This is a genomic window from Shinella sp., assembly GCF_035998705.1.
Classification (GTDB): domain Bacteria; phylum Pseudomonadota; class Alphaproteobacteria; order Rhizobiales; family Rhizobiaceae; genus Shinella.
This window is the reverse complement of record NZ_DASYHH010000035.1, coordinates 1-55055: the sequence shown is the minus strand read 5'-3', so window position 1 is coordinate 55055 and position 55055 is coordinate 1. Positions and strand designations below refer to the sequence as shown.

The window sequence follows — 55055 nt, the reverse complement described above, 5'->3', positions numbered from 1 at the left end:
TGCGTAGCGCCTGGTCGACCTCGATGGCGTCGGCCCATGCCGCGAGATCGTGGTCACGCATGAAGCGCCAGCGTGCATTGTCGTGAAACGGGCAACCCACGCAAGCGCTCTTTGGCGGATCGGGATAGCCGTGGCGGCGCAGCCAGCAGAGGCACTCGTACCGGCTCATGCGCTTTTCGATCAGCGGAAAGCGCTTGACCTGCCAGGGCTCGAAGCTGGGCTTCGCCCGCACGATCTCGTCGCAGCTGATGCCGATCCATTGCTCCACGACAGCATGATCGGGCGAGCGCTTGCGGGTGAGGCCGGCGAGTGCCCGGACCTTTCTCCGGATCGGGACTATTTTATAGTCCGTCGTGCATTGCCTGCGGATCATGCCGATCGACACGGTCTCGCGGGCTGTCGCGCGCGTGCCGATTTCGATCAGCTCGCCGTCATGGTCTTCGTCGTAGACGGGGACGACCACACCAGCGGGCGTGACCGTCTTGGCGAAGGCCGGGATGGACGCCCAGCGTTTGCCGTCGCCGGCGCCGATCAAGTCGTCACGAATGTTCCCGGCGGACACAATATGAACCGGGAACGGCAGCACATTGCCCGACATCAGCCATTCGAGATGGTCATAAACAGCCTGCGGCTCCCAGCCCGTGTCCGCGAAGATGGCACAATCAGGCATCGGGCCGATCTCGCCGTGAGCGGCCATCAACGCCAGCGTCGTGGATTGCACGCCCGCACCGAGGCTGAGCGCGCGAAGGCGAATGGCGGAAGATCCTTCCTCCGCCGGATTGAGACCAAGCGGAGAGAAGAGCATCAATGTCCCTCCACGAATTCACGGTCCAGCCAGCGGCGAAGATCGCGACGCATGATACCGATGGGACCATTGACCTCGGTGATCCGCGCGTCGCCGACGATATGACCGCGTTCGCGGAACAGGTCGACGAGGTGGCGCATGACATCGAGATAGAGATGGCCACCGACGAGGGCGACATCCGAGAAGGGAACGCGTCCATAGCCCGTCAGCGTCGCGATGTGCATTCCGGGATGCTCGCCTGAGGCCATGCCGCGGCGCCTGGTCTTCTGCTTCGGCCATCTCGTTCCGAGATCGCCAGCCTTCATCTCGGCCGCGATCGCCGGCGTCATGCGCGCGTCATACATTTCGATCGGCGTGGCTGCGGCCCGGAACCCCAGGCGGGCGGAGAGGAAGGCGACCTTCGCCTTCTCTCCACGCGGGTCGACCGATCGCAGGGTCTGCCACAGGGGGCCGTCATAGCGTTCGATGGCCGGCATGTAGGCCGGGCCGTCGCGCTTCGTTGCCGAGCAGGCAAGGATCAGGAGACGGTTTGCGGGATGAGGAGCCATCATGCTGCCCTACCAATGAAAAGCGTTTCAACATCTTCCTTTGCCGGACGGCTTTTATGTCCGAGGATGTTGGAAGGCAGGAGACTGGGTATGGCTATCATGCTGGCCGCCCTTGATGGCTCGGGAGGCAGATCCGCCCGGTCTCCACACCTGACCCGACCGCTGATTAGGCTCTGCGATTGATCGCTGTGTAGGGCGAGGACGGCGTGGGAAGGTTGCCAATTTAAGGAGGACCCTTCAGGGAGGAAGCCATGCACTTCTACGTTGGCGTCGATGCCGCCAAGGACATTCATTGGGCCTGCGTGATCGGCGCGGACGCAAGGCCTGTCTTCAGCCATGCCGTCAGGAACGATCCGGAAGGAATCGCGGCGCTGATCGGCGAACTGTCCGTGCTGAACGCCGAAAGTATAACCGTCGCCCTCGACCTGCTGGGCGGCTGTGCCACGCTGTTGTGCGCGATGCTGGCCGAAGCTGGCATGCGGATCGTTCATACACCTGGCCTGGCGGTCAACCGCGCGCGGCAGGGTATGCGCGGCGGAGAGAACAAGTCCGATCCTCGCGATGCGGCAACCATCGCCGATCTCGCGCGAACCCGCACCGACCTGCGGCCGGTCGAGATCGAGACCGAGATCGATGTCGACATTCGCTTGCTCGTCGGTCGGCGCCGCGAAGTCGTTGTCGATCAAACCCGACGCCTTGCGCGCCTGCGTGATCTTCTCTCCTCGCTCTTTCCCGCGCTGGAAAGGCGCATCGACGTGAAGACAAAGGCCGGCCTCGTCTTCCTGAGCCTTTTCGCCGCTCCGCACGAGCTGCGCGGCGCCAGGCCGCATCATCTCGTCCGCGCGCTGACGAAGGTCTATCCCCGCATGCGGGATGCCCAGTCCATGGCTCAGGACGCCATTGCTCTGGCCAAAGCTCAAACCATCAACGTGCCAGGCGCGCAAACCCGGGCCAAGCTGGTCCAGGACCTTGCCGGCGAGGCGCTGGCAGCCCGCGCCCAGCGCGACCGTATCGACGGCGATCTCCAAGCGCTTCTTGAAAGCCACCCTGACGCGGCCCTCATCCTTAGCCTGCCAGGGATGGGGGCCGTGCTCACGGCAGACTTCATCGCCTGCGTCGGTTCCACCCGCCGCTTCCGTTCGGCCGATGCGCTTGCAGCCGCAGCCGGCCTCACTCCGGTCCTGCGCCAGTCCGGAAAATCCAGAACCGTCCGACGATCCACAGGCGGCAACAAGACCCTCAAGCGTGTCTTCTTCCAATCCGCCTTCAACGCTCTCGCAGACCCGGAAAGCCGAGCCTTCTACGATCGGAAACGTGCCGAGGGAAAGCGTCACAATCAAGCCGTCATCGCCCTCGCACGCCGTCGCGTAAACGTCGTATGGGCAATCCTCCAGACCAGAATGCCATTCAGCCAAAACTTCAAAAATGCAGCTTGACGAAACCATTAGGCTGCCTCCCGCTCTTCAGCCGTGGCCGGCTGCAGTCCGTGAAGATAGGCGACGGCGCGCTGCGCGTGCGCGGCGGCGGCGAAGATCGCCCGCTTGTCGTCGCACAGCACCTGCAACCACGACTGAAGGTATGAAGCATGATCCGAGCGCGGCTCCAGCTCCGGCGCGATGCCGAGATCGGCGCAGAGGAAGCAACTGCCGAGTTCGGCGATCAGTTCTTCGCGGGCGCGCTCGCTGCGATCCTTGCTGTAGCGGCTGAGATCGCGGCCGACGCGATGCGCTGGCGCCGTCCAGTGCGTGGCCTCATGGCTGAGCGTTGCCACGTAGGAGGCCGCGTCCCTGAAGCTCTCGACGAATGGCATCTGTATGTGGTCGGTCGCAGGGCTGAAGAACGCCCGGTCGCCACCATGGCGTATATGCGCGCCGGTGTTCCGGAAGAAGCGATCGGCATGCTCGATCCGCTCGACGGGATCAGTAACAGGCGCTGCGGATTGATAGTAGCGGTCCGGCAGCCCGTCGATCTGCGCAACGTTGAAGACGGTATAAGCCTTCAGGAAGGGGATCTCGCGCTCGATCTCTCCGCCATGTCCGTCGGACTCGGACTTGTTGAAGCGGCTGGCGAAGACCACGGTCGCGCCGGACTCGCCCTTACGCACGGCTGCGCCAAGCTCCAACGCCTGCTTGAACGTCATCCACATCGGCGAGGAGAACCCGCGCGCAATGGTCTCCGACCACAGGAGAAGGACGTTCATCCCGCTATAGGGAAGGCCGTTGTGCCGCAAAGGTCGGGTGATCCGGCCTTCCATGTTGGACGCGCGCCACGGCTGGACCCATGGGCGGACACCGTTCGAGAGGTCCTCGACGATCCTGTCGGTGATGCGCGTGTAGATGTCCACGCGTTGCGCTTCGGTCTTTTTCCTCATTTTCCTTACCTCCGTTCCAGAGGTCGCGCCTATCGCGACCCCGTCACGGCGGTCCGGAAGCCGGAACCATAGGGGGACGGTGCACGCGAAGCGCCGGAACGAAGTGGAGGAGGGCGAAGCCCTTGCGCTGAATCCCGGTTCCGGCAGGACCGAAGCCGGACGGGTCGCGACGGCGAGCGCTCCGCGCTTTGGCCGCGACATAGAAATGCCCACCAACGAGGTGGGCATCCAAGCCGCTCACTCGGCGGGATTTATGCGGGTAGGTCCGCCTCCAGATCTTTCTCGATCCGGCGCGTTCGTCCCATCCAAGGCTCCGGGCGAATGGCCTTCACCCAGTCCGCAAACGACGGGATGAGGCCGAGATCCTCGACGACATGCTGCTCGCCAACCCATCGGGTCGGAATGATCCGGCCAGTCGAGAGCCTGATCGTTGGGCCGAAGATCGTCTCAGCCATGAATATGCCTTCTGCGTGGTGCCGCAGCGCACGGTGACGAAAATCGGCGGTGATCTCCTTACTGGCATCGAACCAGGAGTGGATCGGCATGTAGTCGTCAACTACACCGCCCCATTTCTTCACAGAGGAGAGGGAATGGTGATATGGATGCGCCATTGCCATACTCCTTAAAACTCATGAGAAGACTGTGCGCTCTCGATAAAGCGCTCGTTAAGATCAAGCAAAATGGTTCGCTTCGCGACATCGAACACGAACTCCCCGTAAGCACCTTCCCCGTCCTGCCACCCGCCGTGACTCTCGCCGAGGAGATCATAGATCATCGTTTCGATCGCGCTTTCCAAGGACTCGCTGGACTTCCTGCAGTTGGCATCGACGAGCACGACCGTTGCATCAGGCAGCTCAACTGGCTCGTCAGCTATTCTCCCCTCCATCTCCGTGATCTGGCCACTGTCCCCATATCCGTCAAATGTCACGACGACATGGGTCAGCCCCTGTTCCAACAGAGCTGCGAAAACGGCACTCTTGTTTCGAGAATGAATGTCTTCACCGTTCATTTGAGATTCCTTTTCTCCTCGGAAGCCGCGTCCATCGCGACCCCGTCACGGCGGTCCGCAAGCCGGAACCATAGGGGGAAGGCGCACGCGAAGCGCCGGAACGAAGTGGAGGAGGGCAAGGGCCTTGCGCTGAATCCCGGTTCCGGCAGGACCAAAGCCGGACGGGTCGCCTGGCACTCGCCTTTCTACCTTTTCCTTTCATGTCCTGATCTGGCGCCGGAACGACGAAGCTGCTATATATCTGACCATCTGACTAGGTGAAGCGAATGGGCAAGCAGACACAGCTTTCTGGAACGAACCGGCCGGTGAACCCGACAGTGAGCGGGCGGTGGAAACTTGAGGACGCGAAAGCACGCTTCAGCGAGGTCGTCCGGCATGCTCGTGAGGACGGTCCGCAACGCATAACCGTTCGGGGACATGACGCTGTCGTCATCATGAGCGTCGAGGAGTTCGAGCGCCTGTCACCTGCTGCGCCTCGTGTACCGTTCGTCAACTTCATGGAGGCATTGCATCTCGGCGGACTGGATCTCGACCGCGAAGCCGACCACGGTCGGGATGTCGAGCTGTGAGAGGCTGGCTACTCGATACCAATGTGGTGGCCGCGCTGATCAACCCGCAGGGCGCTCCCTCGGTCAAAGCATGGGCAGCAAGCCAGGACGAGGAGACGTTCCATCTCAGCATCCTGACACTCGCCGAATACGACAAGGGCATATGTAACCTGCCGAACGACCATCCCGATCGCTCGCGCTATATCGCATCGAGGGATGCTCTCGCGGATCGGTTTGGCGATCGCGTGCTTTCCCTGCGCGACGAGGCCGTGCGGCTCTGGGGACGCATATCGGGAGAGGTCAAGAAAGCCACCGGGCATCCGCCGCCCGTGATCGATACGCTCTTGGCGGCGACCGCAATCGAGACTGACCTTTATCTCGTCACGCGGAATGTGAAGGACACCCGCCATTCAGGCGCGGTCGTCTTCGATCCATGGGCCGACGATCCGGCGGAGTTTCCGCTGAGTCAAAAGTCCAGAAAACCACGATAGCGAGAAACCGCTGACCGGGGTTTTCGACCGACTATTGCGGTACATCCAAGCCTCGGCGACCAACTCTGCGGCGGTCAATGGGTGCATGAAGGAAAAAGGCGGGGCCGAAGCCCCGCCTGATCGCTCAACCCAGCGCGTCCATCTGCGCTTCGGCCGCCTTGCGGTCGAGCGTCTGGCCGGGATTGTCGACCGGACGATCGAACGGCTTCCAGCTTTCCCCGACGGCGTATTCGTAGGCTGCAACCGCACCTTCGGCGGCCATGCGGAGCGAGAATGCCTGGACACCCATGTCGGCGGCGAATTCCCGCTTGCGCTGGGCGGAACTGTCGTAACCGACAATGCCGTCCCGGTCGTCGTCGCGGGCGTCGCTGGCGGCCTTGGCCGTAGCGTCGCGGGCTTCCGTCACGGCGCGCGAGTAGAACTGGCCGGCGCCATGGGCGGATCCGACGTAGGCTCCGACGATGCGCTGCAGGTGGATCTGCATCGCGCGCTCTCCGAGGCCTTCGGACAGAGCGTCGACGGTTTCGAGGATGAGACGCTCGTGCGTGTCGCGCACGCCGTCGCCGTCGACGACGGCCGTCCCGAAGCTTTCGGCGATCCGCATCGCCTGGGCGGCATCAGGGCAGGTCAGCCGGACCATTTCGAGGGTTGCACCCTTGCGGAGCTGGACGACGCGGGCGGACGGGCGGGAGGTTGCTGACTTGGCCATTTTCGATTTCCTTCTGGTTTTCTCCGAAGGCTTGCGCCGGCCCCTTGCCGGAGCGCCCTTCGGTGCGGTCGAGAAAAGCCGGTGGTCAGACGGTCGCTTTCACAGGTCCGGGGCGCCTGAGCGAGAAAGGCGGGCTTGCGGTCAAGCGGGGGCACAGCCCCTGCGCGGGACGCGGGCTCGCCTTGCGAAGGGAGGGTGAACCGGCCGCAACGCGGCGCGCAGCGGCCTTGAAACGACCGGCCGCCGGATTACGACCGTGCAGAACCGAAGGGTGCTCCGGCAAGGGGTTGGCTCATCGCCCGAACCGAAAGGAAATCGATGGTCGCGAACGTCCTCACCCTGACGCCTCCCGCGCCGATCAGCGACTCATGGTCTAACCCGGTCCGGCCGAACCAGATGCCGCTGGCGATCAGTCCTGATCGCAATGCGAGGGGCAGACGTCCTGTCGACTAGCATTGGCGGCGCGTGGCCACGCTCGACTGCCTCGTCCTGAGAGTCCCCGACAAGGCCGAAGGTATCCTGAAGGTGCGCTTGCAGCATCCCGACCGATCGCACCGGCCTTCGCCAGGACCATCATGGCGCGGGGCACTCAGGTCCTGAGTTCCTACTCCGAGATGCCCATGGCTGCGCGGGCTCCTGCAGCAGCGCGACGAGTTCCTCGAACAGCTCGGCCTTGTGATAGGCCATTTCGCTGAACACCTCGGGAGCGTCGCCCGCCGGCCCGGAATAGGCAGCATCTGCGCGTTCCCATGCCTTGATGACGTAGGTTTCGCCGGCATTGTCGGAATCGGGAAGCGCGCCGGTCCAGTCCTCGTCGGCGATGGCCAGACGGCAGGCGTCCTCTACGGTGTCCGCAGAGTGCGTCCCCTGGCGATAGTTCGGCCCGCGGTACATCGTTTCTATCGTACAGGTCTTCATGGTCTCCTCCGTGGAAACTCGCAATGATGATGGGGATGGACGCCGGCACTGGGGGCGGCGCTATAAGTCGAGGATGAACTGCCCGCCCTTCGGCGGCGCTGGAGCGCCAACCGGACCAGGACATTTGCGAAGAACACCGGCGGCGAGTGCGGCATGCTCACGATCGATATGCAGCTCGGTGGCGCGATGCCCGGACGGCCGGAGGCACCATCTCCCGACGCCCACCCTGCAGGTAGGGCAGGGGACGCGGGTGACGGGATGGTCCGGCCAGGTTTCGCCGCAGCGGTCGCAGGAGAAGATCATGACGGTCTCCGCCCGGCAGGTCGCTCGCGCAGAGCCTCGATTGCCCGGTCCTGCCGGGCGAGCTTGCGCGATAGCGCATCGATCTCCTGCTGCCGCTCGGCCGTGATCGCGGTGAGGTTGGCGCGATAGCGGGCAAGGAAGGCGCCCGCCTCCAGCGGCTGGCCTCGCCGATAGGAGCGCCGGCGCGGATGCAGGTGCGGAATGACCGCTGTCATCCTGCGAATAATCTGCCGGTCGATCAGGTCGAGCTGGTGCTGGGTCTGCCGGCGTGCCTCTTCCATGCGGGACAGCAGCGAGCGGCAATCGGAAAGCGAGTTCATGACGCTTTCCTCCGCTCCCATCCGACGAAGGACGACGGGCCATTATCGGTGGCATGACACCCTTCATCGATAACGAAGCCGAAGGGCCCGCGTCCTTGGTATTCTGCCTTCGGCGCCAGAAACCGCCGCTCCACGACATTGGCGCCACGTCGACCGCCGAGGACGGCGACCACTTCGATCATGCCCGGATGATGGCCGGAGGTGATCGCCGACGCGACGATCCAGTCGCCGGCATGACGGCGCTCGAAGGCGTGGCGGTCCTTGCCGCTCGATTCTCCCGGCTGAAGCGGACGTCCGAAGATCGCCTCCCATTCGTCCGGCCATTTGTCCTTGATCATGCGCTCCGCGAGCTTGCGCTCGTAGGTGGTGAACAGGTCGGGGAAGTTGAAGGTGACAATCGCCCAGGCTTCATCCTCTTCGTACCAGCCCGAACTGATCCGAAGGGACCGGACGATCCGCTTGTTTCGCTCGGCGGAGAGGCGAAAGCCGCCATGGCCGGCGGTCATGTGGGCGACAATGCCCTCGGCATAGATCGTTGCAAGCTGGGATGGCCCCCATGGCGTGCTGCAGACCATCCGGGTCTGGAGACGCTGAAGTCTCGACAGTTCGCGCTGGTGCTGCACGGTTTCAAAAACACGCGACCGGAAAGCGACCTCATCGGCAAGTTCGCCATCATGTCCATAGAAGTGCTCGCGCCGCAACGTCGACAGCGGCTGCGCCAGGCGCCAAGCGCTGGCGAGGAAACCGCCACCGGCGGCGCGTGGCAGCATAGCGAGCAAGAGATCGCCCAACCGGGCGACCGGAAAGCCTTCGCTGCTGGAGCCGAACTCGACCCGTGTATCCTCAAGGGTCGAGGTAGCATCGTCGGGAAGATCGGACGCGTTCATGCTGCTGTTCTCCCCTCTACATGGTCGGCCGCCAGCTCGTCGGCGGTGACTTCGACCGTGAAGGCATCGGAAAACGCAGTGTTGTCAGCGAGCCAGGAGCAGGCAGCAGCCCGGTCATCGGCGAGATGAAGGATCAGTGCGGCGGGATCGTTCCGCTCGAAGATCCGCACCGATCCGATCTTCGGGCGCGAGGCAATTCGGAAACGATAGGCAAGGCCGGTGGAAAACGTACGAAGGTCGTTTTCGCAACGGAGCATAAAGAACGGCGCAGCGCCGGGGCAGTCCTGGCCCGTCTCGCCGAACTTGCGAACGAGAAGGCCGGCGCCGTTGTTGCGCTTCCAGTGATAGAGCGTCGCCACATGGTGTTCCGGGGGACGGGGGTTTCCATCGGACCATTCGACGACGGAACCGATGGGCGCGAGCGGGATGATCAGGTCCGCATTCATAGCGTTCTCCTGCAGGATCGTGGTTGCCGGACACACCTCCGCCACCGGTGATGCCGGCAGCGAAGGTGTCGAGCGGGAAAGGGAAGCGCGGCGGCCTATTCGGCGGCGATCGAGTAGGCGGTTTCTTCCTCGATGACGGTCTCCTCCGCCGGGGTGTCACCATCCGCATGGGCAGCGCCGGCATCGATCACCGCGGGGGCGGCTTCAGCGGTGGAATCGCCGTCTCCGTCGCCCTCGGATTCGTCCTCATCTCGGGACTCGCCTTCACCCATGGCTAGATCGCGAGCCTTGAGGAGGTAGGAAAGCTCGCCCAGTTCCGGTGCAAAGCGGGCTGCAGGATGGACGAACACCCCCTCCTTGTAATGCTCGACAAGCGCGGTGCGCGTTTCGCGGACACGCTTGCCCGGAAGGATCGACACTGCGGCGCAGGATGATTCCAACGCCGGGCGCGACAAGCATTCCACGAACGCTTCCGTCGCCATGTTCGCGATGAAACTGTCAGCACCGATGGCATCGCCGGCGATGCGCGCGACGACACCGCTACTGGTGTGGCCCCTACGGCAAGACAGGGTGTCGATCAGCGCGGAACGGGCGGCGACGCGCAGGGTGTCCACGTCGAAGTCGAGCTTGCCGTTTTCATCGAGCAGCATCGCGGCATGCCGGTTGAAGCGGCTCGTCCCGATAAGACCGTCGGAGGAAGGCGACTGGACGTTCACATTGGCGCCGGCGAAGGCGAGAATGAGCAGCGCCATCAGCGTGTCGTCCTCGATCGGAGCACGGCCGAGCGCCTCGCGGAGCGCATCTGTGCGGAAATCGCCGATGATCTTGTACCCATCCTGCGTCACGTCGGGGCGCGGTTTGGTAACAATCACCTCGTCGGCGCCTGAGACCGCGCCGGAGCCGTCTTTGCCGGCCTTGGCTTTCGCCTTCTTCTTCTCGTCGGGCATCCGGTAATGCACGGTCTGCACCTTGCCGGTGCGGTCGAGATACATGGCGGTATGGTCGGATTTCTGCGGCTTGGTGTAGACCTTCTCCGCCTTCTTCGGAAGTTCCGGCTCGCCGTAGCTGTTGACTTCTACAATCGCGCCCCGCTTCGGCAGATTGCTCGTCATCCATTCATGCTGGGCGCCAAGGTAGGCCTCGACATTGGTGGTGTAGCGGTTGTCTTCGTTGCCCGGCGCAAACAGGTCTTCGGCCCATTCGATGCCGTACGCCGCGGCGAGATCGTCACCGAAGCTGGCATCGCGCGCGAACATGCGCCGCTTGTTGAGCGCGCTGGCGATGTACGGCCAATGTGCCCTCTCGCCCTTTCTCGGCTTGTTGGCCTTCCAGACCTCGCCCTGCTCTTCGAGGCTCGCCGCCGCAATGAAACGCAGCTGCTGCTCGTTCGGCATATCGCCGAGCGTCATCTGTTCGAGCATCGCGGGCAGGACGTTGGCGAGCAGCCGCAGCTTGCGGACCTGGCGGACAGGCAATGCCAGCGCCATGGCGATCGCTTCCTCGCTCCAGCCTTCCGCGACCAGGCGCTCGATGCCACGCCACTGGTCGACCGCGTTCAGGTCTTCGCGTGCATAGTTCTCGACCATGCTGCTCATGGCGCCGTTGTCGTTGGCCGCTTCCTTGACCAGAACCTCGATTTCGGCAAGACCGGCGGCAATCGCCCCGTCCCTGCGGCGGTGGCCGTTTTCGATCATGAGACCGTTTCCACCGTCCGGCCCGGTAAATACGATCGGCGGCTGGATGATGCCGACCGCCTTGATGGTCGCGGTCATCAGAGCGTCGGCCTGGGGCGACGACTTGGTGCGGCGGGCCGTGTTCGGGTTGTCCAACAGATCGCGCGGATCGACCTTCATGATTTGCATGGGATGTTCCTTTCCGGGGGTACGGACGCGGCCCTCTTGCCGGTCCTTCTCGTGTCTTCTTTTTTCCGAAGACACCTCCCGGACCGCGGGGCGGCCGGACCGGTGCAACTGCGGCCGAGCGTCCCTGCAGCGATGGACAAGCGGGGCCGACGGCCCTGCGAAGGACGAGTTGCCGGGATGCGCAGGCGGCGGTTGAGCGAAGCGCCGCTGGGAGGACCGATCTGCGATCGGGTTTCCCTTTTCTGTCCCTTTCCTTTCTTCTGTCCTGCCCTGGCAGATCGCTTGTTCGCCGGGAAAGTCAGACGACCTGTCTTGACACGACCATGGTGGCGGAGCAGGGAGCACCTTGCGCGTCTTCAGCACCGGCGCCGCGCAGTTCGAAGCGGACGCTCAATAGGTTCTGGTTCTTTGACTAGTCATCTTGCGATCCCGCTATCAAGAGGGTTCGATGAAGAAGACAGCAGACATCAAGGCGCCGAACGCGATCGACATCGAGGTTGGCCGGCGCATACGCCAGCGCCGACAGATGCTTGGCTTTAGCCAGAGTATCCTTGCCGAGAATCTCGGCGTCACGTTCCAACAGGTGCAGAAATATGAAAAAGGCACAAATCGCGTTGGTTCGAGCCGACTTCAGAATATCGCGCGCTTCTTAACTTGTCCGGTCGCCTATTTCTTCGAGGGAACAGACCAGATCGCACGGGAGGATGGGAATGTTGAGGGGAGCAACGTGACCGATTTCGTGATGTCGAGCGAGGGGCTCCAGCTCAACCGCGCCTTCCTATCGATATCGAACGGAAAAGTCCGACGACGGTTCGTCGCCTTGGTCAAGACCCTCGCGAACGATCAGGACGCCGCAGACGCTAGCGACGCTCTCGATCCGTAATTGCCGTAGTGATCGATGACTGCGTAGGAGCCAACCTCTACCGACGCATTCGCGAAAAGCTGGACCGATAAGCGGCGATAGCTATCGGCAAAAAAAATGGGCCTGCGAAACCGCGGCCCATTGAAGTGTGAAGGTCAAAACCTCCAGAGGGGAACAGCTGACGCGGCGGCACTGGGAGGAGAAAGACCGCCATGTGCATCAACTGCAAGCATAATGCCCGTTTCTTGACCATCTGGAAAACATTTATTGTGCAACGCAGCTATGCGGCGGCTGCGTTGCTCCCGTCGTGATCGTCGCCGGCGCTATGCCGCCTGCGCGACCGGCTCGGCGGTGGCGCGGGCTTCGGCGGCCAATGCTTCCTCGACCTCCTCCAGTTCCCGGCGCTTTGCGGCAAGTTCGTCGGCGAAGGCGAAGGTGCCCGTTTCGTGCGCGCGATACGAGGCGAGCCGGCGGTTGGCGTCTTCCAAATGCTGGCGCTGGCGGTAACGCTCGCCCGCGAAATCGTCGAGCGCATGTTCGAGACGGGAGATTGCTCCGAGCGGCGTGACGGTGACCGGCAGATCGACCTCGTAGTCGGCGCCGGTGCGTTGCAGGACGGTGCGGTAGTGATACGCGTCCTTGCCGAAGCGCTCTCCCTCGTAGATGACGTCGAAGCCGCCGATCGACCCGAGCTGTGCGTCGCCCTCGTGCTGAAGCTGGACGAGCGTTAGGACCTCCTTCATCACCGCGCGCCCGGCGTCCTTGCGCTCAACGTGCCGCTCCCCGAGAACGGTCATCGTGAATGCCTCGCCTGATGTCGGCACCAACCGCGCGATGTCCTTGCCGATCTCGTCGATGCGGCGCGTAGCAATCTCGATATCGCGTTCGGCTTCCCGCAGCCGCCGGCGGACCGAGAACAGGTCGTCGTCATGGGCGGCGCGCAGGCGCTCGAGGCGGGCGATATCGGCCTCCAGACCGGCCTTTTTCATCAGCCGTTCGTCGCCTGACGCGATCGCCTTGGCCATCGCAAACTGGTTGGCGGCACCCTCACCGAGATCTTCCAGCCGGCGGATCGACGTATCGCCGGAGAGTGCGGCGGCGATAAACCGGGCCTTGCGCTCGTTGTTCTGCCACATGCTGGCGTCGAGACTGCCTTGCGTCGCATAGGCGAAGATGTCGACGATATCGTGCTGGTTGCCTTGGCGGACGATGCGGCCCTCGCGCTGCTCGATCTGCGACGGCAGCCACGGCACGTCGAGGTGATGAAGCGCCTTGAGCCTGAGCTGGGCGTTGACCCCGGTGCCCATCATCTCGGAGGAGCCGATCAGGAAGCGGACGCGCCCGGCACGGACGTCGCCGAACAGCCGTTGCTTCGCCTCGGACTTTTTATAGTCTTGTATATAGGCGATTTCGCTGGCGGGCACGCCGAGCCGGACCAGTTCGTCGCGAATCCAGCGGTAGGCCGAAAAGCCCCGCGTCTTTTCCACGTTGATCGTACCAAGGTCGGAAAAGACCATCTGCGCGGCGCCGGGCAGGTCGTAAGGCTTCCCATCAGGACGCAGGAAGACCTGATCCGCTGTTTCCTGCCAGATCCGGAAGGCATTCCTGACAAGCAGATTGAGCTTGTTGTCCGGCTCGTTGTCGTTGGCCGGCATGACGAGGCGCAGGTCGATCGCCGCATGGCGGCCATCGGTGATGACCGAGAGCAGGATATCGTCGCCCGGCTGCGCCGGTCCCTCGCGCATCTCGATCGCCTTGATGCGGCTGTCGAGGATCTGCTGGTACATCTTGAACGCCGCGGTGGGTGTCGCGGTGACGATCTGCCGTCCGCCGGTGGAAATGGCCGGAACACGGACATATTCCCGGAGATCGGCGGGCATCACGACGTCCGCAAAGGAGCGGAACATCGAGATCAGTTCCGGGACGTTGACGAAGCTGGCAAAGCGCGAGACCGGCTTGTATTTGCCCGAAGGCTGGATCTCCAATTCGGTGGTCGTCTCACCGAAGGTGCTCGCCCAGGCGTCGAACTCATGCAGGCCGCGTTCATGGAGAGCGTCGTAGCCGAGCAGGCGCTGGACGGAGAACATCTCGCCGAGCGTGTTGGTGATCGGCGTGCCGGAGGCGAGAACGAGCGCGCGGCCGGGGTTCTTCGTTTCGATATAGCGCGACTTTACGTAGAGATCCCAGGCGCGCTGCGAGCCGTTCGGGTCGATGCCCTTCAGCGTCGACATATTGGTTGCAAAGCTGAGCTTGCGGAATTCCTGCGCCTCGTCGACGACAATCTGGTCGACGCCGATTTCCGAGATGGTCAGCAGATCGTCCTTGCGGGTGGATAGCGCTGTCAGCCGCTCCTCCAGCCCTTCCTTCAATCTCTCTAGCCGCTTGCGCGACACGCGGTCGTCGGCCTCGACCCGGGTCAGCAGTTCCTCGTAGAGCTGCAACTCGTCCTGGATCATGCTCTGCTCGAAGGCGGAGGGGACGGCGATGAACCTGAAGGCGGAGTGGGTGATGATGATCGCGTCCCAGGTGGCCGTCGCCGCCCGGCTGAGGAAACGCGCGCGCTTGTCCTTGGTGAAGTTGCTCTCGTCGGCGACGAGAATGCGGGCGGATGGATAGAGCGCCAGGAATTCGCGCGCCGCCTGTGCGAGGCAATGGCCGGGTACGACCAGCATCGCCTTGGCGATCAGGCCGAGACGGCGCTGTTCCATGATGGCGGCCGCCATGGTCATCGTCTTGCCGGCGCCGACGGCATGGGCGAGATAGGTCGCGCCATCTGCAATGATCCGCCAGATGCCGCGCTTCTGGTGAGCATAGAGCGTGAACGCAGCGGAGGCGCCGGGCAGCTGGAGATGCGAGCCGTCGAACTTGCGCGGCGCAAGGTTGTTGAAGCGCTCGTTATAGACGCCGGCCAGTCGGTCGGTCCGCTCGGGGTCCGTCCAGACCCAGCGCTCGAATTCCGTCTTGATCTTCTGCAGCTTCTCGCGCGCGGCTTCGGTATCGACGACGTTCAGTACCCGCCGTTCGCCGCCGGCGTCCTTGAAGGTGTCGAAGATCTGCGGCACGCGGCTGTTGAGCGCATCGGCGAGCAGTTCGCCGGCGTGTCGGCGGCTGGTGCCCCATTCCGACGTGCCGGCGGCGCGATAGCCGAGCTGGCGCGCTTCGACGGTCCAGGAACCGAGTTCCGGCATATGGTGGATCTTGATCTCGACGTCCATCGTCTGCTTGACGAAGGCGACGACATCGGCGGCCGGGATCCATGGCGCGCCAAGACGCGCGGTAATATCCGAGGGACGCAGAGGCGAAGGCTGGACAGCCACCAGCGCGCGGACATTGCGCTCAAAGGTCGGATCGAGCGCCGCAGCGACTTCAGCGGCCGCAAGCTTGGTGCGGACCGGGCCGGAGAGATAGGCGTCAGCGGTCTGCCACGCGCCGTCCGCCGGGTTCTGGAACACGGTGTCACCGAGCTGGTCGACCACCTTGTCACGGTCGCAATGGAGTAGCTCGGCGATGTGGTCGAGGTCGACGCGGCCGCGCTCGTTGAGCACGACGGCAAGCGCGTCGCCGGCATTCGTCACCACCGGCGGGGCAGGGGGCGCGATCACCCGCTGCGAGAAGATCGGACCGGGTTTGGCCGTGTCGGTGTCGAGGTCGTAGTCCTCGATGGAGGCTACCAGCCAGCAGTCGGGATCGTCACGAAATGGCTGGAGGTTCGGCTGGCGATGCGTCTCGCGGGTCTCGCCGGAGTCCACATCCTCGGTAATGCTGACGGTCGTGTGGTTGATCGGCCCGAAATCCCTGACGAAGCTCGACCAGGCGATGCGCAGCCGCACCTGCAGGTCGCGCCACGGCCGGCCGGTCTCCTGCGCCTTCAGCACCTCGCGCACGGCGTCGCGGACAGCTATCAGCTTCTGTACGATACGGACGTGCTTTTCCGTCAGACCGTCACCGACACGGCCCTTCCTGACCTTAATCACGACGGGCTGGCCGTCGACGATCTGCATCAGGCCCTGCCTGTTGTCGACGAAGTAGCTGCCTTCGCGAACATTGGCATTGCCGGGCCGCAGGTCGACAATTTCCGTCAGCTCCTCCTCAAGATCGAGATCGATTTCGGTCGGCTCGCCGTCATAGATGTCTTCCGGCAGACGGCAGATGGCAGCGTCCAGCACCTCGGCGGGATCCTCGCCCGCCCGCGCCCGGCAGGTGTAGGTCTCGCCGAACGGACCGGAGGTCAGCGCATGGGTACCGAGAACCATGCCGGGATTGTCTGCGAACCAGCGATTGACGCGGATGGCGCCTTCGTCCTCCGTGGCGGGGCAGACTTCCTCGATATCGAGCCACGACGTATCGCCCTCCGGCTCGCCGGCTTTGCGCTTGCGGAAGAAGAGGATATCGACGACGGTGTCCGTGCCGGCGTCGCGGCGGAAGCTGCCTTCAGTCAGGCGGATAGCCGCGATCAGGTTGGCCGATTTGGCGATATGCACCCGCGCCGTGGCGTCCGCTTTGTCCATGGTACCGCTGCTCGTCACGAAAGCCGCCAGCCCACCGGGTTTCAAAAGGTCGATAGAGCGGGCGATGAAGTAGTCGTGCAGACGAAGCGCAAGCGGTCGATAATGATGGTCGGAGCGAACCGTCCTGTCGGAGAAGGGCGGATTGCCAATCGCGAGATCGTAGACGACGCCGAGATCGGTGCGGGCGAAGTCGCCGTTGACGATGCGCGCCTTCGGCTGCAGCAGCCGCACGATGCGGGCCGTGACCGGATCGAGTTCGATGCCCGTGACATGGCTGGTGGCGCGATAGGTCGGTGGCATCAGCGCGGGGAACAGCCCCGTGCCGATGCCCGGCTCCAGCACGCGGCCGCCGCGCCAGCCGAGACGCTGCAGCCCGGCCCACATCGCCCGCACGATGAATTCGGGTGTGAAATGCGCATATTGGGTGCAGCGGGCGAGCGAGGCATAGTCCGCCTCGTTGACGGCCGTCTCCAGAAGGCTGCCGAGATCGTCCCAACCCTCGCGGAACTCCACCTCGCCCGGACGGCGGAACATGCCGTTGGCAAGCTCCGACGCGCCGAAGCCGGTGAAGCGAATGAGTTTCTGCTGTTCCTCCCGTGTCGCCGGCCGGTCCTGTTTTTCAATTTCGCCGGCGATGAGGATGGCGCCGACGTTCGCCTTCGCCCGTTCCTTCCAGCCGGCGGCGAGACCGCGGCCCTCGTCGTCGAGGAAGAAATTGCTGCGCGCGCCCTGTTTGCGCGGTGCCGGCTTACGCGCCGCGGCGATCGGTAGAGCCGGGGCAGGGGCGGGCGGCGTCGGGTCCGGATCGTCGTCATTGGCGGCGAAGGGATCGTGGCCGCTGAACCCGGTCATGCCGAGGCCGAGGCCCAGGCCGGACGTCAGCGCGGTGTTGCCGAACATGTCGAGCGTGAAAGGATCGTTGCTCATCGAGATCTCCTTGTGAGCAGGCGTGCGCCATCGTCCGCGGGAAGGGGTTCCGGCAGGTGAGGGGCGCTTGTGATGGGACGAGGGGGGTGATGCGGTCGGAAGCGGAGCGATGTCCTTCCTTCTTCAGACCTTGTCTTGCACGATCCGGAGCCCGCATCGCGGGCAGCCGGTCAAGGGCCGCTTCAGCGGCAACGCCTGCCCTTGACGGGCCGGACGCGCATGCGGGAAAGGCGCTTCTCCTTTCCTTTTCTTCTCCTTTTTTCACCGGCCGGCGGTCAGGAGCTGGCAGGCGACGTCCGAGGAATGACTAGGGTGATGCCTGCTTCCGCCTGTGCTCCTCCAGAATCTTTTCCGAGGCGGCTTTCGCGCGTGCCCGTGATTGCGCGGCGCGTGCGGGCAGGTCGCGGGTCTTGACGTCCTTCAATTCCTCGACGTCTCTCATCACGGTTTCCCTGGCGATGTAGCTCCAGATGTTGGCGGCCAGTTTCGGGTTCTTGAGCGAGCGCCGGTAAACGGCCACAGCGACCTCCGTGGCATCGTCCATCTCGAAGCAGGTATCGAAATGTCGGGTATGGCCACCTTTCCGGGAAATGACCGTCGCGGCATAGTTGACACGTCCGGCGAAGTTGTCGGTGCGGTAAACGCTGGGCATGGATATGCTCCTCAGTGTGGGGGAAAATGGTCTGTCGGAGTGAATGGGCGAGGCTCACGCGTCGCGCTTCGCCGCGAGCCAGTCCTCGTAGCCGCGTCGAGTGTCGCCGTTCGCAACCTCGTACTGCCAGTCCTCGATGGGGAACTGGCGTTCCGGTTCCGATCCGTCCGGATCGAGGTTCGATAGAGCGTCCTCGGCGTCGGTGAACGTCATCATTTCCATGATGGCGACAGCTTGCATCCAGGCCTTGCGGCTTCGGGGATCCCGTTCCTCGTAGAATTTCCAGGTGTCGGGCACCTGGTAGCCTGTGCCGATCAGCTCGGCCAAGAGGTAGCGGGCAAGCGCGTTCGTTTCCTCGACGATCTGGCTATCGCTACGCCCCTGCAGGGCGGTTAGGATAGCCGCGAGAAGCTGATCGACACCCTCCTGCAGCTCGTCACCCTCGAAACCGGCAATGAAGCGCTCCGCGCGATCGAGCGCCTGAAGGAGGAGAGGCGAAGGCGATGCGATCCGCGGGCATCGGACCTCCTCCAGATCGACGACGGTGACGACACCGTCCGGCGCCTCGACATTGTAGACGTTGGCTGAACTGGCCGGGCGCCGAACGATCTCGTGCGCCTTGCACGCCGCGTCGATCGGCGATGCGGCGTCATCGATGTCGATGTCCCATGAAACACGGTAGGTCATTGGCGCTTCTCCCGATAATCCGCCAGCTTCCCCAAAACCTTGACCGCGGCCTCCTCGGTCGATCCTGGAAGCGCTGGGCCGCGGTCCGTCCAAGCCAGAACCTCGATGACCGCCGGCACGAAATCGTGGTCGAACGGCGTCGGCGGTCCGACCAGGCGCTCGCGCAAATGATTGTGGATCTTGAGTGCCAGACCCGCGACCTGGATGGCCCGCCGGCGCATTCCAAGCGGTCCCACCAATGCCCAGACTTCGACCATCTTATGCACGCTTTGCGAAATCGGCTCATCATTCATGAACCGATCGTTGAAGTCGAGCATGGCTTCCCAGCAGGCGAGCGTCGTCTCCAATCGCCGTTCATCCTTGTCGACTTCGACAGGAACAGGTGCGCCGAAGGACTCGACGAAGCGGCGAATCCTGGTCAGAGAATTGTGCCCGCGCGGGTCCAGGATGAAGTTCTCGCTCGGGAACTTGCCGTCCCGCTGCAGGTCGATGACGTCGCGCATCCGCTTGACGGCCGGTTCGGCGCCGGCAAGATCGGGAACGCCCGGCGATCGCCTGATACCCTCGGCCGGTCGCTGGATCTCGGTCTCGGCGCGCATCTCCTCGAAAAAGTCGTCGCTGTTCCTGCCGGCAATCTCATTCGCCGTCACCAGCATGATGTTCATGCCGAAACTGTCCGGGTTCTGCGAGGGATGCCGATACCACTCCAGCACCCTGATCTCTGCCAGGGCCGTGGAGCGTGCAACGATATCTTTCAGGATGAACTCCCAAGATGTTTCGCTCAGGTCGACCGCAACCGTTTTTCCCGGCTCGTCCTCTTCGCACCAGGATTTCCAGACCCGCGCGATGATCCGGTTGATCTCGCTATGCGCAACAGCGCGCGACATCATATAGGCATTGGTGAGTTCGTGTGCCGGGATGCGCAAGTGGCTCGCCACGCCGCGGTCGCTATAGAGCAGCAGACCGCTGTCGGTCTCGCCGGCGTCGAAGACATGCGAGAGCACGAGGCGTTCAAGCAGGGTCATGTCGTCGAGCGGGATCGCCGGCGTGATGACGACGGTCGTTTCAAGGTCATTCATGGGTTTCTCCTTCCGGAAATGGAAAACCCGGCGCTATTGCCGGGCTAGTCGATGGTTTCGAGATGCAGTTGGGACGCCTATTCGGCTTCACCTGCCGGTTATGTCGCGTTCACGCGGCGGCCACGTCCGGCAGGTAGCGCAGATGCACCGGGAGCTTGGCGGCGATCTCCTCGTCGGTCATGGCTTCGAGCAGTTTCGGGACGCTGCCCAGTTTGCCACCGAAGAAGTGAACAGTGCGCCGGCCGCGCGATGCATGAGGCCAGCGATAGTCGGCGTAGCCGCGATAGAGTTCCGCAGTGCTGCTCCAGATGTGCTCGAGACGTTCCTCCCGCGTCATCGCCTGCACCGGCCGGCTCTCGCGTTCGATGATGGCGAGACGCATCCGCTCGACGGAGACATCGTCGGAAAGATCGCAGTAGCCATGGAAGTAGCGGATGGCATCATCGATGCGCAGCGCGAAAAACACTGATGTCACCGATCCGGTGAGGAATTGCCAGAGCGCGAACATCGAGCCACGGATCCAGAGGGGCGGCTCCACAGCGAACATATAGTCGTGCTCGGCCTCGCCGATCTCGAACCATTCCCCGGCATAGAGCACTGTTGCGTCATCAGCGCGGCGGTGGACGCGCCCGGCATGGCGGTCGAACATGCGATACATCTGGCGGCGGTCAGCAATGCCCTGGAAAACCTTGCGGATTGCGGGTGCTGTGGTCATGTACGGCTCCTTCGGGGTTGTCGGACCGAAGCGCGGCGCAGCCTTCTCGACCTCGCCTTTTCCTTCAGTCCTCTGTTACCCCTTCTCGACCGCCGGCATCGCGATCGGCCGGGTCAAGGGCCGGCTCGCCGGGCAAAGCCTCCCCTTGACGCGGACGGCGCGCATGCGGCAAGCCTCCCCTTCTTCCTTTCAATCCTTTCTTCGCTGCTCTTTTCCTTGAGCACCTCGTTCCAGTCCTCGGCCAACGGCCGCAGCCGTTGCCACCTGCACCCAGACACCTCGGCGAGCGCCCGCAGGCGCTCCGAGAAGGTCTCACCTTGCGCGTTGGCATCCGTCGCCGCAACCAGAAGCGCACCCGGTCGTGTGGCAAGGTTGCGGAGAGCGGCGTCGGTTTGGGGCGACCAGCCACCACCCGTGCTGACATAGACCGTCCCGTCCCGGATGCCTTCGATCGCCGCAAGGCTCATTGCATCAATCGCGGCTTCGGCCACGCAGAGGCGCAACGCCGTTGGCGGGCCAAACCGGAAGAGCGTCTTCGTTCCGCCGCTGGAAAAACCTCGCCATTCAGGACCGCGCTCCTCCCATCCGCAAACGACACCTCGCCCATCGACGTGCGCCGCCCACATGCTCCCGCAGGGGCCCTCGCGAAGGAGATCCGCCGAGACCACGGCTGCAATGATATTGACGGGGAGATATCGTTGATCGGAGAGATAGCGCCAGGTGTACGAACCGGGCCATGGCCGCCGACGTGCCACCCATCGCTGCGGCACGGACACGTCCGGCAACCGAGGACGCAGACTCTCACGCCAGGTCGGCGCCTCCGACTGAAATCCGACCAGGGCGGCGGCCCGAGCATAGCCTTCGGCGAAGCCAACGCGATCCAGGCGTTCGATCAGGGAGAACACATCGCCCTTATCGTCGCTGAGTGGATCGAACCACCCTAGTCCGCCATGAGTGACGATGACGATCTCGCCGCCGCGGCGGAATTTGACCGCGCGGCGCGTACTCTCCCTGAGGTCGATGGCGAAGCCGGCGCTTTCGAGCACCGCACCACAGCTCACCTTTTCTTTGACTGCCTCGATTTCGGATTTTTTCATTCTTTCTCGGCCGCGCTAGCGGCCCCTCCTTTTTTCCTTCCGGCGAACCTCTCGCCACTCTCACCAAAGGCCGCGAAGAGAAGACCCCTGCAAGGGCGCGGCTGGCTACTGCCGAAACTTGCAGTCAAGCCAGCCGGCCGCGGCGGAGCCTCCCTTGCGGGGGGCAGCTCGCTCGCGGCAACCGAGACGGCAAGGCCGGCTCAATGAGCCGGCCAGAGGAAGAATTCATGGATGACGTCAAGATTGTCATCAGCGTCGATTTCGCCGGAGGGGACGACGCCGTATTCTCCGCCGATCTGTAAGACCGTGACCGGGTCCAAAAGGTCGCGAGAGCGCTGGAATGCGTGGTATTATGCGAGTGAAAGGTCGTGTAACATCGTTTTGGCTCGATCAGAGAGCGGGCCAATTCCCGCTTATGTGGACGGCCCCTACTTGCAAGAGCTTTTTTGCTGATTTGATCGGATCGCTTGCGTGCATATGTCCGGCCTATCGTTGCGCCCGCACATGGACGCTGGCCAAGATGGTTTCCGCGGCGCGAGTTCCAAACACGATGGCGACCTTAAGCGGCCAAGGGGAATTTCGGAGTGTCACGCGTCTCGGATCGATCGATCATACCATCTGCTCGTTCCTGCAAGTTCGCTTGGTCAGTATCCTGGCGGCGTCTCTTTCCGCTCGTTTGAGTAACCGACCGATCTCCTAGCTAGCGCTCATCGCTTCCTCCGAGACCTGTGCTCTATACGACTCACCGGTCACCATCATTTTCCAGGCGATCCGAGCTATTTTGTTGGCCAAGGCCACAGCAACAAGCTTTGGTGGTTTGCGCTTCAGCAATTCAGTCAGCCAGCGTGATGCATTGCTTCCTCGACCGATGCGTAATTGCTGAAGAACCGCGGTGGCGCCCTGAACTAAAGTGCTCCGCAAGATCTCGTCGCCGGCTCGGGTGATGATACCAAGCCTGACCCGGCCGCCTGTGGAATGATCTTTGGGCGTTAATCCCATCCAGGCTGCAAACTGTCGGCCGGATGCGAACTGCTGAGGTGCCGGCGCCTTCATTACCAGCAGGACTGCACCGATCGGTCCGACTCCGGGGATTTTGGCAAGACGGCAACTGGCCTCATTGCCCTTGTGCCAGGCTTTAAGCTTCGCCTCGATGTCTCTCTTTCGCTCATCCAAACCTGCGAATTCGTGAGCGAGGGATGCAAACAGATCTTTCGCCAACGCGGGTACAGTCTTATCCATCATGATGCGCTCGAGGAGGACGGGAACATGACTCACTCCCTTGGCGGCGGTTAACCCAAATTCTGCAGCGTAACCTCGGATGGTGTTCACCAGCTGTGTTTGGGCGACGACCAGTCGCTCGCGCATTCCGACAAGCATCAAAGCCGCCTGTTGCTCGGTGGTTTTCGCTGGAACGAAACGCATGGTGGGTCGGCTGACCGCCTCGCACAGCGCCTCCGCATCAGCAGCGTCATTCTTTCCGCGCTTGACGTAAGGCTTCACGAGCTGAGGAGCGATCAGTTTAACTTCATGGCCATAAGCGCTGAGCGACCGCGCCCAATGATGGGAAGCACCGCAGGCCTCAATGGCGATCACTGTCGGAGGACACCGCTCGAAGAAATCCAGCATTTCCCTGCGCCGCATCTTCTTACGCAGCACTGGCTGTTCAGCGAAATTTACCCCATGCAGTTGAAAGACATGCTTCGATGTATCCATGCCGATGCGAGCAATCTGATCCACTTTTGGCTCCATGTTTTAAGTTACGACACACTCTCTGGCATCTAGGATGCCGCCGAGGGCCGTCCACACCAACACGATGGCGCCTTGACGGATCGGGACGGGTCGCGATCACCGTGAAGGCCCCGATCGAAGGGACCCAAGCTTGCCAGCTGACCACGAAGCGGGTTCGGGTTGATCGCCTGAGACCCGAGCTTGGCTAGAACGTCATCCCAATAGAGCGGGATTGGTTCACCGAGTGGCAACGCTGGAGGCCATGCTGTTTACGACCATCATAACACCGCAAACCTGGATCGAGGAAACGTCGGCTGCGGCTGCAAGACCATCTTGAGTCGAGCGGAGTTCTGCTAGTCCACGGTGGGTCTTGGTGGATGAGTTAGATCACCTCACGCATCTTGGCGTTCTCGATCGCTTCCACAAGTGTCGATGCGCCTAATTTTGTCAAAGCGCTTGAAAAAAGAGAGGCGACCATCTCGACGGGCACGGCTTCGAGCACCGCTATGTCTCGGGAGCCTTTTCCTTCAGCTGCCCATCGAAGGCAGATTGCCTCGCAGACCGAAATCTTCATTTACCCACCATCGGCACGAAAACTAATCTGATAGACGGGCGTGCTCTGTCGGAATCAATCTGATATTTAACCGCCATTCGCTCCATCACGAATTCAGCACCTTGCTTGTCAATTGCCCTGTGCGCCAAATCGATCGCTTCGACACAATGGCAGCGCGTAGCTCTTGCCAATGACATCAAACGCGGTTTCGCTTGTCTGGGCGTAGTCTTTGATTGTTCATCGTGTTCCAGCGTTGGAATCGCGGGCGGCAAGCGCCTTCAACTCTGCAATCGTTCCCGCATCATCCCACTCCTTGGGACCGATCCAGCGCTTGAGCTCAACGCCGTCCGCACCGATGAGGATCGTCGTTGGCAGGCCTGTCACCATCAAACCTCGCATCCCGGCGCTGTCGGGATCGACGTAGATTCCGAGATTTCGTATGCCGATCTCCTCGTAGAACGGTCTTACGCGTTGCACTCCACCAAGGTCGATCGACAACGCCACCACTTCAAATCCATTCGTGCTGGCTGATGCCTGTAACCGATCGAGCGAGGGCATCTCTTTGCGACACGGCGTGCACCACGTCGCCCAGACGTTAAGGAGGATGGGCTTGCCCCCGAAATCGCCAAAGCCCCTCTCGCGGCCGGCTTGATCGGTGAATGTCAGCGAGACAGGCTCTGCGACCCCGTGGTCGACCATGCCGCTGCCAAGAGCCCACATCCCCCCGATAACGGTACCAGCTAGGAGGGCGACTGCCACGCCCCCAATTTTCATCGTGTATTTCACTATTCCGACATCTCTCGCCAAGCGGTCACATCACGCCGTACGCCCTCTACCAACTAGAGGGTCAAGACGAATCATTCTGTGCCCGTTGACCCTGAAGCCGCTTCAGCCTTTAGAAGACCAGCCAGATCGCAAGAAAGTGGAGCGTTTTGCATGGCATCGAAGACTTTGAGGATCGTGAGAAGGGTCACATGGGCGACGATCACGATCCTTGCTGTTGTGCTCGCCGTGCTGACCTGGACGCTGCAATCCGACAAGGACCGCCTCTCGCAGCAATCCTTCCCCCTGAACGGTCCATTCTCGATGGAAACCCATACGGGGGAAACGTTCAATTCGACGTCGTTGGCCGGAACGGCATACCTCGCGTTCTTCGGCTTTACGCACTGCCCCGATATTTGCCCTACGACCCTTTTCGAACTGACCGACATGATGAAGGAACTCGGGCCCGCGGCAGACAACCTCAAGGTGCTGCTGATTTCCGTCGATCCGAAGCGCGACAGTCAGGAACTGCTCTCTCAATACATGACGGCATTCGATCCGCGCTTTGTCGCCTTGCGCGGCACGCGCCAGCAGACCGACGACGTCGTCAAATCCTTTGCCGCCTTCGCAAAGAAAGTTCCCCTGGACGGCGGCCAGTACACGATGGAGCACACGGCTGGCGTCTACGTAATTGACGCGGATGGCCGCTTCGTCAGGTTGTTGCGGATGGAGGAACCTCGTGAAGAGCGGATGAGGCTCCTAAAGGATGTCACCTCGTAAAAGACTGCCTTTTTCGATATCCCGGCCTGCGCCAAAGAAGAGTGCTGCATTTCGCGGTCATGAGCGTTCTGGTAGCCGCATAGCGACTTGCCTACCGAGTCAGATAAGATTGATAAACACCACGAAAAGTGCCGCTATCATGAGGCCTGTCGCGCAGAGAGCGATGCGGACGCGTTTGATCAGATGAGGCGACGCGTGCCTCTTTCGATTGGTCCGCACCACGCTTCGGAAATGCGGATCCTGCCTATAGATCTTCTTCTTGCCGCCCACTTGATTTCTCCGACCGGCGCGAAGGATAGGTCTGGTAAAGCGCTATGAGAGGAGATTGACCGCCGCAAGTTAGCGGCGGTCCTGTGTGGTCTTCGGCACTACTTCTGCCGGATCAAGCGTGAAGAATTCGCAAGAATCCCGATGTCCGGTATCGACTGCATCGCGGCGGCGAAGATCGGCGGAATGACCCCGAACGCTGCAAGCGAAAGACCGACAAGATTGTAAAGCGCGGTAAAGGCGATGTTCATCCTGACCACCCCCATCGTGCGTCGCGCGATGCGGAAGGAGTCGGCGACGAGCGTCCAGTTCTCCCGCATGAGCACGATATGGGCCGCCTCCATCGCGACATCCGTTCCACCGCCCATGGCGATGCCCACATCGGCCTGCGCGAGCGCCGGCGCGTCGTTGACGCCATCCCCAACCATTACGACCCGATGGCCCTTCTCCTGCAGCTCCTTCACGACGCGGATTTTGTCCTCGGGGAGCAGGTTCGCCTGGAAACCGATCCCGAGCGGGCTCGCGATGGCAGCGGCCGTGCGCTCGTTGTCCCCTGTCAGAAGCTCGATCCGCGCAATACCAAGCTTGCGGATTTCCGTGATCGCATCGGAGACTTCCGGTCGCACCGTATCCATCGCCGCAAAGATTCCGGCCGGGCGGCCATCGACAGCCATGATCAGAAGTGTCTTCCCCTCATCTTCCAAGCGAGCGACATCATCAAAGCGCTCGTCCACATCCACCAGCCGCCGGTTCCCAATCTCAACAACCTGCCCATCGACGGTGGCGCGAATACCCTTGCCCGGAATTGCCTCGAAACGCTCTGGCTCACCACCCTTGACGCCTCGATCCTTAGCGTGATTGCGAACGGCCTCGGCCAGGGATGTTCGGAATGGCGCTCGGCGATGGCCGCAAGCTGCAGAAGTGCTTGCTCCGGCGTGCCATCCAGCGACACGACATCCGTCACACGTGGCTTTCCCGTCGTCAAAGTGCCCGTCTTGTCCATAAGGACGACATCCGCGACCTTGATGGCTTCGACATACTTGCCGCCCTTGATGAGCAGGCCACGCTTCGCTGCTGCGCCGATCGAGGCCATCATCGCGATAGGTGTGGCGAGTGCAAACGAGCAGGAGCACGCGACGACCAGGACGGCAACAACCGAGAGGACGTTCCCACTCAGCAGGTAGGTAAGAATCGCGATCGTCGCGACGACCGGCAGATAGTATCCACTGAACTTGTCGGCGACCCGCTGCACCTCGCCGCGGTTGGCTTCCGCCTCCTCGACGAGCTTGATCGTGCGACCGAAGGTCGTGTCACGACCGATCCGTTCGGCCTCGAGCTTGAGATGTCCCAGTTTGGCGAGCGTGGCCGCAAAAACCTTGTCTCCGGCTTCCGCTTCTACGGGCATGCTCTCGCCCGTGATGGCCGCCTGATCGAGGGTCGCCTGCCCTTCGATCACGATACCGTCGACAGGAACGCGCTCGCCCGGGCGCACGATAACCGTGTCGCCGACCGCAACCGCTTCGATCGTCACCTCGATCTCCTCTCCACCACGCAGCACGCGCGCCTTTTGCGGCGCGAGCGCGGTCAACCCCTTCAGAAGCTGCCGTGCCTTTTCGCTGGTGAAGCGCTCGGCGAACACACCAATGCGCATGAAGAAGACGACGATCGCCGCCGTCGCCCATTGGCCGGTGACCAGGGCCGCGACGGCACCTACGGACATAAGCGTGTGGCTCGTCACCTCCAGGCGAAGGGCCGAGCGACCAACATCGAGGAAGATCGGCGCACCAAACGCGAGGACCACCGCCGTCCCAAGCCAGAGAGGGACGCGATCCGTAACCACGTCGAACAGACCAAGGCCTTCCCCAATAACGACGAGAAACAGGATGACGCCGAACAGCACGCCAAGCAGCGTAAAGAGCTGCCGTTGCAGCAGATTGCCTTGAATCATATAGGCTGTATCGGCCGCCTGAGGCGCCGGGACGGTGAAGCCGACCTTTTCCACCGTCGCCTGTAATGCCTCGCGCGTCACGAGTTTCGGGTCATGGTCGATGACGGCCTTTTCAGCACTCAGGAGCACCTCGACATTTACGACGCCGGGGAGCTTCTTCAGGGCCCGCTGGACTTTCTTGGCACAGGCGGCGCAATCCATGCCGCCAATGGGAAGCTCAAGCGTGATCATCGCGGAACGTCATACCCTGCGTCCTCGACAGCTTCGACGATCGCATCCTGCGACGTAAGGGCAGCATCAAAGCTGATTATCGCGTTGTTATCGGAAAGGGAGACCTTGACCTCCTCGATGCCCGGCAGGGCATGAACCGCCTTCTCGACTGTACTGATGCAATGGCCGCAATCCATGCCTTCGATCTTGAGATCGATGGTGGTGAGGGAAGAGGTCATATTCTGCTCCTTTGGAAAATACGCTCGAAGTGCACCGATGGAATGTGCGCTCTGTAGTCGCTACAGGGTCAAGAGCCGTCTTTCAGCTTTCGATCGTTGGGCGGTAAAGTGAAATTGACTGGCGCGCCGGGACGATTGCCCCTATCTAAAGACTGTAGTCAGTACAGGGATGAAGCTATGGCAAACCGCCCGCTGACCATCGGGGCGCTGGCGCAAATGACCGGCACGAAGGTCGAAACTATACGGTTCTACGAGAAAAGCGGCCTTCTACCCGCACCAGCGCGTACGGGCGGCAATTACCGGTCCTACGAGCGCTCGCACCTCAATCGCCTAAGCTTCGTCCGGCGTGCACGCGATCTCGGCTTCTCGCTCGATCAGATTCGAACACTGCTCGATCTTTCAGACGACAAGAGCCGGCCGTGCGGAGCGGTCGATGCGATCGCCAAGGAACATCTGCTGGAGGTCGAGCGGAAGATCGCCGATCTGAACGCATTGCGGAGCGAGCTCGATCGGATGCTGTCTCAATGCTCGAGCGGCACGGTGGGCGACTGCCGCATCATCGAATCATTGTCCCCATCCCACGAGAACATGACATGACGCTTTCAAAGCGGAAGCGCGGTGACGCCGTCGCCATCATTTCGAACAACAAGAGTTGAGTTTGCGATCATCCTCGCCCGGGCTAGGCTTGGATGGAGGTGAAACATGGCCAAGGCGATCAGGTCGTCCGCTCTCTTTCTTGGTCTTGCACTGCTCGGCATTCTGGGTGTCAAGCTGGCAATGCTCTTCGTTTGCTGGGCGACTGCTCACACGACTCTCGAAGGCCTGTTCGGCGTTGTTGCGCCTCTCGTCATCGGTCCTCTCATCGGAGCCGAAGGCTTCTTCTGGTTCCGAATACTCCATGGCGATTGAACTCTTATAACAGACTTTGGAAAAACGACATGTTGACGATTGGTGATCTTTCGAAGACCTCCGGCGTGAAAATCCCGACAATCCGCTACTATGAGCAAATGGGTCTTCTTCCCCACGCGGAGCGCTCCGAAGGCAATCAGCGCCGCTATACCAAGGAGGAGATGGATCGCCTGACCTTCATAAAGCACTCCCGTGATCTGGGCCTTTCGATAGATGCCATACGATCCCTTATCGAACTCAGCCATCACCCTGACAAACCCTGCGCGGATGCCGACCGAATTGCCCTTGAGCAACTTGCCTCCGTTCGCGACAAGATCGCCAAGCTCCGGAAGCTTGAAATCGAACTAGAGCGCATAACCTCTCACCAGCACAACAATCATGTGCGGGATTGTTATGTGATCCGGGCGCTCGCTTCACACGACCTATGCTGCTCGGATCACGATTGATCCGCGTCATCAGGGGCAGACCAGCAGACGACAGAAAGCCGCAGGCGTCCGGGGTCGATTGACCCTAAAGCTGCTAGAGGGTGTAGAGCGGGGTCGCGGGCCAAGGTCCGGATCGCGCTCCTTACTCAGAGGCTGACATGAAACGTCTTTTCACCCCTGTTCTTATGTTCACGCTTTCCCTCGCAGCAGGGCCCGCCGCATTTGCGCATGATTATAGCGCTGGTGATCTGCAGATCGATCATCCCTGGTCGCGTGCAACGCCGATGGTCGCTCCCGTTGCCGGCGGCTATCTGAAGATCACGAATACCGGCGCCGAATCTGACACATTCCTTGGCGGCAGCTCTCCGATCGCAACGGCGGTTGAAGTGCACGAGTCGACTCTTCAAGATGGCGTCGCCCGCATGCGACTACTGACCGCAGGGGTGACGATCAAACCGGGTGAAACGGTCGAGCTTGCGCCAGGCGCTACCCACCTCATGTTCATCAAGCCCACGAAGGTTTTCAAGGAAGGCGAAAAGGTCGAGGCGACACTCCGTTTCGAAAAGGCCGGCGAGATCAAGGTTGAATTCGCGGTTCAGGGCATGGGCGCGAAACAGCCGGCTGAAAACGAAGACCATCAGGGCCATGGCGCAACCCCATGACGTCGATTTACAGCCGACGTGCGCTCTTCGGATCCGCAATCGCCGCCCTGTTGGTTGGCGGCCTCGTCTCCGGAGCTCTGGTTCTTGCGAATATGGCCGAAACCGAGCCCACCGGCGGGATCGGCGGCCCGTTTGAACTGACGTCCCATCGCGGCGAGGCCGTGTCGGATAGAAGCCTACGCGGCAGGCCCTACCTCGCATTCTTCGGCTTTACGCACTGCCCGGACATCTGCCCGACCACGCTGTTCGAACTGACGGATCTCATGAAGGAACTCGGTCCGCAGGCCGATGCGTTCAACGCGCTTCTCATATCCGTCGATCCGGAACGTGACACGCAGAACCTGCTTTCGCTGTACATGGAAGCATTCGATCCGAGGATCATCGCGGTGCGCGGCACGCGGAAGCAAACGGATCAGGCGCTGTCAGCGTTCCGGGCAACAGCCAAAAGGGTCGATACCGAGGGCGGCAGCTATACAATGGACCACACAGCGGGCATCTTTCTCATGGATGCGGATGGTCGGTTCCAAGGTATGCTGGACATGCACGAGCCGCGAGAAACCCGTCTGAAGAAACTGCGCAATCTCGCGGAAGTGGGCGGGGCGTGACCTTCAAACTTTCTCGGCCAAGGCAGTTGCTCACCCTATCGACCTCCAAGCATTGGTGAGGGACATCGAACCTACCACCAGCCGTGAAGCGCCCTACAGGCGGACAAGCCGCGATTTCTTGCAAGAGCGCTGTCAACTCGTCTTGTCGACTTCGCCTTTCACCAGATCGATCAAGCCCTGCGGGCTGAAATTGACCAGCAGCTTGCCGTTGACGAAGAACGTAGGCGTCTGCTCGACATTGTTCGCCTTGACGTCCGCTAGATCGGTCTGAAGCACCTGATCAACTTCCGGCTTCACGCTGTCGAGACGGGCGCCCATGAGTTCCAGACCCGCCTCACCGGCAATGTTCCAGGCCCGCTTCATGTCAGGCTCCCCGTGAGTAGCCCACTCGGGCTGCTTGTCCACAAGCGCCGCAAGGACCGGCTCGAACTTGTCCTGTTTGCGTGCCGCCTCGAGGATGCGCACGGCTTCGTCGGAGCCCTTGTGGAATGTGGTATAGCGGATCACCACACGCACATCATCCGGATAGGTCGCCAGGATATTCTTCACAAGCGGAAAGAAGGCGCGGCAGGCCTCGCATGAGGGGTCGAAGAACTCCACGATCGTGACGGGTGCGTCTTCCTTACCCAGAATCGGCGAATGCGCGCGCACGAGCGTATCCGCCGACGCTGTGACAGAAGCCGCATGTTCTTTCTGCTGCGCAGTGTAGTAGTAGGCACCTCCTCCAAAAACAGCGAGCGCGGCAAGCGCGGTGAGAGTGATGACGAGCGCTCGGTTCATCGGGCATGCTCCCTTCGGTCGATGAGGAGGAGGAATGAAATCGCGGCGAATGCCAGAAGTGACAGCACCGGCAGCGGGATCACCTCGAAAATGGTCATCTTCGCATCAGTACAGGAAGGCCCCTTCCCACAAGGAACGACTGCCTCCGGAATGAAGCCGTAATATAGCAGGACGTGGTATGTCGCGATCAACAGACCTGCTCCACTCAGCGGCAACGCATAGCGCCATACGCCACGGTCCATGCGAAAGGCGGAAACCGCCAGGACTAGCGCCAGCGGAAACATGAACGCGCGCTGATACCAACATAAGATGCACGGCGTCTGGCCCATGACTTCGCCGATGAAGAGAGCCCCGAGCGAAGCGATAAGCGCAACCATCCATGCGAGGAACAGCGTCAGCCACCCATCGTCTTCCGATCTCTTGTCCCGAACGCTCATGCAATGTCCGATATCGCCTTGATTCCCGAATTATGGACCCTCAAGCAGCTAGAGGGTCAAGCAGCGTGACTCCGATCAGAGCGCGCCACTCTCGTCATACAGCAGGGACTGTGGGCAAAATTGTCGTGGGATCGGATCTGCGAAAGCGAACTTCAATGCCACGAACGCTCCATCGTTGGATGAAGCGCCGCGCCCCCTGCCGTAGGCACATCACGGTCAGGATAGGTCAAGCGCGGCCGGGCGGCCCCGCCTTGTCGAGGAAAGCCTTGAAGACGGCAAGCGTCTCGTCGCTGACATGGTGCTCGATGCCTTCGGCGTCGATGCGCGCGGCCTCTTCTCCGACCCCGACGGCGCGCAGGAACCCTTCGACGATCCGATGTCGCTCTCGGCTCCTGGCCGCCAGTGCCTTGCCGGCTTCGGTCAGGAAGATGCCGCGATAGCGCTTCTGCTGAATGAAGCCGTCGCTGGCGAGACGCTTGAGCATCTTTGCGACGGTCGGCTGCGCAACGCCCAGCCTCTGTACGATATCGACCTGCCGCGCCTCTCCGCCATGGAGGATGAGGTCATCGATCAGTTCGACATAATCCTCGATGAGTTCGTTGCGCCGGTTGGAGCGCGTCTGGCGGAAGCTTTCGACATGGGTATCGGCGTCAACGAGCGAGTGTTTGTTTGCCGATTTGCTGCGACTTGCTGTCATCATGCCTTTCCCGAGATTTTATCCAGTTTATTGCGAATTCATAGCCTGCGCTATGATTTTTCCGCGATCGTCATCTTTTCCGGAGGCGACCGAAGCATCAGCAGTTCCGAACATAGCTATTGCTATAACTAAGAGCATGTGCTGTTATTGCTATTAAGAACCATTATCAAAAGGACGGGACAATGCGAAACTGGCTGCCATTCGACCTCGGACGCCGAAAGCTGCTCGGTGCGGGCCTGGCGGCGGCCGGCGGCGCAGCCCTCGCCGCCCGTTCAGCGCTGAGCCAGGATGCCGCCGCCCAGCATCAGGGCCACCAGATCTCCGCGGCGTCTGACGGCAAAGCCGGCACAAGGGATGCCGCGCCGCCGCATATGCAGGCACATGGAGCGATGATCACCGTCGGCGACGTCGATAACGAGCGCAACGGCTTCGATCCGACGTCGATGCTGACCGACTGGGATCTCGGGAGCGTCTCCACCCTCCCCGACGGCCGTCGGCTGCGTACGTTCGAAGTCGAGGTCGAGGACAAGGAGATCGAGATCGCGCCCGGCGTCATGTTCCCCGCCTGGACCTTCAACGGTCGCGTGCCCGGGCCGTCGCTCCGCGCGATGGAAGGGGAGCGGCTGCGCATCATTCTGCGCAATTACGGTTCTCATCCGCACTCCATGCATTTTCACGGCATTCATGCCGCGCGCATGGACGGGATTCCTGGCGCGGGCGTCATCAACCCAGGCGAGGAGTTCGTCTACGAGTTCGACGCCCGCCCCTTCGGCTGTCACCTCTACCACTGCCATGCCCTGCCGCTCGCGCGGCATATCCACAAGGGCATGTACGGTCTCTTCGTCATCGATCCCGATCCGGAACTTCGACCAGAATTCCGCGAGGTGGCGCTCAGCCGGCTGCACGGCTCGCCCGAGAATGCGAGATGGCAGGAACTCGCCATGGTGATGAATGCCTTCGACACCAATTTCGACGGCGAGAACGAGTTCTATGCCTGCAACACCATCGCTCACTGCTACGCCAAGAAACCGATCCGCATCGAGAAGAGCCGTCCGGTGCGCATCTACCTCGCGAACCTCACCGAGTTCGATCCAATCAACTCCTTCCACATCCACGGCAACTTCTTCGACTATTTCGACCAAGGGACCACCCTGACGCCGACTCTGAAGACCGTCGACCTCATCATGCAGTGCCAGGCGCAGCGCGGCATTCTGGAGTTCACCTTCGGCGAACATGCGGACCATGAACCGGGCCTCTACATGTTCCACGCGCACCAGTCGGAGTTCACGGAGCTCGGCTGGATGGGAATGTTCGAAGTCGTGGAGGAAGTGGCATGACCGACGAAACCGCTTCGAGCCAGGCCGCATCACCTAGCCGGCGCGCCGCTCTCCTCTGGACCGTCATCCCTTTCCTGGTTTTGGCGGCGGCCATTGCCTGGCTCTTCGGTACCAATCCGCTCCGAAGCTTCGAAAACGGCGCGCCGCCCGTCGAGAACCTCACCTATGAGCGCACAACGCTCGACGGCGGCGGGGTACGGCTTCTTGTACGCGCCGGCGGCTCGGAGCCGCTGAAGATCGCACAGGTCCAGGTCGATGCCGCCTATTGGCAATTCACGCTCGACCCGCCCGGCCCGCTTCCCCGCGGGCAGTCGGCCTGGATTTCCATTCCCTTCCCCTGGGTTCTCGGCGAGGCGCACCGTGTCACCGTCGTCACCAGCACCGGCGCAACGTTCGAGCACGAGATCCCGGTCGCGGTTCCCACGCCGGAGGTGACCTCGAACGGTCTCCGGTCGCAAGCCATCCTCGGCGCCTTCGTCGGCATTCTGCCCGTCGCCATCGGCCTGATGTTCTATCCGGCGCTACGCGGCGCGGGACTGAGCGCCATGCGGTTCCTGCTCGCGGTGACAGTCGGCCTCCTCGCGTTCCTCTTAGTGGACGCCGTAGCGGAGGCCTTCGAGCTTGCCGGCGCATCCGCACCCGTCTTCCAGGGTGGCGCAATGGTGGTCTTTGCCGCCGCCGCGTCCTTCCTGTTACTAATGGCCGTCTCGCGGCGGGGCGGACGGCCGAGCGGCGTGGCGCTCGCCACCTACATCGCAATCGGCATAGGCCTGCACAACATGGGCGAGGGCCTTGCCATCGGAGGCGCCTTCGCGGCCGGCTCCGCAGGCCTCGGCACCTTCCTCGTCATGGGCTTCACGCTGCACAACATCACCGAAGGCATAGGCATCGCCGCACCGCTCCTCAAGATCAGACCCACCTTCCGCCAGTTCGTACTGTTGACGCTGATCGCCGGCGGCCCGGCCGTGCTCGGCATGTGGATCGGCAGCCTCGCCTACGCCCCCCATTGGTCGGCACTTGCGCTCGCGATCGGTGCCGGCGCCATTCTCCAGGTCATCATCGAGGTGACGCTGTTCATGCTCCGCAACGACGAGGACCGTACGGACATCCTGTTCTCGAAGGAGGTCCTGGGCGGCTTCGCCCTCGGCATCGCACTCATGTACGTGACCGCGATGCTGGTGAAGATCTGATTGGTCTATGCGCTCGCAGTGAGGAACAGGTCCCGGCGCGCTTTCTCGGCAACACTATCTGGCCGATAAACGCCCGGTGCAACGCTGGCTGTAGGCGCGGCGCAATCACGAATGTGACGCCGTGCCCACAATTGCAATATCCTATCCAGGGGGATAGGTTATGCATATGAGCGAGCACAGGCACAAGACCCATCCCGAGATCGTCAAGCGGCTGAAGCGGGCCGAGGGACATCTGAAGAGCATCATCGCGATGATCGAGGACGGGCGCCCCTGCCTCGATCTCGCACAACAGCTTCATGCCGTCGAAAAGGCGGTCACCAATGCCAAGCGCGCGCTGATCCAGGACCATCTCGACCATTGCCTCGAGGATGTGGTCGGCCCCCTGCCCGCCGACCAGCGAAGCGCCATGGCCGAGTTCAAGGCGATCACCAAATATCTCTGACCGATCGGAAACAGCATGCTCGGCGTCCTCCAGAACCGAACCTATCGCCACCTCTTTCTGGCGCAGGTCGTCGCGCTGGTCGGGACAGGTCTGGCGACGGTCGCCCTCGGCCTGCTCGCCTACGAGATCGCCGGACCTGACGCCGGCGCGGTGCTGGGTACGGCACTCGCCATCAAGATGATCGCCTATGTCGGCATCGCACCGATCGCGGGCGCCTTCGCGGAAGTGCTTCCACGGCGGCCGCTGCTGGTCGCACTCGACCTCGTACGCGCCGCCGTCGCCCTCTGCCTGCCCTTCGTCACCGAGGTCTGGCAGGTCTACGTCCTGATCTTCGTCCTGCAATCGGCCTCGGCCGCCTTCACCCCGGCCTTCCAGGCGACGATCCCCGAGGTGCTGCCGGACGAAAAGGACTATACGCGAGCGCTATCGCTCTCCCGGCTCGCCTATGACCTCGAAAGCCTCATCAGCCCCGCCTTGGCTGCAGCGCTCCTGACGATCATCTCTTTCCATTCGCTGTTCGGCGGCACGGTCATCGGCTTTCTCGTATCCTCGGCGCTCGTCGTCTCCGTCGTGCTTCCCGCGCCTTCGAAGACCGAGCGTCGCAGTGTCTACGAACGGACCACGCGGGGCCTTCGTCTCTATCTGGCAACGCCGCGGCTGCGCGGCCTTCTCGCGATTTGCCTTTCGGTCTCGGCCGCCGGCTCGATGGTGATCGTCAACACGGTCGTGATCGTGCAGTCCACCTTCGGCCTGACCCAGGAAAGCACGGCCCTTGCGCTCGCCGCGTTCGGCGGCGGCTCGATGCTGGCGGCGCTCTTCCTTCCAAAACTCCTCGACACTATTCCCGACCGCCCGGTCATGCTGGCTGGAGCGGCGGTCCTGATTGCCGGGCTTCTGGCAGCCTCGGCCGTCGACGGCATCCGCACGCTCTTGCCGCTCTGGTGTCTCCTCGGCATCGGCTATTCGATCGCCCAGACGCCCTCCGGCCGGCTGTTGCGGCGATCCGCGCATGCGGAAGACCGACCGGCCCTGTTTGCGGCGCATTTCGCGCTCTCCCACGCCGCCTGGCTCGTCACCTATCCGCTCGCCGGTTGGCTCGGCGCAACGATCGGCCTGTCCGCAGCCGCCCTTTGCCTCGCGCTCCTCGCGACGTCCGGCTTCGCCGTCGCGATGGCGCTGTGGCCAGCGAACGACAACGTGGAGATCGAGCACGACCACGACGACCTGCCTGTCGATCACCCGCACCTCGCCGAAGGAGTGCGGCGCGGCGGGCATAGCCATGCCCATGCCGTTGTCATTGATCGGCTGCATCCCGAGTGGCCCTCAAGGCCGTAAGCTGTCGAACCGGTGGCTCCGGCCGCCTCGCTTTCATGATGATTGGCTCGTTGCAGTGTCTCTGTGGAAAGAAGCAACAACGATCATGAGGCCCGCACCAGCCACGATGGCCACATCGGCAAGGTTGAACGATGGCCAATGCCACTGTCCCGCATAGAAATCCAGATAGTCGGTGACCTGGCCGTCGGCATACCGGTCGACGAGATTGCCCATCGCTCCTCCCGCGACCATGCACAGTGCCAGCCGCTCAACCATCCGGCGCGAAAGAGCGGCCCACGACAGGAGCCCGGCAACGATGCATGCTTTCAGAACGGCAAAAAGCTGTGGCGCCGCCGATATCCATTCGGCGAACATTCCGAAGCTGACGCCGGGATTGTAGACGAGCACGAGATTGAAGAACGGTGTGACGGGAATGATCCGCGGCGGGTTCATCACCGCCGTGACCATGAAGTGCTTGAGAGCGATGTCCACGAGGAAGATTGCGGCGCCGAACGCAAACAAGGCGGCGAGCTCGCCTTTTCTTTCAACTACCAACCGCATGATCTACGTGCGTACGACAATGCGTGCCTTGGAAGGCACGCGGGTGTAGAGGTCGATGACATCCTGATTGACCAACCGCACGCAGCCGGAGGACACGGATTTTCCGATAGAGTTCCACTCACGTGTTCCGTGCAGACGGTAAAGCGTGTCCTCGCCATTCTGGAAGATGTAGAGCGCGCGGGCGCCGAGCGCATTGTCCGGCCCTGGCTCCTGTCCACCGTTCTCGACAGAGAATTTCGCAAGCTCGGGTTGGCGCGCGATCATTTCCGCCGGCGGCTTCCAGCGCGGCCACTTCTGGCGCCACTGGATAACCCCCTCGCCTTCCCAGGCAAATCCCGCGCGGCCAAGCCCAACCCCGTAGCGCATCGCGGTGCCGCCGGGCTCCGCGACATAGAGAAACTTCGAACCGGTATCGACCACCACAGTGCCGGCTGGCTCGCCCGTCGTATTGAAAACACGCTGGCGGTAGAATTTTGGATCAATTTGCCGGAAGGGAACGGCCGGCAGCTGATGACCGCCATCCTCCATCGCGGCATAGCGAGCGGCCAGTTCCTCCTCGCTCGGCACGCCCATCGGACGTCGTGCTACGCTGGGCACGGCGGAGGGGGATGTCGTGGAACAGGCCGCCAGCGCCATGGAAAGCGTCCCGAGAAGAAATCCGCGGCGCGCGACGGTGTTGGTGTCTTCAAGCATGTTGGTCCCTTTTCTCGACGCCGACTATTTACCGGTTTCAGCAGCAGCTGCCGACGGTGTCGACGTCTTCATTTCGCTGCGAATGTGAAAAGCGCTGTAGGCAATGACAGAGACTACGAAGCCCAGCAGAACAAAAAGCATGACGCGGTTCTTCCGCCGGATCATGCGCGCACGCTGTCGAACGTCACTTGGATCAGTCATCCGACGCCCCGCTGACAGCAGACGTGCCCGAATAGGGATCGGCAAGCGCAGCCTCCGGCCGACTGACCGGATATTTTATGATCGAGATATCCTCCGCCAGCTTCGAGGCCCCCTGTTTCTTCAAAAGAGCCCGGAAGCTTGGATGCATTCCGCCGTCCACATAAGCGAGCGCCGCGGCCGACTTTTCGGCGGCAAGCGCCGCGTCCACCTTGCCACGCTCCGTCGCCACCATTGACAGGAGGTCGGCCGAAGCCCCGCTGGACGATACCGGACAGGCGGCGAGCGGATTGCGCGGATCGCCCCCCTCGAACTCCCTGTTGAACACATAGCGCCGTTCGCAGGCCGCGACCTTCGGCTGGCGCTTCGAAAAAGCGAATTGGTCGTAGCCCTCCTTGAGGGTGAGCCAGAACGGCATGTTCGAATCCCCTCGATGCTTGGCGAGGTTCTCCGCGGTCATGCGAAACGGATAGGCTTGGACCTGAAAGCTGTCCTGACCGCTTTGCAGCGCCTTCTGAGCGATGGCATAGATCTCACCGACGCCCTGATCGGTCATGGCGTAGCAACCCGACGACGAGCAGGCGCCATGGACCATCAGCGCCTCACCGGTGTAGCCGAGCGCAGCTTCAAGACGGTTGGGATAACCGAGATTGAACGAGACATAGTACTGCGACTGCGGATTCAGCATCCCGGCCGAGACATGATAGAAGCCTTCCGGCGCCTGGCGATCGCCTTCTTTCGTCTTGGGGCCGAGTTTGCCGGACCAGCGGCACATCGGATAGGTCTTGAAGAGCTTGTAACGGCCTGATGCATCCGCCTTCCACACCTCCAGCTCACTCTCCTGCTTGAATATCCGCACAAGGACAGGATCTTCAGGCCGCATACCCTTCTTCGCCATCGCGGCCACGACGGCGGCGGAAAGCTTCGGCGGCTCGCTGGAGAGTTCGGCGAGCTCCATGGCAACGCATCCCGATAGCATGATCGCGATGAGAGAGACGGCGAGGAATTTTGGCAGCAGAGAATGGAGCGACCGCATGAGATGCCGGGACACGAGAATAATCAGAACAAGGGAACGGGATTGCACGAAAGAAACGATAGAGTTGCGCTATTCCCCGCCCTCGGCACCATGCTCGTGTCCGTCATCCGATCCCTCAGGCATCGCAACATCGGGCACGAGCTTCTCTATCCGCGCGGCCGCCTTGAGGTCAGCGACGATCTTGCTCACCGCCTGGGCTTCCATGCCACGGCGCAACTCCGTCGACACAACCTCGAATGCCGGTGGTTCACGCTTGCGCCGCTCTTCAAGTTTTACGACATGAAAGCCGAAGGGCGTCTCCACGGGCTTTGCGGCAATCTCACCGGTCTTCATCGTTACGATCGCCTCTCCCAGCTCCGGCGGGAGTTGTTCCATTGTCAGAAAGCCAAGATCACCGCCGCTCTTCTTCGACGTCTCATCCAGCGAAACGCTCCCGGCCACCTCTTCAAAGGACTTGCCCGCGGCTATATCCCTCATCGCCGCCTCAGCGCCAGCCCTGTCCTTCAGCAGGATGTGCCGGACGCGAACCTCTTCGACCGACGGCATGGCGGCGACCCGTTCGTTATAGACCTTGCGCAGTGCGTCCTCGGTTACAGCGGCGGCGGCAGCCTTGGCGAGATAGGCCTGCCGAAGCGCCTGTTGCCTCAGGAACACCATCTGCCGCTTGAACGTCTCGTCGTTCTCCAGCCCGTCCTTGATCGCGGCGTCAGAGACCACCTTGAGGTCGATCAGCGCATCGACGACCGCGGACTTGCGTGCCTCGGGTGTTGCCTTGGGATTAGGATCGCCGAGGAACGAGGTTGCGAACGATACGTCGGATTCCAGAATCTCGGAATCTCCGACGCGAGCTGCTACCTGATCCGCCCGTTCCTCGGCGAAGGCTGGAACAGCGACCAGAAAGAGCGCGGAAAGAAAGACGTTCCTGATTTTCAGCAGCATCACTTCTTTGCTCCCGCGACAATCGGTTCGATGACGGCGCGCAATTGCTCGATCGGCATTACGCCGGTGTATTTTTCGCCGTTGATAAAGAAGGTCGGCGTCGAATCGACGCCAAGTTCCTGACCTCTGGCCGCGACCGCATTGACTTTGTCGAGCAGCGCCTGGTCGCTAAGGCAAGCCTCAAGATCGGCCTCCTTGAGACCGGTCATCGACAGGACCGAGAGGAACCCTTCCTTGCCGTCCTGAGCACGCGCCCAGCGCGGCTGGTTACGGAAGAGGAGGTCGACCGTCGGATACCATCTGTCGTCACCCGTGCAGCGGGCGAGCATGAAGGCGGCGGTCGCGCGCGGATCAAACGGGAACTCGCGGAGAATGAAGCGGACCTTACCCGTATCGATGAACTCTGCCTTGAAGGCTGGCCAGATATTCAAGTGAAAGTTGGCGCAATGCCCGCATGTCATCGACGCATATTCGATAACGGTAACCGGTGCGTCGTCGCGCCCCAGAATCCGCTCGGGCAACGGCCCCGGCTGCAAGAGGTCCGTCGCCGAGCCTGTGGCGGCCGTCTGCGCAACAACGCGGTTTGCGGCCAGCAAGGTGAAAGCTGCCGCGGTCGATCCCAGAAATTGTCGCCTGAACATCTCGTCTCCAAATCAAAGGAGCCGGATCATAAAACCTCTAGGTACTTGAGGTGCAAGAGGCGTAAACGCGCGCCACGATTTTTACGACGGATTCAAACGAAGGGTCGGATTCAAGCCCGCCGGGGCCTATGCCGATCCATCAGTATGCCAGAATTGACGTCGTCAGCATCACGTTTGCCAGACCCGCGTGATCAAGTGCGCCAACGCGATCACGAACGCCGCGATGCTGGGGAGCGCAGTCAGGGCCATTCCAAACGCACGGCCACCGGCCCCTTTTGAGTACCCGACTAAGAAGCAAACGCGGCCGACACCGAACAGGACCACAGAAGCCGCGATAAACGGCATCATCGCCGCGCCTTCCAGCATCACGAGCGCGGATAACGTCACGGACGCGATGACGAATTGTTCGAGCGTGTTCTGAAGAAAAGCGGCTGCAACGGCAATTCTAGAGCTCGGGCGAGAGTACGCCGATCCGCCGATATCTTCCGCAGAATGACGTCGGCCTCGTGCCACCATGGCGACGCCTATGATGACCCAAACGACGAGAAGCAAGTTCGCGGCGGCTATGAAGAATAGCCGCGATTCCAGATTTTCGTCGGGGAAAACCTTGGCGCCGCGTAGAAGGTATTGCGTGCCACCGAGGGCCAGCATGCACACCATGGCAGCCGCACCGCTTCTCAAGAGGATTTTGCGCTGCTCTTTCCGAAGTTCAGCTTTGGACGCCGGGACGATTACCATATCAACACTCCGCACCGTATGAGCCTGAACGTAAAGCTCTTACTGTCAGGACCGCTCGATCGCGGGTGCCAGAGCTTTAAGTTCCGCTCGGCATGGTTTGGATGACCAGCAATTCGGCGGCTGCTGCGATTGTCGCCGTGCTCGTGTCGCAGTTTGGTCGAGACGAAAAAAGCTCTGCAGACGAAACCTCCTCGACCCCGAACTTCAGTGAACGGAACCGACCAGCGGAGCGTCGCCGTCTCGAATGGACACCCAGCGCCCCGTATGGTCGACCGCCTGTCGCTTCAGGTAAGTGTAGCCAGTTTCGTCCCAGTTCAAGACGGCATCTGTCAGATTATCAAGAATGACGTCTCCGATGTCGGTTCTCACCGTCAGAACGGCGTGCCCCTCACCGTTCGGTCGACGCAATACCGTAATGAGCACCGTTGACGACGGGATACCATCCTCGATCAAAACACGACGTTTTGCGAGCACATAGTCCTCGCAATCGCCTCCATCGACTGGATAGGTCCAGTATTCTTCCACTCCGTATAGATCAAAATCACTTATGGGCTTGATTGCCTTGTTCACTGAAACATTCAATTGTTGCAACTGCGCAAGGAACTCGCTCGACATTGGCAATGGCGCCGTTTTCCTGGAACGTAACGTGCATTCTGACGCGTTTCGCTTGCAGAACTCAAAATGACCGATTGGTTGAGACGTGAAATTTCCCGTGACCATCGCGGACGGATGAGCCCATGCGCCGTTGCCGACAAAAGACCAGAGAGCCGATAGGCTCGCACCTGCGATCAACCGTCCGAAATTCATCACCACTCCGATTCATTCCTGATCAACGTGTCCAGATTATTAATGATTCCCGTCTCGCGCGTCCATGCGCCTGACACTCGGAGAGCCGAAGACACCGCTCAAAGTGGTTCGAGCGTTCCAAACCATGCAACCAGCGCAACGGCCAATAGCCCAAGCGCGATCTCGAGTCTGGTTGCTCTCGCGAGCGCCGACAATGCGTCGGGCCTGTCCCGAAGACGCGGCACCAGGAAGTAACGATTGCACACCGCAAGTCCGACCATGGCCATTGTCACGAACACCTTCAAAGCCCAAAGCAGCTGATAGCGAATGCTCCAGTCAAGCGGTATTCCTTCGAAGATCCAAAGAGTAGCAATCAACCCGGTCACGAGCAGAAGCGAAACCCAAAAATGGCCCTCGCCTGAATAACGGATAAGAATCATCTTCGCGTCAAGCTTTTCCACGTCCGGCAGAAGCCGCAAGACATACGGCAGCGCACCCAACCAAGCTCCCGCAGCGATCTGGTGAAGCACGTCATTCGCCTGCCGCACATACCCGAATACGCCTTCGGATGCTGCGGCATGTCCGGTCATCGATTGGGCAATGAACACGATCACTATCGACAGCACGGTGGCCCTTGTCCATTGCATGACAAATGCAAACGCAGCCACCGTGATCGCCGCCGCCTGGAGAGCCCACGACCTTCCGGGCGTGGTGAAAACTATGACATCCCGAAGAAGGCCCGGTTCAAAAATATCGCCCCACCCGTCAGAAACCCGGGCCGCCTGTGCCGGCAGGAGAATAATGACCGCGACAACCAAGCACAGAATCATCCAGCCCTCGAAACGCATCCTCTCTGCATGAGGCTGGAGGCGCCAGCGAAACAATGACGCCCCCCAGATCATAAGGGCTGCTCCGAATATTGCGCCCCGGCACAGGATGAGGACAATTACCGGGTCCGCCATTCACGGCACCTCATTTGACGAGAAAGCTGAAATTGCCGTTTATCTTATGACCATCCTTGGAAAGAGCATCCCATTTGACATCATACCTGCCTGAAGGCAGCGGCTCCGGAAGGGGCGCAAGAAGCGTATGACCATCCTGCGAATTGATAGGCTTGCCCACTCGCACCGCCGCACCATCAGGCCCGATGAGTTCGATATTGCTGAAGCGCAGGTTGACGGTTTCGGAGAACGTGAGCTCAAGTGACCTTGGTGCTTCCACGGTTGTATCGGCACTTGGCGACGAATTCTTGAGCACGGAGTGCGCCGTTGCCGGGGCGGCTGTCAGAACTGTCATTGCAAACGACGTTAAGAATAAAGCTTTGAATTTGTTCATGTCGCTGCACGGTCCTGAATATCGGGTCGCCGTCATCAACGATGACAGCGGGTTGATAGGATGATTGGGGCGGCGGAGCGCCACGCCGCACGGCTACACGCTCTTCTCGCCTCAATCCGCGATGATTGCCTATCCTGCGCACAAAGTCGCCGAGCCGGACGACGTGTACCGTTGCGCACAGATGCATAACGGTCATGGCATGACAAGAAGCCGGCTCGTGTGTGGCGTTGCTTCAAGAACTCACGTCGTCGGCACCTGCGCCAGCAGTTCCTCGAACACCTTCTTTGCCTTGCCTATATGTTTCACCGTCCTGGCCTGTTCCAGGTTGACCGGCTGCCCCACCGCGATGAGCGCCACCATCCCCATTCCATAGTGCGGAAGGCATTTTACACCATAGATGCCTTCCTGCTCGACGGTTACCGTGATCTGCTCGTTGATTTTGCCTTTGAACGCGTTCGCTCCATCCGGGATCAATCCCTTGATGGTCTCGGCATTGTGGCCCTTGTCGACGGGCACAAAGGTCACTGTATCGCCAGGCGCGGCCAAAATGAAATCGGGCTCGAAGACCATCGCGCCCTTCTTGCCTTTGTTGAGCATCATCACCTGATGGTCTTTCGTTGCCGCTCTGACAGGCAGCGCCGTCAACGCTATGGTGCCAATCGCTGCACCCAGCAATACGTCTCGTCGTTTAAGCATGTGGTTTCTCCTTCACAATCTTGCACGATTGCAGGATATCGCCTGCCTGTTCGGAACACTTTGGTCAATCGTAACCGGCAAAGCGAGATGTCGCGCGGCGAACTGCCGCTCCCCAGCCGCCCATCATCGCCTCCATCGCCGGCGGTGTTCAATCCGCGGTTGGACCGTCTGTGAACGATCGACCTAAGTGCCCGACTATCTGGCTGAGAAACGCGCGCGCGCGCGGGTTTCGCGGCGACTTGAAAAACTCCGCCGGCCGGTTTTCTTCGATCACTTTTCCGCCATCCATGAAAACGATGCGGTCGGCAACCGCCTGCGCAAAACCCATCTCATGCGTGACGCACAGCATGGTCATACCGTCGTTGGCGAGTTCGATCATTGTGTCGAGCACCTCCTTGATCATCTCCGGGTCCAGCGCCGATGTCGGTTCGTCGAACAGCATAATGCGAGGTTTCATGCACAGCGCCCGCGCGATCGCCACACGCTGCTGCTGACCGCCCGAGAGCTGCCCGGGATACTTATCGGCCTGCTCCGGAATGCGGACCTTTCGGAGGAACTCCATCGCAATCTCCTGCGCGTGTTGGCGCGGCATTTTGCGAACCCAGATTGGCGCGAGGGTGCAGTTTTCCAGTATGGTCAAGTGCGGGAAGAGATTGAAGTGCTGAAAAACCATTCCAACTTCCGATCGGACTTTCTCGATCCCCTTCAGGTCACCGGTCAATTCGATCCCGTCAACGATGATCCTGCCGCGCTGATGCTCCTCGAGCCGATTGATCGTGCGGATCAGCGTCGACTTGCCAGAGCCGGAGGGTCCACAGATAACAATCTTCTCGCCTTGCGCGACAGAGAGGTTGACGCTCTTCAAGACCTCGAAATCGCCATAGGACTTCCCAAGATTCTCGATACTTATCGCGAGTGTTGCAATGGGAGTGGCAGCCATCAAAGCATCTCCTTACCGCGGCGTTCCAGGAAGTCGGCAAAACGAGCAAAGGAAAAGGCGAGAATGAAGTAGATCAGACCGATGAACAGGAAGGTCTCTGTCGATGGTGCTGGCCAGTCCGGATCGGACAGTGCCGCCTTGCCGGAACTGATGAGATCGAAGAGGCCCACCACCAGAACCAGGCTGGTGTTCTTCACCATCACGATGATGGTGTTGGTCAGCGCCGGGATGACGATGCGGATCGCCTGCGGCAAGATGATCAGTCGCTGGGTGTTCCAATATCCGAGGCCCAGCGCTCCTGCCGCTTCCGCCTGGCCCGCAGAGATCGACTGGAGCCCACCCCGTATCACCTCCGCGAGGTAAGCCGCCGCAAAAACCGTGAGCGCAAGAAGCGCACGGACGAATTTGTCCGGGAGGAGCCAATCCGGAAGAAAGAGCGGCAGCAGGATCGAGGCGACGAAAAGAAGGCTCAGAAGCGGAAGACCGCGGATCGTCTCGATGACCAGGATACTCAATGTTCGCACAACAGGCATATGCGACCTGCGGCCGAGAGCCAGAAGCACTGCCGCCGGAAATCCGAGGCCGATGGCGAAGACGGTGAGGATAAGCGTCACCGGCAGGCCGCCCCAGGCGCTTGTGGGCACGTAGGGCAGACCGAAACCGCCGCTCATGAGCCACAGCACGACGATCATCATGCCCGGCCAGGCCAGGGCGAGCCAAGGCCGCCATGACGACGGCCTTGCGGAAACCACCAGTGTCGCGAGGATTAATCCGCACACCAGTGCGGCGCGCCACCGTTCCGAGGGCGGATAGATGCCGAAGAGGATCTGCCCATACTTGGCGAGGAGAAAACTCCAGCAGGCGCCTGTCGCCGCCTGGCAGGTCTGGGGCTCGGCGGGAAGCACGGCTGCTTCGAAGATCGCCCAATCCGCAAGCGGCCACCCGATACGGACCAAAAGCGCGACCAGCGCTATCGTCAAGACAGCATTGAGCGGCGTGCCGAAAAACGGCGCCAACCGTCTCGTGAGAGGGCGACTGGTAAGCGCCGGTACGTTGTAGGCGATTTCGACCATTTTCAACGCTCCACGATGGCGATGCGCCGGTTGTACGCGTTGAGCAGCGCGGACAGGGCGAGGTTGACGAGGAGAAAGACGCCGAGGATCATCGCGACGCCTTCGATCGCGTGGCTGGTCTTGTTGATCATAGTGCTCATGACCGTCATGAAATCCTGGTAGCCGACCACGATCGCGAGGGTCGAATTCTTGATGACGTTGATGTACTGGCTATTCATCGGAGGGACGATGCTGCGCAGGGCAAGCGGCAAGACGACCAGCCGGTAGGTCTGCGCCCGAGTTAAACCCAACGCAGTGGCGGCTTCCCACTGTCCCCTGCGTACCGCGACGATCCCCCCGCGAACGATTTCCCCGACGAAACCCGCGGTATAGAATGTAAGGCCGATCAGGATGGAGGTCAGTTCGGGCGTCAGCGACCAGCCGCCGACAAAGTTTGCACGGCGGAATTCGGGCAACTCGATCGATAACGCATTGCGATAGAGCATGAGAAGCAGGGCCACGCCCGATGCCACGGCAATCCATGCCCATAAGACATAAGGCGGGCGCCGGCCCGTACGAGACTGCCGCCTGTGGGCGGCGCGGGATGCCGTGAACACGCCCAGGAGGCCGGCGCCAACGAATGCCAGCGGCATTACCCCCGATGCCGACCAGTGAAGCGCCGGCATGGAAAGTCCCCGCACCGAAAGATGCGTGCCGGGGCCCAGCTTCCACGCTTGCGAAGCGAGAGGCAAAACCTCCCACCAAAGCGCGTAGGTGAAAATGAGTAGGACGACGAGCGGCGTGTTGCGGGCGATCTCAACCCAACCACGGCAAAGGCCGCTCATCAGGGGGTTGTTGCTCAGGCGCCCGATGCCGATGAAGAGGCCAATGACGCTGGCGATGACGATCACGAGGACTGAAATGAACAGGCTGTTGGCGAGGCCGACGACCGCCGCCCACCAGTTCGGATCGGAGGACGAATAGGGAAGGATCGTCTCCGCGATCTGAAAATTCGCCGGTTTCCAGAGAAAGCCAAAACCGACGGGTATGCCCCGAAGCTGAAGGTTTTGCGCCGTGGCGGAGACCAAGGCGATCCCGAAGGTCGCAACGCCAGCCAACAACATCAGCTGAACGGCAGCCGCACGAAAGCGGGCATCCTGCAGCATGATCTGAATCTCCTCTGCATGCATTGCCCGGCCGCTGCGACCGGGCAATGGTCCGGTTCGGTTACTTGAACGCAATCGGGAATAGGATGCCGCCATCGCGCGGGAGGGCGTTGAGACGGCGCTCGGCCTTGAGCGCGCTCTGTGCCCCAAGATTGCGGTCAAAGACTTCGCCGTAGTTTCCGACCTGCTTGATGACATTGTAGATCCAAGCGTCGTCCAAACCGAGCGGCTCGCCGATGCCGGGTTCGGCCCCCAGCGCCTTGCGCGTTTCTGCATCGCCGCTCGTCGTTTTGATTTCATCGACATTCTGCGAGGTGATGCCGCGATCTTCGGCCCAGACCATGGCGTTGAACGCATAGCGCACGATGTCCAACCAGCGGTCGTCACCACGGGGGATGGCTAGAGCGAGCGGCTCGGTGGTCGCGCCGCTATAGAAGATGGCATGCTCCTCCGGATTGCCAGCGACAGACGCACGCTGGCCGGCAATGGCGAAGCCGTCGCTCATATAGCCGTCGCAACGTCCGCCGAAATAGGCATCCCGCGCCAGGATGGTCGAATCGAAATAGACGCGTTGGACCTTGACGGCATTGTCCTGCTCGATCGTGTCGAGCGCGTTCTCGACCAGGCTGCCACCGCCCTGCAGGCAGATCGTCAACCCATCGAGGTCAGCCGCTTTCTGGACGTTCAACGCCTTGCTCAACATGATGGCGTCGCCGTCGACGAGGTTGATCGCCACGAAGCGGACCGCGGTGTCGCGTGTGTAGGTCCATGTCGTCGTCCGCGACAGGACATCGATCTCGCCCGTCTGAAGGGCAGGCAGGCGCTGGGCCGCGTTCAGTGGAACGAACCGTGCCTTTTTGCTGTCCGCGAACACCGCGGCGGCAACGGCTCGGCAACTGTCGACGTCGAAACCGGTCCACTCTCCCTTTTCGTCGGGGCGTGACAGGCCGGGCACCCCCTGGCTGGCGCCGCAGCTCACATATCCCCGTTCCCGGACCTTGTCGACGATGGATTGGGCGTGAACCGGCTCGCCGGAAAGTATAGCAGCAGCGATGGCGCTGGTCAGCAGAATTGCGTACTTCATCGTTCTCTTCCTCTTGTTGTGATTGTTCCCTCTTCATCAATCCAGTGCTCGTGCACCACATCCGCGACCAAGGCATTCAGGGCCGCCTCGATATCCGCCTGCAGGTCCTCGACCGGCTCTAGACCGACCGAGAAACGGACGATCCTGTTGCTGCCCGGAACAGGCAATGCCTGGTTCGCGGATACATCCAGTTGAGGCGTGACGATGCTTTGCGTGCTTCCCCAGCTTGCACCGATACGGAAGACCTTGAGCGAGTCCACGAAAGCGGAGACATTGGCTTGGAACGGTGGTGCCAGCCTCACCGAGAAAAGGCCGCTGGCACCCTGGAAATCACGCCGCCAGATCGAATGGCCCGGGTGGTTCGGCAGGGCAGGATGCAGCACATCGCCGATCTCTGAACGGCACTGGAGCCAGCGCGCGAGCGTCAAGGCGGATATCCCCTCCCGCTCCAACCGCAGCGGCATCGTCTGAAGCCCGCGCAGCGCGAGGCTGGCGTCATCGGCCGAGATGCCGAGACCCATGGTCCTGCCGGTGTCTTTCAGCCGCCGGTACAATCCTTCATCGCGTGTGACCAGGGCACCGAGCAGAAGATCCGCATGCCCACCCACATGTTTTGACAAGGCTTCCATGACAAGATCCGCACCGAGATCAAGCGGGTTGCAGTTTAGCGCAGACGCCCATGTGTTGTCGGCGAGCACGCAGGCTCCGGCCGCACGGGCGGCGCCTGCGATCGCCGGTATGTCCTGTATCTCGATAGTGTTGGAACCGGGCGATTCCACCACGATCACCCGCGTGCGCTCGTCGATCAGGCGAGCGACGCCTGCTCCGGCGGCTGGCTCGTAGAGAACCGTTTCGACACCGAACCGTGAAAGCGTGTCATGGCAGAAGCTGCGTGTCGAACCATATGCGGCGGATGTGACGAGAACGCGGTCGCCTGCTTTCAAAAGGGAGGTCAATGCGAGCGCGGTCGCCGATTGGCCCGACGGCAGGCAAAGGCAGTGGTCCGCGTCGTACAACTCGGCGAGCCGTGCCTCAAGCGTACGGGTCGTCGGCGTGCCGTACAGGCCATAGGTATAACCGTCATAGAACCGGTCGTAGCGGCGCTCGAACGCGTCGGAAGACGGAAAGACGATGGTGGAGGCACGCGTGACCGGCGCGGAAAGGCTCCTGAACCCTTCATCGCTTATCGGTCCGGCATGCAGCAGTTTGGTTTCTCGGTTCACGGCTAAACTCCCTGAACGAGATATAGCGTATCGCCACTATGTGCGATAATGTCTCAGCCATAGGCACTTTATGCGCGGATGTTATAATGCACCTGGGAGAACTCGAGGCCTTCGACGCGGTGATGCGTATGGGAAGCACATCGCGAGCCGCTGAGTTCCTGGGCATCAGCCAGCCGGCCGTCAGCCGGGCGGTTGCCCGCCTTGCCCGCTCGACGCGACTGACCCTATTCCGCCAGGTCGGCGGCAGGCTCGTACCAACGCCAGAGGCAATTGCCTTGCACGAGGAGGTCGAGCGGGCTTTCATCGGGATGGACCAGCTGCGCGCGCGTGCGGCGATGATCCGGGAGTTCGGCGCCAGCGGACTCCGCCTGGCATGTTACCCTGCGCTCGGGCTTTCGTTCGCGCCGAAGGCTATCCAACGCTATCGCAGCAGGGACCGAACCGGCCATGTCACACTTCTGATTGCCGGCTCGAATGCCGTGCGCGATATGGTCGCTTCCGGCCAGGCGGATGTCGGTCTTACCGCCGACGAAATCGACACGTCTCGCGTCTCCGTGCAACCCTTCATGTCCGCGCCGGCCGTTTGCGTCATGGCGGCCAGTCATCGGCTGGCAGGAAGGGAAAACGTAACGCCCGCGGACTTGGAGGGCGAACCGTTCATCGCGCTGTCTCCGGACGACACGGTGCGCAGACGGATTGAACGGACCCTTGAAGAGGCGCAACTGCAAACCCGCACTGTCGTCGAAACGCAATATTCCGAGGTCGTCTGCAATCTGGCCCTGGAGGGCGTCGGAATCGGCATCGCCAATGCAATGACCTACAAGGCCAGCCAGTTTGAGAGCCGTGGCCTTGTCGCTCGCCCCTTCATCCCTGCGATCCCGTTCCGCGCCCTCATCCTCACGAGCAAGGATCGACTTAAATCCACAAGGGCCGAGACGCTTATTGCCGCGCTGCACGACGCCCGCAACGACATCGGCATCAAGGTCGGCACTATCGAGACAGCGGTCAGTATGTAGAACCTTTGCCGAGTGCGACCCGCCGCAAAACGCCGAACGCGGGATGCCATCGTGATTGGCACCTGCCGATGTCATGACATCAAACGCGCGGGATCAAAATCACTTGCGATTTCAACGGGTCGTGCGCGAAGGCAGGAATTTCGCCTCCACGCTGCACACACCGGTAATCGCCTGTTAAGCATAATGCCGTGAGATAGGTCTTCGAAAATGCAGCGATCCGGGCATTACGCACATGCACCGCGCCCTCATGAAGTTGATCATTGTCTTCCTTATGTCGCTCGTCGTCGGAGCAAGCACCGCGGCGTCGGTGGCGGCGCGCAGCCACGCGCTGTCCGACCCGTTACAGAGCAGCGTGAGCCTTTTGGCGATAGACACTGATGATTCAGAGCTTGACCATCCGGCGAGCCTAGAGACCTGTCACGAAGCCTGCAGCTGGCTGGTCGCGTGGTTCTGGCCGGTGGCCGCACCGGTCCGCCGGATTCGCCCCAATCAAGCTTTCGACACGCAATCGTCAGTTCCAGCCCGGCTGATTCTGCCTCCCCCTCGCTCGGCTTGAACCAACCGGGGACGCACGCGTGCGCGATGCGGTCTCCGGTGACGCGACCGCGGCATACGCTCGGCCGCTCACCCACCATTCCCATTTCAAAGCCGATTGCAGACCGCCAAGCGACCCCTGCCCGTGCCAAGGAACACTTCCATGAGACGACTTTCAAACCACGATACCGAACAATCCCCAACAGCGGAGCGGCCGGCTTCCCCGGTTCTGGATCGACGGACCTTCGGCCTTGCCGCCGTCGCTCTCCTTGCCTCACCCGCGCTCGCCTTCGCGCAAGGCAGGAAACGCACGATCGACATCGATGAGAGATTTCTGCCGCAACTGGTGACATCTCCCTATCCGGAGACGGCCGGTACCATCATCGTCGTACCGAGGGATCGCTTTCTCTATCTCATCGAAGAAGGGGGCCTTGCCCGCCGCTATGGCGTAGGTGTCGGGCGCGCGGGCCTGGCGTTCTCCGGCACGGCGACTGTCGGCCGGAAGGCGAAATGGCCAAGCTGGCGCCCGACCGACAACATGATACGGCGTGATCCGAAGAAATATGCACGCTATGCCGACGGCGTTCCCGGCGGGCCGAAGAACCCGCTGGGCTCGAGGGCTCTCTATTTGTTTCGAGACGGCAGAGACACCCTCTATCGCATCCATGGCACGACCGAGCCCTGGACGATCGGCAAGGCGGTTTCGAATGGTTGCATACGGATGGTCAACGGTCACGTCGAAGACCTCTATGAGCGCGTCCCGGTAGGAACACGCGTCGTGGTGGTTTCGTGACGGCGCGGCAGGTGCTTGTCATCGGAGCCGGCCAGGCTGGCCTTGCCGCAGGGTACTACCTGCGCAGGGCCGGTCTGCCTTTCCTGATCGTCGACGCCCATCCGCGCGTCGGCGACAGCTGGCGCAGCCGCTACGCTTCGCTGACCCTGTTCACTCCACGCCAGTTCAGCGCCCTTCCAGGCCTGCCCCTTGCCGGCAACCGGGAGCAATATCCGAGCCGCGACGAGTTTGCTGTCTACCTGGAAGACTACGCCGCGCGTTTCAGCCTGCCGGTGCGATCGGGAACACGGGTCGCGCGCTTGTCGCGTGCGAACCGGGTCTTCCTCGCAGAAACGGACTCGGGCGAGAAAATCGAAGCGAGTGAAGTGATTGTCGCGACCGGGGGTTTTCAGAAACCGATAGTCCCGTCCATCTCTAGCGGCTTCGGATCTGAGGTGCTGCAGTTGACGCCGCAAACCTATCAGAACCCTGCGGGTGTGCCCGATGGACCGGTCCTCGTCGTTGGAGACGGCGCAAGCGGTCGTGACATCGCACTTGAATGCCGGACCCTGCAACCTGTGATGCTTTCCCACGGCAAGCCTCGAAAACTGTTCCCCGAAGGGCTGTTCGGGAAGTCGATCTGGTGGTGGCTCCGCTTGCTCGGCATTCTGAACGCCTCGCCGGAGTCATGGATCGGCCGCAAGGTGCGCGCTGCCGATGCCTTTCCCGACCGAGGGCAAGGCGACAAACACCTGGCGCAGGCAGGTGTTCGGCTTGTGCCACGCCTTGTCGCCGCCTCAGGCGAGACGGCCACGTTTTCCGACGGCAGCTCCGCCACCGTGCGAACGGTAATCTGGGCGACCGGCTATCGCGATGAGACGGGTTGGGTGGAGATTCCGTCGGCCGTAGGACCGGATCGTGCGTTCTCGCACACCAACGGCGTTTCCGCTGTGCCTGGGCTCTACTTCGTGGGCCGGCCGTGGCAACGAAACAGGGCATCCGCTCTCGTCATGGGTGCCGGGCCGGATGCCGAGCGCATCGTCGAGGAGATTGTCCGCCGGCAACACCGTCAAGGGGCCAAGCGATGACCACCAGGCATCAACGGCTTCTTAAATCTTTGTTGACCATAATCCTCGCCAGCAATCTGCGGCGAGACGTCTCTGCCGCCCCGTGAAGTATCTCGTTTGGATCGGAACTGCTGTGTCTGAGTATCCTGTGACTGCGTTTCTGGCGCGCCTGTTCCACGCTGCTGCCGACAAGGGAATCGAGACGATTGCGCGCTGGGTTGCGCAAGCCTCCACCATCACGGCCGCCGCCGCCTCTGTCGTCGCACTGACCGCTGCCACGGCTGCCGCGGAAGATCGATCGCTGAAACTGTTCTTCACCCACACCGGCGAGCGGGCGACGATCACCTTCAAGCGCGACGGCAGGTTCGACCCGAAGGGTCTCGCGCAGGTCAACCGCTTCCTGCGCGACTGGCGCCGGAACGAACCTGCTCGCATGGACCCTCGCCTGCTCGACCTCGTCTGGGAAGTCTATCAGCGCAGCGGCGCGAAGGATTACATCCACATCGTCTCCGCCTACCGCTCCCCCGCCACCAACAATATGCTGCGCGGTCGTTCGCGCAGTTCGGGCGTCGCCAAGAACAGCCAGCACACGCTCGGCAAGGCGATGGACTTCTTCATCCCTGGCGTGAAGCTGGCAAAGCTCAGGGCCACCGCCATGCAAATGCAGGTTGGCGGCGTCGGCTACTATCCGAAATCGGGCTCGCCCTTCGTGCATCTCGATGTCGGCAATGTGCGCGCCTGGCCACGGATGTCGCGTCAAGAGCTTGTGCGCATCTTCCCGAACGGCAAGACACTGCACGTTCCCGCCGATGGTCGCCCCCTGCCCGGCTACAACGTGGCCATGGCGGACTACAAGCGACGCGTCGGCTCGAAATCGATCATGGCCGCGAGCTCCGCCGGCGCTGCACTGTCCGAAGATGACACCTCGCCGAACAGTCTCGTGACCGCGTTGCTGCCGACACGCAAAAGCCGCGCGGAAAAGGCGCTCGAGATGCAGGCCGCGGGCGAAATGACCGTCGAACAACCGGCGTTCTTCGACCTGGCGACCATCAGCGCTCCGCTCCCCACGTTTCGAGCAGCTGAAATCGAACGCGTTGTGAGTGTAAACACCTCCGCTTTCATTCCCTCCTCAACGTTCAAGGCCATGGGAGGCCTCGGCATCACGGGGCGGGTATTGCGCCAGCCCGCTGTCGCCGAATCCGGCCTTCTTGACCTTCACCAGGCAAGCGCATGGACGGTTTCCGACAAGGCGATGCTCGATTGGGCGCTTGCACCGGCCGAGGCGCTTCAACGGCTGACGCTTCCGGCTAGCCTGCGGCGTGCCGTCGCAAGCGTCGACGATACGCGACGCGGTTCGCAAACAACACGGGCACTTGATGCGTCGAGCACCTTCAACCTAGACCGCTTCGGATCAGACGGCTGATTGAAGGGCACGATCACGCGTGCCGGGCGAGAAGCGCGCCCCGCGGGTCCACCTGGACCGTGACATGATCGATGCCGTGCCCTTCCTTGAGAAAGGACGCGACGACCGACGGCAGGGTCAATGGGT

Annotated in this window: 60 protein-coding genes and 1 pseudogene (1 of these 61 running past the window's edge); 19 read left to right on the top strand and 42 right to left on the bottom strand. The window is 61.7% G+C overall.

Annotation, left to right across the window (positions count from 1 at the left end; translation table 11 throughout):
* Window positions 1-805: the 5' portion of a hypothetical protein gene (locus VGN93_RS30845; protein ID WP_064334756.1), read on the bottom strand. Its footprint begins 140 nt before the window's first position; the window shows 805 of its 945 coding nt (coding positions 1-805); the start codon lies at window positions 803-805; its stop codon lies beyond the left edge, outside the window.
* A complete protein-coding gene (locus tag VGN93_RS30840) occupies window positions 805-1353 on the bottom strand; it encodes a hypothetical protein (RefSeq protein ID WP_064334830.1) in 549 nt (182 codons plus the stop codon). Before VGN93_RS30840 ends, VGN93_RS30845 begins: the two co-directional genes overlap by 1 nt.
* Before the next feature lie 251 nt (window positions 1354-1604).
* Between VGN93_RS30840 and VGN93_RS30835 the strand changes: the two genes are divergently transcribed.
* Window positions 1605-2789 carry an IS110 family transposase gene (locus VGN93_RS30835; RefSeq protein WP_159599700.1) on the top strand — a complete coding sequence of 395 codons (1185 nt, stop codon included), beginning with the start codon at window positions 1605-1607 and terminating at the stop codon, window positions 2787-2789.
* Window positions 2790-2797: 8 nt separating this feature from the next.
* Here the strand turns inward: VGN93_RS30835 and VGN93_RS30830 are convergent, their stop codons facing one another.
* From VGN93_RS30830 to VGN93_RS30820, 3 genes are all read right to left on the bottom strand, one after another.
* The gene (locus VGN93_RS30830) at window positions 2798-3724 is read right to left on the bottom strand and encodes an ArdC family protein (protein WP_064334755.1); all 927 of its coding nucleotides are present in this window, start codon (window positions 3722-3724) and stop codon (window positions 2798-2800) included.
* 251 nt (window positions 3725-3975) lie between these two features.
* Window positions 3976-4335, bottom strand: a complete 360-nt coding sequence (locus VGN93_RS30825) for a DUF6915 family protein (protein WP_064334754.1) — start codon at window positions 4333-4335, stop codon at window positions 3976-3978.
* Window positions 4336-4346: 11 nt separating this feature from the next.
* A complete protein-coding gene (locus VGN93_RS30820) occupies window positions 4347-4733 on the bottom strand; it encodes a DUF6878 family protein (RefSeq protein ID WP_064334753.1) in 387 nt (128 codons plus the stop codon).
* Between the two features lie 266 nt (window positions 4734-4999).
* Here VGN93_RS30820 and VGN93_RS30815 point away from each other — a divergent pair, with 266 nt between their 5' ends.
* Window positions 5000-5302, top strand: a complete 303-nt coding sequence (locus VGN93_RS30815) for a type II toxin-antitoxin system Phd/YefM family antitoxin (protein WP_064334752.1) — start codon at window positions 5000-5002, stop codon at window positions 5300-5302.
* Complete coding sequence (locus VGN93_RS30810; RefSeq protein ID WP_064334751.1) at window positions 5299-5772, top strand: type II toxin-antitoxin system VapC family toxin; 474 nt, start codon at window positions 5299-5301, stop codon at window positions 5770-5772. Before VGN93_RS30815 ends, VGN93_RS30810 begins: the two co-directional genes overlap by 4 nt.
* A gap of 124 nt (window positions 5773-5896) precedes the next feature.
* On the opposite strand, the gene VGN93_RS30805 is transcribed toward VGN93_RS30810, so the two are convergent.
* The 6 genes from VGN93_RS30805 to VGN93_RS30780 form a co-directional block, all read right to left on the bottom strand.
* A complete protein-coding gene (locus VGN93_RS30805; RefSeq protein WP_064334750.1) occupies window positions 5897-6481 on the bottom strand; it encodes a hypothetical protein in 585 nt (194 codons plus the stop codon).
* Between the two features lie 573 nt (window positions 6482-7054).
* Complete coding sequence (locus VGN93_RS30800) at window positions 7055-7399, bottom strand: hypothetical protein (RefSeq protein WP_064334749.1); 345 nt, start codon at window positions 7397-7399, stop codon at window positions 7055-7057.
* A gap of 299 nt (window positions 7400-7698) precedes the next feature.
* Window positions 7699-8022, bottom strand: a complete 324-nt coding sequence (locus tag VGN93_RS30795; RefSeq protein WP_064334748.1) for a hypothetical protein — start codon at window positions 8020-8022, stop codon at window positions 7699-7701.
* Window positions 8019-8909: a DUF7007 domain-containing protein gene (locus tag VGN93_RS30790; RefSeq protein WP_064334747.1), complete on the bottom strand. Its 891-nt coding sequence runs from the start codon at window positions 8907-8909 to the stop codon at window positions 8019-8021. Before VGN93_RS30790 ends, VGN93_RS30795 begins: the two co-directional genes overlap by 4 nt.
* Window positions 8906-9355, bottom strand: coding sequence for a hypothetical protein (locus VGN93_RS30785; RefSeq protein ID WP_064334746.1), 450 nt, complete (start codon window positions 9353-9355; stop codon window positions 8906-8908). Before VGN93_RS30785 ends, VGN93_RS30790 begins: the two co-directional genes overlap by 4 nt.
* A 95-nt stretch (window positions 9356-9450) precedes the next feature.
* Entirely contained in the window at window positions 9451-11217 is a 1767-nt protein-coding gene (locus tag VGN93_RS30780) for a ParB N-terminal domain-containing protein (RefSeq protein ID WP_064334745.1), read from the bottom strand.
* A 448-nt stretch (window positions 11218-11665) separates the two neighbouring features.
* Between VGN93_RS30780 and VGN93_RS30775 the strand changes: the two genes are divergently transcribed.
* The gene (locus VGN93_RS30775; protein WP_064334744.1) at window positions 11666-12100 is read left to right on the top strand and encodes a helix-turn-helix domain-containing protein; all 435 of its coding nucleotides are present in this window, start codon (window positions 11666-11668) and stop codon (window positions 12098-12100) included.
* Window positions 12101-12402: 302 nt separating this feature from the next.
* On the opposite strand, the gene VGN93_RS30770 is transcribed toward VGN93_RS30775, so the two are convergent.
* From VGN93_RS30770 to VGN93_RS30730, 10 genes are all read right to left on the bottom strand, one after another.
* Complete coding sequence (locus tag VGN93_RS30770; RefSeq protein ID WP_242224977.1) at window positions 12403-17514, bottom strand: DEAD/DEAH box helicase family protein; 5112 nt, start codon at window positions 17512-17514, stop codon at window positions 12403-12405.
* Window positions 17515-17821: 307 nt separating this feature from the next.
* On the bottom strand, window positions 17822-18166 hold the full coding sequence (locus VGN93_RS30765) for a hypothetical protein (RefSeq protein ID WP_064334829.1): 345 nt from the start codon (window positions 18164-18166) through the stop codon (window positions 17822-17824).
* Window positions 18167-18220: 54 nt separating this feature from the next.
* Window positions 18221-18853 (bottom strand): hypothetical protein, encoded by a 633-nt coding sequence (locus VGN93_RS30760; protein ID WP_064334828.1) that lies wholly within the window; start codon window positions 18851-18853, stop codon window positions 18221-18223.
* Window positions 18850-19878: a hypothetical protein gene (locus tag VGN93_RS30755; RefSeq protein WP_245337562.1), complete on the bottom strand. Its 1029-nt coding sequence runs from the start codon at window positions 19876-19878 to the stop codon at window positions 18850-18852. The genes VGN93_RS30760 and VGN93_RS30755 overlap by 4 nt, the downstream gene beginning before the upstream one ends.
* A 163-nt stretch (window positions 19879-20041) precedes the next feature.
* Window positions 20042-20647 carry a DUF1419 domain-containing protein gene (locus VGN93_RS30750; RefSeq protein ID WP_064334826.1) on the bottom strand — a complete coding sequence of 202 codons (606 nt, stop codon included), beginning with the start codon at window positions 20645-20647 and terminating at the stop codon, window positions 20042-20044.
* Window positions 20648-20760: 113 nt separating this feature from the next.
* A complete protein-coding gene (locus VGN93_RS30745; protein ID WP_145926158.1) occupies window positions 20761-21744 on the bottom strand; it encodes a DUF3991 and toprim domain-containing protein in 984 nt (327 codons plus the stop codon).
* Window positions 21745-22440: 696 nt separating this feature from the next.
* Window positions 22441-23481 (bottom strand): IS110 family transposase, encoded by a 1041-nt coding sequence (locus tag VGN93_RS30740; RefSeq protein WP_179613256.1) that lies wholly within the window; start codon window positions 23479-23481, stop codon window positions 22441-22443.
* A 373-nt stretch (window positions 23482-23854) separates the two neighbouring features.
* Window positions 23855-24046 carry a hypothetical protein gene (locus tag VGN93_RS30735; protein WP_145926157.1) on the bottom strand — a complete coding sequence of 64 codons (192 nt, stop codon included), beginning with the start codon at window positions 24044-24046 and terminating at the stop codon, window positions 23855-23857.
* Window positions 24043-24222 (bottom strand): UPF0262 family protein, encoded by a 180-nt coding sequence (locus tag VGN93_RS31380; RefSeq protein WP_145926156.1) that lies wholly within the window; start codon window positions 24220-24222, stop codon window positions 24043-24045. The genes VGN93_RS30735 and VGN93_RS31380 overlap by 4 nt, the downstream gene beginning before the upstream one ends.
* A 40-nt stretch (window positions 24223-24262) precedes the next feature.
* Window positions 24263-24811: a TlpA family protein disulfide reductase gene (locus VGN93_RS30730; RefSeq protein ID WP_242224972.1), complete on the bottom strand. Its 549-nt coding sequence runs from the start codon at window positions 24809-24811 to the stop codon at window positions 24263-24265.
* A 150-nt stretch (window positions 24812-24961) separates the two neighbouring features.
* Between VGN93_RS30730 and VGN93_RS30725 the strand changes: the two genes are divergently transcribed.
* Entirely contained in the window at window positions 24962-25567 is a 606-nt protein-coding gene (locus VGN93_RS30725) for an SCO family protein (RefSeq protein WP_064334824.1), read from the top strand.
* Between the two features lie 368 nt (window positions 25568-25935).
* Here VGN93_RS30725 and VGN93_RS30720 read toward each other — a convergent pair whose 3' ends face one another.
* The 3 genes and pseudogenes from VGN93_RS30720 to VGN93_RS30710 form a co-directional block, all read right to left on the bottom strand.
* Window positions 25936-26712, bottom strand: coding sequence for an HAD-IC family P-type ATPase (locus VGN93_RS30720; RefSeq protein ID WP_327510613.1), 777 nt, complete (start codon window positions 26710-26712; stop codon window positions 25936-25938).
* A 122-nt stretch (window positions 26713-26834) separates the two neighbouring features.
* Window positions 26835-27983, bottom strand: a pseudogene (locus VGN93_RS30715) (heavy metal translocating P-type ATPase); the annotation flags it as partial.
* A 26-nt stretch (window positions 27984-28009) separates the two neighbouring features.
* Complete coding sequence (locus tag VGN93_RS30710; RefSeq protein WP_064334823.1) at window positions 28010-28231, bottom strand: heavy-metal-associated domain-containing protein; 222 nt, start codon at window positions 28229-28231, stop codon at window positions 28010-28012.
* Window positions 28232-28408: 177 nt separating this feature from the next.
* Here VGN93_RS30710 and VGN93_RS30705 point away from each other — a divergent pair, with 177 nt between their 5' ends.
* The 5 genes from VGN93_RS30705 to VGN93_RS30685 all read left to right on the top strand — a co-directional run bounded on the left by VGN93_RS30705 (window position 28409) and on the right by VGN93_RS30685 (window position 30832).
* Complete coding sequence (locus tag VGN93_RS30705) at window positions 28409-28828, top strand: MerR family transcriptional regulator (protein ID WP_023517224.1); 420 nt, start codon at window positions 28409-28411, stop codon at window positions 28826-28828.
* Window positions 28829-28933: 105 nt separating this feature from the next.
* Window positions 28934-29140 (top strand): hypothetical protein, encoded by a 207-nt coding sequence (locus tag VGN93_RS30700; protein WP_023517225.1) that lies wholly within the window; start codon window positions 28934-28936, stop codon window positions 29138-29140.
* A 29-nt stretch (window positions 29141-29169) separates the two neighbouring features.
* Window positions 29170-29586, top strand: a complete 417-nt coding sequence (locus tag VGN93_RS30695; protein WP_023517226.1) for a MerR family transcriptional regulator — start codon at window positions 29170-29172, stop codon at window positions 29584-29586.
* 137 nt (window positions 29587-29723) lie between these two features.
* Window positions 29724-30227, top strand: a complete 504-nt coding sequence (locus VGN93_RS30690; protein WP_064334822.1) for a copper chaperone PCu(A)C — start codon at window positions 29724-29726, stop codon at window positions 30225-30227.
* Window positions 30224-30832 carry an SCO family protein gene (locus VGN93_RS30685; RefSeq protein ID WP_242224970.1) on the top strand — a complete coding sequence of 203 codons (609 nt, stop codon included), beginning with the start codon at window positions 30224-30226 and terminating at the stop codon, window positions 30830-30832. Before VGN93_RS30690 ends, VGN93_RS30685 begins: the two co-directional genes overlap by 4 nt.
* A gap of 132 nt (window positions 30833-30964) precedes the next feature.
* Here VGN93_RS30685 and VGN93_RS30680 read toward each other — a convergent pair whose 3' ends face one another.
* The 3 genes from VGN93_RS30680 to mntR all read right to left on the bottom strand — a co-directional run bounded on the left by VGN93_RS30680 (window position 30965) and on the right by mntR (window position 32746).
* Window positions 30965-31612: a DsbA family protein gene (locus tag VGN93_RS30680; protein ID WP_064334820.1), complete on the bottom strand. Its 648-nt coding sequence runs from the start codon at window positions 31610-31612 to the stop codon at window positions 30965-30967.
* Complete coding sequence (locus VGN93_RS30675) at window positions 31609-32049, bottom strand: disulfide bond formation protein B (RefSeq protein WP_064334819.1); 441 nt, start codon at window positions 32047-32049, stop codon at window positions 31609-31611. The genes VGN93_RS30680 and VGN93_RS30675 overlap by 4 nt, the downstream gene beginning before the upstream one ends.
* Window positions 32050-32275: 226 nt before the next feature.
* Window positions 32276-32746 carry a manganese-binding transcriptional regulator MntR gene (gene mntR / locus VGN93_RS30670; RefSeq protein WP_145926160.1) on the bottom strand — a complete coding sequence of 157 codons (471 nt, stop codon included), beginning with the start codon at window positions 32744-32746 and terminating at the stop codon, window positions 32276-32278.
* Window positions 32747-32928: 182 nt separating this feature from the next.
* On the opposite strand from mntR, the gene VGN93_RS30665 reads away from it, so the two are divergent.
* The 4 genes from VGN93_RS30665 (at window position 32929) to VGN93_RS30650 (ending at window position 37050) form a co-directional block, all read left to right on the top strand.
* Complete coding sequence (locus tag VGN93_RS30665) at window positions 32929-34083, top strand: multicopper oxidase domain-containing protein (protein ID WP_064334817.1); 1155 nt, start codon at window positions 32929-32931, stop codon at window positions 34081-34083.
* Complete coding sequence (locus VGN93_RS30660) at window positions 34080-35273, top strand: ZIP family metal transporter (RefSeq protein WP_064334816.1); 1194 nt, start codon at window positions 34080-34082, stop codon at window positions 35271-35273. Before VGN93_RS30665 ends, VGN93_RS30660 begins: the two co-directional genes overlap by 4 nt.
* A 166-nt stretch (window positions 35274-35439) precedes the next feature.
* Window positions 35440-35715 (top strand): metal-sensing transcriptional repressor, encoded by a 276-nt coding sequence (locus VGN93_RS30655; RefSeq protein ID WP_145926154.1) that lies wholly within the window; start codon window positions 35440-35442, stop codon window positions 35713-35715.
* Between the two features lie 15 nt (window positions 35716-35730).
* Window positions 35731-37050 carry an MFS transporter gene (locus tag VGN93_RS30650; RefSeq protein WP_064334814.1) on the top strand — a complete coding sequence of 440 codons (1320 nt, stop codon included), beginning with the start codon at window positions 35731-35733 and terminating at the stop codon, window positions 37048-37050.
* A 33-nt stretch (window positions 37051-37083) separates the two neighbouring features.
* Here VGN93_RS30650 and lspA read toward each other — a convergent pair whose 3' ends face one another.
* From lspA to metC, 15 genes are all read right to left on the bottom strand, one after another.
* Complete coding sequence (gene lspA / locus VGN93_RS30645; protein ID WP_064334813.1) at window positions 37084-37590, bottom strand: signal peptidase II; 507 nt, start codon at window positions 37588-37590, stop codon at window positions 37084-37086.
* A 3-nt stretch (window positions 37591-37593) separates the two neighbouring features.
* The gene (locus VGN93_RS30640; RefSeq protein ID WP_064334812.1) at window positions 37594-38283 is read right to left on the bottom strand and encodes a L,D-transpeptidase; all 690 of its coding nucleotides are present in this window, start codon (window positions 38281-38283) and stop codon (window positions 37594-37596) included.
* Between the two features lie 193 nt (window positions 38284-38476).
* Entirely contained in the window at window positions 38477-39517 is a 1041-nt protein-coding gene (locus tag VGN93_RS30635; protein WP_064334811.1) for a L,D-transpeptidase family protein, read from the bottom strand.
* A 69-nt stretch (window positions 39518-39586) separates the two neighbouring features.
* Window positions 39587-40456 (bottom strand): peptidylprolyl isomerase, encoded by an 870-nt coding sequence (locus VGN93_RS30630; protein WP_064334810.1) that lies wholly within the window; start codon window positions 40454-40456, stop codon window positions 39587-39589.
* A complete protein-coding gene (locus VGN93_RS30625) occupies window positions 40456-41097 on the bottom strand; it encodes a DsbA family protein (protein ID WP_064334809.1) in 642 nt (213 codons plus the stop codon). The genes VGN93_RS30630 and VGN93_RS30625 overlap by 1 nt, the downstream gene beginning before the upstream one ends.
* 168 nt (window positions 41098-41265) lie before the next feature.
* The gene (locus tag VGN93_RS30620) at window positions 41266-41835 is read right to left on the bottom strand and encodes an MAPEG family protein (protein ID WP_064334808.1); all 570 of its coding nucleotides are present in this window, start codon (window positions 41833-41835) and stop codon (window positions 41266-41268) included.
* 204 nt (window positions 41836-42039) lie between these two features.
* Complete coding sequence (locus tag VGN93_RS30615; RefSeq protein WP_064334807.1) at window positions 42040-42642, bottom strand: transglutaminase-like cysteine peptidase; 603 nt, start codon at window positions 42640-42642, stop codon at window positions 42040-42042.
* A gap of 98 nt (window positions 42643-42740) precedes the next feature.
* Window positions 42741-43583, bottom strand: a complete 843-nt coding sequence (copD, locus tag VGN93_RS30610; RefSeq protein ID WP_064334806.1) for a copper homeostasis membrane protein CopD — start codon at window positions 43581-43583, stop codon at window positions 42741-42743.
* 10 nt (window positions 43584-43593) lie between these two features.
* Entirely contained in the window at window positions 43594-43956 is a 363-nt protein-coding gene (gene copC, locus VGN93_RS30605; RefSeq protein WP_168169022.1) for a copper homeostasis periplasmic binding protein CopC, read from the bottom strand.
* A 240-nt stretch (window positions 43957-44196) separates the two neighbouring features.
* The gene (locus VGN93_RS30600) at window positions 44197-44652 is read right to left on the bottom strand and encodes a pseudoazurin (protein WP_064334805.1); all 456 of its coding nucleotides are present in this window, start codon (window positions 44650-44652) and stop codon (window positions 44197-44199) included.
* A 148-nt stretch (window positions 44653-44800) separates the two neighbouring features.
* Complete coding sequence (locus VGN93_RS30595) at window positions 44801-45592, bottom strand: amino acid ABC transporter ATP-binding protein (RefSeq protein WP_064334804.1); 792 nt, start codon at window positions 45590-45592, stop codon at window positions 44801-44803.
* The gene (locus VGN93_RS30590) at window positions 45592-46665 is read right to left on the bottom strand and encodes an amino acid ABC transporter permease (RefSeq protein WP_064334803.1); all 1074 of its coding nucleotides are present in this window, start codon (window positions 46663-46665) and stop codon (window positions 45592-45594) included. The genes VGN93_RS30595 and VGN93_RS30590 overlap by 1 nt, the downstream gene beginning before the upstream one ends.
* Window positions 46666-46667: 2 nt before the next feature.
* Window positions 46668-47810, bottom strand: a complete 1143-nt coding sequence (locus tag VGN93_RS30585; RefSeq protein ID WP_064334840.1) for an amino acid ABC transporter permease — start codon at window positions 47808-47810, stop codon at window positions 46668-46670.
* A 61-nt stretch (window positions 47811-47871) separates the two neighbouring features.
* Complete coding sequence (locus VGN93_RS30580; RefSeq protein ID WP_064334802.1) at window positions 47872-48894, bottom strand: transporter substrate-binding domain-containing protein; 1023 nt, start codon at window positions 48892-48894, stop codon at window positions 47872-47874.
* The gene (gene metC / locus VGN93_RS30575) at window positions 48891-50117 is read right to left on the bottom strand and encodes a cystathionine beta-lyase (RefSeq protein ID WP_242224967.1); all 1227 of its coding nucleotides are present in this window, start codon (window positions 50115-50117) and stop codon (window positions 48891-48893) included. Before metC ends, VGN93_RS30580 begins: the two co-directional genes overlap by 4 nt.
* An 86-nt stretch (window positions 50118-50203) precedes the next feature.
* Between metC and VGN93_RS30570 the strand changes: the two genes are divergently transcribed.
* The 5 genes from VGN93_RS30570 to VGN93_RS30550 all read left to right on the top strand — a co-directional run bounded on the left by VGN93_RS30570 (window position 50204) and on the right by VGN93_RS30550 (window position 54929).
* Window positions 50204-51133 carry a LysR substrate-binding domain-containing protein gene (locus VGN93_RS30570; protein WP_064334800.1) on the top strand — a complete coding sequence of 310 codons (930 nt, stop codon included), beginning with the start codon at window positions 50204-50206 and terminating at the stop codon, window positions 51131-51133.
* 232 nt (window positions 51134-51365) lie between these two features.
* Window positions 51366-51689: a hypothetical protein gene (locus VGN93_RS30565; protein WP_064334799.1), complete on the top strand. Its 324-nt coding sequence runs from the start codon at window positions 51366-51368 to the stop codon at window positions 51687-51689.
* A 141-nt stretch (window positions 51690-51830) separates the two neighbouring features.
* Entirely contained in the window at window positions 51831-52460 is a 630-nt protein-coding gene (locus VGN93_RS30560) for a L,D-transpeptidase (protein WP_084438751.1), read from the top strand.
* 11 nt (window positions 52461-52471) lie between these two features.
* Window positions 52472-53527, top strand: coding sequence for a flavin-containing monooxygenase (locus VGN93_RS30555; RefSeq protein ID WP_242224962.1), 1056 nt, complete (start codon window positions 52472-52474; stop codon window positions 53525-53527).
* Between the two features lie 214 nt (window positions 53528-53741).
* Window positions 53742-54929 carry a DUF882 domain-containing protein gene (locus VGN93_RS30550; RefSeq protein WP_371328653.1) on the top strand — a complete coding sequence of 396 codons (1188 nt, stop codon included), beginning with the start codon at window positions 53742-53744 and terminating at the stop codon, window positions 54927-54929.
* Window positions 54930-55055: the final 126 nt, after the last annotated feature.

Coding starts and splice junctions, on each gene's coding strand:
- VGN93_RS30785 (WP_064334746.1), bottom strand. CDS start 9,355: ATGAATGCGGACCTGATCATCCCGCTCGCGCCCATCGGTTCCGTCGTC.
- VGN93_RS30825 (WP_064334754.1), bottom strand. CDS start 4,335: ATGGCGCATCCATATCACCATTCCCTCTCCTCTGTGAAGAAATGGGGC.
- VGN93_RS30570 (WP_064334800.1), top strand. CDS start 50,204: ATGCACCTGGGAGAACTCGAGGCCTTCGACGCGGTGATGCGTATGGGA.
- copC (WP_168169022.1), bottom strand. CDS start 43,956: ATGAACAAATTCAAAGCTTTATTCTTAACGTCGTTTGCAATGACAGTT.
- VGN93_RS30690 (WP_064334822.1), top strand. CDS start 29,724: ATGAAACGTCTTTTCACCCCTGTTCTTATGTTCACGCTTTCCCTCGCA.
- VGN93_RS30770 (WP_242224977.1), bottom strand. CDS start 17,514: ATGAGCAACGATCCTTTCACGCTCGACATGTTCGGCAACACCGCGCTG.
- VGN93_RS30725 (WP_064334824.1), top strand. CDS start 24,962: ATGGCATCGAAGACTTTGAGGATCGTGAGAAGGGTCACATGGGCGACG.
- VGN93_RS30595 (WP_064334804.1), bottom strand. CDS start 45,592: ATGGCTGCCACTCCCATTGCAACACTCGCGATAAGTATCGAGAATCTT.
- VGN93_RS30585 (WP_064334840.1), bottom strand. CDS start 47,810: ATGCTGCAGGATGCCCGCTTTCGTGCGGCTGCCGTTCAGCTGATGTTG.
- VGN93_RS30745 (WP_145926158.1), bottom strand. CDS start 21,744: ATGAAAAAATCCGAAATCGAGGCAGTCAAAGAAAAGGTGAGCTGTGGT.
- VGN93_RS30600 (WP_064334805.1), bottom strand. CDS start 44,652: ATGCTTAAACGACGAGACGTATTGCTGGGTGCAGCGATTGGCACCATA.
- VGN93_RS30640 (WP_064334812.1), bottom strand. CDS start 38,283: ATGCTTGAAGACACCAACACCGTCGCGCGCCGCGGATTTCTTCTCGGG.
- VGN93_RS30580 (WP_064334802.1), bottom strand. CDS start 48,894: ATGAAGTACGCAATTCTGCTGACCAGCGCCATCGCTGCTGCTATACTT.
- VGN93_RS30615 (WP_064334807.1), bottom strand. CDS start 42,642: ATGAATTTCGGACGGTTGATCGCAGGTGCGAGCCTATCGGCTCTCTGG.
- VGN93_RS30755 (WP_245337562.1), bottom strand. CDS start 19,878: ATGACCCTGCTTGAACGCCTCGTGCTCTCGCATGTCTTCGACGCCGGC.
- VGN93_RS30820 (WP_064334753.1), bottom strand. CDS start 4,733: ATGAACGGTGAAGACATTCATTCTCGAAACAAGAGTGCCGTTTTCGCA.
- VGN93_RS30750 (WP_064334826.1), bottom strand. CDS start 20,647: ATGACCACAGCACCCGCAATCCGCAAGGTTTTCCAGGGCATTGCTGAC.
- VGN93_RS30840 (WP_064334830.1), bottom strand. CDS start 1,353: ATGGCTCCTCATCCCGCAAACCGTCTCCTGATCCTTGCCTGCTCGGCA.
- VGN93_RS30620 (WP_064334808.1), bottom strand. CDS start 41,835: ATGGTAATCGTCCCGGCGTCCAAAGCTGAACTTCGGAAAGAGCAGCGC.
- VGN93_RS30625 (WP_064334809.1), bottom strand. CDS start 41,097: ATGTTCAGGCGACAATTTCTGGGATCGACCGCGGCAGCTTTCACCTTG.
- VGN93_RS30695 (WP_023517226.1), top strand. CDS start 29,170: ATGTTGACGATTGGTGATCTTTCGAAGACCTCCGGCGTGAAAATCCCG.
- VGN93_RS30760 (WP_064334828.1), bottom strand. CDS start 18,853: ATGACCTACCGTGTTTCATGGGACATCGACATCGATGACGCCGCATCG.
- VGN93_RS30835 (WP_159599700.1), top strand. CDS start 1,605: ATGCACTTCTACGTTGGCGTCGATGCCGCCAAGGACATTCATTGGGCC.
- VGN93_RS31380 (WP_145926156.1), bottom strand. CDS start 24,222: ATGTCATTGGCAAGAGCTACGCGCTGCCATTGTGTCGAAGCGATCGAT.
- VGN93_RS30815 (WP_064334752.1), top strand. CDS start 5,000: ATGGGCAAGCAGACACAGCTTTCTGGAACGAACCGGCCGGTGAACCCG.
- VGN93_RS30565 (WP_064334799.1), top strand. CDS start 51,366: ATGCACCGCGCCCTCATGAAGTTGATCATTGTCTTCCTTATGTCGCTC.
- copD (WP_064334806.1), bottom strand. CDS start 43,583: ATGGCGGACCCGGTAATTGTCCTCATCCTGTGCCGGGGCGCAATATTC.
- VGN93_RS30775 (WP_064334744.1), top strand. CDS start 11,666: ATGAAGAAGACAGCAGACATCAAGGCGCCGAACGCGATCGACATCGAG.
- VGN93_RS30635 (WP_064334811.1), bottom strand. CDS start 39,517: ATGCGGTCGCTCCATTCTCTGCTGCCAAAATTCCTCGCCGTCTCTCTC.
- VGN93_RS30590 (WP_064334803.1), bottom strand. CDS start 46,665: ATGGTCGAAATCGCCTACAACGTACCGGCGCTTACCAGTCGCCCTCTC.
- VGN93_RS30665 (WP_064334817.1), top strand. CDS start 32,929: ATGCGAAACTGGCTGCCATTCGACCTCGGACGCCGAAAGCTGCTCGGT.
- VGN93_RS30680 (WP_064334820.1), bottom strand. CDS start 31,612: ATGAACCGAGCGCTCGTCATCACTCTCACCGCGCTTGCCGCGCTCGCT.
- VGN93_RS30685 (WP_242224970.1), top strand. CDS start 30,224: ATGACGTCGATTTACAGCCGACGTGCGCTCTTCGGATCCGCAATCGCC.
- VGN93_RS30765 (WP_064334829.1), bottom strand. CDS start 18,166: ATGCCCAGCGTTTACCGCACCGACAACTTCGCCGGACGTGTCAACTAT.
- VGN93_RS30805 (WP_064334750.1), bottom strand. CDS start 6,481: ATGGCCAAGTCAGCAACCTCCCGCCCGTCCGCCCGCGTCGTCCAGCTC.
- VGN93_RS30660 (WP_064334816.1), top strand. CDS start 34,080: ATGACCGACGAAACCGCTTCGAGCCAGGCCGCATCACCTAGCCGGCGC.
- VGN93_RS30650 (WP_064334814.1), top strand. CDS start 35,731: ATGCTCGGCGTCCTCCAGAACCGAACCTATCGCCACCTCTTTCTGGCG.
- VGN93_RS30710 (WP_064334823.1), bottom strand. CDS start 28,231: ATGACCTCTTCCCTCACCACCATCGATCTCAAGATCGAAGGCATGGAT.
- VGN93_RS30705 (WP_023517224.1), top strand. CDS start 28,409: ATGGCAAACCGCCCGCTGACCATCGGGGCGCTGGCGCAAATGACCGGC.
- VGN93_RS30800 (WP_064334749.1), bottom strand. CDS start 7,399: ATGAAGACCTGTACGATAGAAACGATGTACCGCGGGCCGAACTATCGC.
- VGN93_RS30655 (WP_145926154.1), top strand. CDS start 35,440: ATGAGCGAGCACAGGCACAAGACCCATCCCGAGATCGTCAAGCGGCTG.
- VGN93_RS30830 (WP_064334755.1), bottom strand. CDS start 3,724: ATGAGGAAAAAGACCGAAGCGCAACGCGTGGACATCTACACGCGCATC.
- VGN93_RS30630 (WP_064334810.1), bottom strand. CDS start 40,456: ATGCTGCTGAAAATCAGGAACGTCTTTCTTTCCGCGCTCTTTCTGGTC.
- VGN93_RS30735 (WP_145926157.1), bottom strand. CDS start 24,046: ATGAAGATTTCGGTCTGCGAGGCAATCTGCCTTCGATGGGCAGCTGAA.
- lspA (WP_064334813.1), bottom strand. CDS start 37,590: ATGCGGTTGGTAGTTGAAAGAAAAGGCGAGCTCGCCGCCTTGTTTGCG.
- VGN93_RS30780 (WP_064334745.1), bottom strand. CDS start 11,217: ATGCAAATCATGAAGGTCGATCCGCGCGATCTGTTGGACAACCCGAAC.
- mntR (WP_145926160.1), bottom strand. CDS start 32,746: ATGACAGCAAGTCGCAGCAAATCGGCAAACAAACACTCGCTCGTTGAC.
- VGN93_RS30675 (WP_064334819.1), bottom strand. CDS start 32,049: ATGAGCGTTCGGGACAAGAGATCGGAAGACGATGGGTGGCTGACGCTG.
- VGN93_RS30790 (WP_064334747.1), bottom strand. CDS start 8,909: ATGAACGCGTCCGATCTTCCCGACGATGCTACCTCGACCCTTGAGGAT.
- VGN93_RS30700 (WP_023517225.1), top strand. CDS start 28,934: ATGGCCAAGGCGATCAGGTCGTCCGCTCTCTTTCTTGGTCTTGCACTG.
- VGN93_RS30560 (WP_084438751.1), top strand. CDS start 51,831: ATGAGACGACTTTCAAACCACGATACCGAACAATCCCCAACAGCGGAG.
- VGN93_RS30795 (WP_064334748.1), bottom strand. CDS start 8,022: ATGAACTCGCTTTCCGATTGCCGCTCGCTGCTGTCCCGCATGGAAGAG.